Here is a 55,666-nt window from a genome sequence, read left to right as displayed (position 1 = left end):
CAGTTCGGGAAACATCTCGCCGCCGCCGAACAGCTTGAGCTGGTATTCCTCAGGCTCGGTGTGATGGGCCCGGGCCTGACGGACGAACAGTTCGATGGCTTCATCGGCGTACATCCCGTTCAACGCGGTGGAGCACCGCACCCGGCTGGGCAACATGAAGTGGCACATGCCGCCGATCTTGCGTTGCGGGTGCCAGAGCGTGATTGCCACGCAGGAGCCGAGGATCGTCCGCAGCCGGGTCGGGCAGGTCGCAAAGCGAAACTCTCCCGGCCCGAGGTAGACCTCCGCTACCTGCTTTATCGCGGCGCTCATGGCTTGCGATAAATCGAAGGGGCGACCAACTTCAGCGCATCGGACACGCCATTGAGGCTCTCCGAATGGCTGACGATGAAATACCCGCCGGACTTGAGCCGAGGGATCAGCCGCGCAACCACTTTGCTTTTGGTGGGCTGGTCGAAATAGATCATCACGTTGCGCAGGAAAATCACATCGAACTCCCCCAGCTCCGGCAGGGTGTCGTTGAGGTTGACCTGGATGAAGTTGACGCGGTTGCGCAGCGCCCGATCGATGAGCATCGTGCCTTGCTGGCTGCCGGTGCCCTTGAGGCAATATTTCACCAGCAACGGGTGGGGCAGGTTGCGCGCGCGCTCCATTGGGTAGTGGCCGGAACGGGCCTTGGCCAGCACCTGGGTGCTGATGTCCGAACCGATGACTTCCCAAGGCGTGGTGCCCAGGCTTTCGGCCAGGGTCATGGCGAGGCTGTAGGGCTCCTCGCCGGAGGAACTGGCCGCGCTCCACAGGCGGAAGGTCTTGCCCGGCGTCGCGTGGGGCAGCACATGGTCGCGAAGAAAGTCGAAGTGCTTGGGCTCGCGGAAAAAATAGGTCTCGTTGGTCGTGAGCAGGTCCAGCGCCACCTGCAGTTCGTCGCTGCGCTGGCCGCTCATGATCAGCTTGAAATATTCGCCATAACTGTCCAGCTCATAGTGCTTGAGGCGCTTGAACAGCCGCCCGGCCACCAGGGCTTTCTTGGCTGGCGACAGGTTGATGCCGGCGGCCTGGTACAGCCAGGTTTGAAACTGGCTGAACTCCCGGTCGCTGAGGGCCATTGAATTCACTGTGCGTTCCTTGCAAGTGTCCGTGCTCATGAGGTCGGCGCTTCCAACGCGGCGGGGCTGGTCTGGGCGAGTTCGGACATCTCGTCGATGGACAGCACCCGGTCGACCTCCAGCACGATGACAAACTTGCCATCGACCTTGGCCATGCCGCTGATGAAGTCGGCGCGGATCTTCGCGCCGAAACTCGGCGGTGGTTCGATCTGCGAGGCCGGGATCTCCAGCACCGCCGACACCGTGTCCACCAGCAGGCCGATGTCCTGGGCTTGCCCGTCGGCGCTGGCGGCCTCGATGATGACCACGCAGCTGCGCCGGCTGATGGCGGAATTTGGCCGGCCGAAACGGGCCGACAGGTCCACCACCGGCACGACCGCGCCACGCAGGTTGATCACCCCGCGCACGAAGGCCGGCATCATTGGCACGACGGTGAGGTTGCCGTACTCGATGATTTCCTTGATGCACAGGATGCCGATGGCGAACATCTCCGTGCCGAGCATGAACGTCAGGTATTGCGCTTCTTCCTCGACCGCGCTGACGGTCTGACGTGTGGTCGCGATGGCGCCCATAGCTTTTTCTCCTTTAGGCAAGCCTGTGGAACCGGGCCATCAGAACCGGGTGAATTCCGATTCATCCGGCGCGCTGGCCATGTTGTAGGCAAACGCCTTGGGCATCACTGGTGCCGGTGCTCGTGCCGGTTTGCGGCTGGACGGACCCGGGGTGTTATCGACCCTGGCGCTCTGCATGGCGGACTTGGCGGGCGTGTCCAAGGTGAAGAAGCTCATGGCCTGTTGCAGCTGTTCGGCCTGGCTGCTCATCTCTTCAGCGGTGGCGGCCAGTTCTTCGCTGCTGGAGGCGTTCTGCTGGGTCACCTGGTTGAGCTGGGTCATGGCGGTGTTGATCTGCGCCACGCCGGCGGCCTGTTCTTCGGACGCGGCGCTGATTTCCTGCACCAGGTCCGAAGTCTTGTTGATGGACGGGACCATTTCGTTGAGCAGGTTCCCGGCCTTCTCCGCCATGTCGACGCTGCTGGACGACAGCTCGCCGATTTCCTGGGCAGCAACCTGGCTGCGCTCAGCCAGCTTGCGCACTTCGGCGGCGACCACCGCGAAGCCTTTGCCGTGCTCGCCGGCGCGGGCCGCTTCGATGGCGGCGTTGAGCGCCAGCAGGTTGGTCTGGTAGGCGATGTCGTCGATGATGCTGATGCGCTGGGCGATTTTTTTCATCGCCACCACGGTCTGCTGCACCGATTCGCCGCCGTCGGTGGCTTCCTTGGCGGCCTTGCTGGCCATGCCGTCGGTAACCTTGGCGTTCTCGGTGTTCTGGTTGATGCTGGCGCTCATCTGCTCGATGGAGGCGCTGGTTTCCTCGACGCTGGCCGCCTGTTCGCTGGTGGCCTGGCTCATCGATTGCGCGGTGGCGCTGACTTCTTCGGAAGCGCTGGCGAGATTGTCCGCCGCGTTGCGCACTTCACCGATGATGTGCGAGAGCTTGCCAACCATGTTCTGCATGGCATTGAGCACCATGCCGGTTTCGTCCTTGGATCCGGCTTCGATTTTCGCGTTCAGGTTACCTTCGGCCAGTTGTTCGGCGACGGCGGCGGCCTGCTTCAGCGGACGGGAAATAATTCGCGAAATGAACAGCGCCAGACCCAGGCCCACCAGCAGGGCGGCAGCCAGCACGGCGATGATCGACAGGCGTGCATTCTCATACAGCTGGGTGCCGTGTTCGCTGGCGGCGCCGGCACCGACGTCGTTCAGTTCCACGAGTTTTTGCAGGTCGCTTGTCACCAGGTCGAACTGGCGTTTGGACTCGCCTTTGAGCAGCGCCATGGCTTGCTCGGTCTGGTTCTGCCGGGACAGCGCGAACAGATCCTTGCTGACCACCAGGTAAGCGGCCCAGTCGTTGCGGGTGGTTTCGAACAGTTGACGGTCTTCGGCGGTGGAGAGCAGTTTTTCATAGGTGCCGAGACGGGTTTCGAAGGCCTTTTTCGCTTCGTCGGCTTCCTGCTCCAGCGTTACGCGTTCTTGCTCGGAGTCGGCGGAAATATGACGGTTTTCCTTGAGGCGAAAGCTCGCTGCGTAGAAGCGCATGCCCGAGGCGGCGCGCATGGACGGCATCCAGTTCTCGCGGATCTCGGTGGTGGTGCCGTTCACCTGGCCCAGCTGGTGGATCGAAAACACGCCCATGACGGCGGTCAGCGCCAACACCACGAGGAACGAGGTGATCAGTTTGGTGGCGATTCTAAGGTCGTAGAACCATTTCATTGGGGAATACCTCTCCATGGAGTGTTGAAGCGTCAGCGAGCGTTGGCTTGTTGTAATGGGGTCGGGTTGTAGCGGTTTTCTGTTTGTGCGATCTGGGTGAGCAGGGCAGGTACGTCGAGAATCAACGCCACCGCACCGCTGCCCAGAATGGTCGAGCCGCTGATGCCGCGCAGTGCGCCGAACAGCTTGCCCAAGGGTTTGATCACGGTCTGGAATTCACCCAGCAGGTCATCCACCACCAGCCCGGCCTTGAGTTCGGCGTAGCGCACCACCACCACGTTCTGCCGGCGCGAGGCCGGGCCTTCGTGATGGAAATGATCGCGCAGGTACACCAGCGGCAGCACTTCGCCGCGCAGGTCGAGGTAGCCTTGTTCGCGACTGGCGACGCCATCGTCTTCGCTCAGTTCGATGCATTCCTGGACCATGTCCAACGGAATCACATAGGTGGACTGGCCGATGCCGACGAGGAAGCCATTGATGATCGCCAGCGTCAGCGGCAGGCGGATGCGTACCACGGTGCCCTTGCCCGGTTGGCTGTCGAGGTCGACGGTGCCGCGCAGCAGCGTGATGTTGCGCTTGACCACGTCCATGCCCACGCCGCGCCCGGACAGGTTGGTGACGGCCTGGGCGGTGGAGAAGCCGGGTTCGAAAATCAGGTTGTAGATTTCCTGGTCGCTCAGGTTCGCGCCGGCGGCGATCAGGCCGCGCTCGTGGGCTTTTTCCAGGATGCGGTCGCGGTTCAGGCCAGCGCCGTCATCGGCGATTTCCAGCACGATGCTGCCCGAGTCGTGGTAGGCGTTGAGGTGCAGGTGACCCTTGGCCGGTTTGCCGGCGGCCAGCCGCGCCTCGGCGGTTTCGATGCCGTGGTCCATGGCGTTGCGCAGCAGGTGCATGAGCGGGTCGCCGATCTTTTCCACGACGGTCTTGTCCAGCTCGGTTTCCGCGCCGCTGATGATCAGGTCGATGTCCTTGCCCAGTTCCTGGCTGACGTCGCGCACCACCCGGCGAAAACGGTTGAAGGTTTCGCCGATCGGGATCATCCGCAGGCGCAGGGCGCCGTCGAGAATCTCTTCCACCAGACCGGACACCGATGAGGTGGCTTCCTGCAACGGGTCGTTCTGGCACGTGCGGGCCAGCAGGCTGGCGCCGGCACTGGCGATCACCAGCTCGCCGACCAGGTTGATCAGTTCGTCGAGTTTGTCGGCGTTGACCCGGACGTACGTGCCGTCCCTGCTTTTGCCGTCGCTGGCCACGGCCTGTTTGTCGGGCGCGACCTGGGCCGGCATGCGCGGGGTCTTGCGCTGGTCTGGCAGCAGCTCGCCGGTGGTGACCATGGCGGTGCTTTCTTCGCTGGCTGTCTGGGCGGTGGTGACCAGATCGGTGCTCGCCTGGGGCTCTGCCTCTGGCACGGCAACGATGTCGATGACGCAATCTTCGCGAACAAAATCGAAGACTTCGTTGATCGCGGCATGGCCGGCTGAGGAGCGAAACCCGATATCAAAACCCAGGTAGCAGGATTCGGCATCCCAGGCTTCGATAGCCGGCATCGCTTCGGTCAGCGTGGTGATCTCGACGATCTCACCGAGGGTTTGCAGATAGCGCAGGAACGACAGCGGGTCCATGCCATTGCGGAACACTTCCTGGCCAAAGCGCAGGCTGATGTGCCAGAGGCGCGCGTCGCTTGATTCGCTCGTTTCAGTTGCCTCTGCAGTAGTGGTTTCGGGCGCGGTCGGGGGCGCCTGGTATTCCTGGAGGATCTGGCACAATTCCATTTCCCGAGCCAGGGCAGGGGGCTGCAACGTCGAGCCCTGGTTGGCGACCACGTCGATCAGTTCAAGCATGTGATCGCCGGACTTGAGCAGCACCGCGATCAGGCCCGGGTCCACCGCCACGCTGCCTTCACGCAAGCGGTCGAGCACGTCTTCGACGATGTGGGTGAAGCTGACGATCGGCTCCAGGCCGAACAGCCCGGCCGAACCCTTGATGGTGTGAGCGGCGCGGAAAATTGCGCCGATGGCGTCATCGTCGGCGGGGTCGTTTTCCAGTTGCAGCAGCGATTCTTCCATCGCCTGCAACTGCTCTCGTGCCTCGACGATAAACGTTTGTTGTGCCTGATCGAGATTGATGCTCACGCTCATATCCTTTGTCGTGTCCGACGTGTCGCGGGGCCTCTAGGCAACGAGGTTGCACAGGGCGAGTGTGTCCATAACGGCTTTGCTCTGGCCGGTCACCGTCAGTTGGGTCCCGGCCTTGGGTGCCTCGCGCTGAATCATCAGCAGCAGTTGCAGGCCGGCGCCGTCCATCTCGGTGATCTGCGACAGGTCCAGCGCCATGTTTGGCGTGGCCCCCAGCCGTGGCAGCAATTGCGCTGCCAGGTCGGCGGCGGTGTAGATCGTCAGCTCGCCGTCGATCTGCACCTGCGCGGTGTCATCTTCTGTTTCGTACAGCAGCGGCATCGAAGCCTCCGGCCATCAAGGAAGAATCAGCTTGGATACCGCCGCCAGCATCTGCGCCGGTTGGAACGGCTTGACCACCCAGGCCTTGGCGCCTGCGGCCTGGCCTTCCTGCTTCTTCGATTCCTGGGATTCGGTGGTGAGCATGATGATCGGCGTGAACTTGTAGCTGGCGAGCTTCTTGACCTCCTTGACGAAGGTGATGCCGTCCATGTTCGGCATGTTCACGTCGCTGATGATCAGGTGCACTTTCTGCCCGGTGAGCTTGCCCAGTGCGTCCTTGCCATCGCTGGCTTCGATCACGTCGTAGCCGGCACTTTTCAACGCGATGCCGACTACCTGCCGAACGCTCGCGGAGTCGTCGACAACCAATACACTTTTAGCCATGAACGGCTCTCCTAAAAGAAGGTTATTTCCTGTGAAGTCTGTTGCGCGGCCGAGTCGCCATGATGATTGCGGCGTTGCTCGTCGGTGGCGTAGGTGGTTTCCATGCGCGCCAGCCATTGGCGGGCGTCGATGGAGATAGCCTGATCGGGCGACTGGTTGGCCTGCTGTATGTGCACATGCAGGTCCTCCATGTTGTCGCGCACGTGGCTGAGGATCTGGCTGACCCGATCCTGGAATTGGAGATTGACCAACACTTCGGTGAGCTCGTCGCGAATGCCGAAGCTTTCCCGTTGCAGCATGTCGGCCGAATCGGCGAGACGCTCGGTGACGCTTTTGAAGCGTTCCAGCACGCGCTGAATGCTGCCTTCGGACACGGCCACGGACTGGCTGTCCTGGTCGGCGCCGCTGGAGGCGGCCTGGACCAGTTGGGTGATGGCGGTATTGATGACGTCGACCTTGGCCGACATCTGCTGGCCGGTCTCGCTGGATTTGCTCGACAGTGCACGCACCGCATCGGCCACTACCGCAAAACCGCGCCCGGCTTCGCCCGCCCGGGCGGCCTCGATGGCGGCGTTCAGGGCCAGCAGGTTGGTCTGGGCGGCAATCGCCGCGACATCGGCGGCCATGGTCCGCAGTTCGCCGGTGTAGGCGGTCAGGCTGCGGACCTGGGTCAGGGTTTCATCACGGCTGGCCTGGGTGGTTTTCAGCGAGTCGATGACCTTGACCAGTTCGCCTTCGCTCTGCGCCAGTACCTGGACGGCACCGCCACCGCCGCTGCCGGCCAACTCGCCGGCGGCCTGTTGCGAGGCTTGCACGGTCTCTTCGAGGCGCGAAGAGATGCCGGTGAAGCGGGTGGTCAGCGAGACGATTGCGGTTTCAGTCTGCTGGCGTGAGCTTTCGACTTGCTTGGCCCAGATCGGCATCGCGCCGAGGATCACTTCGTTGAGCTGCGCGGTGGCTTTATGGGAAACATGACCGGCGGCTTGCAACTCGTGGCGGGTGATGGCCGCGGCCGTCGCCTCGTCGAGTTGAAGACGTTGTGAACGCGCGCCCAAGATGCCGACGGCCACGCCAAGAACCACCAGCACGATGCTCAAACCGATGTTCTGTGTGCTCGCACCGTTAAGTGCCAGCACGCCGACGCTTGCGGCGATGGCCACGATCAAGGCGTGCCAGAGAATGCGTGGCTGGGTTTTGGCGGGGGAGTGGTCGTGGGAATACGACGTCATGGTTCGGTCCTTGAACAGTGTTGCTGACAGGATATTTGCTAATGACTGGTTATCTGCAAAGCCGACGCGGTCTTGAGGACCAGTCGTCCGGTTTCGACAAAAATAATGGCACATTGCTATCTAAGAATAGACCAAATCGGAGAAATGTCGAGAAGGCCTGACCTGCGGATAACCCGTGGCGAGGGAGCTTGCTCCCGCTGGGCCGAGCAACGGCCCCGTTTTTATCGGGTTTCGCCAGAAGTGTCAGCCCCAAGGATTTTGGGCCTGCTGCGCAGTCCAGCGGGAGCAAGCTCCCTCGCCACAAAAGCAAGATCGCTGAAACACAATGGAAGGATTGAGCTAAATTACCCGGCATTGATTTCGAACCTGCCATCGAGCCCCATGCCTGCCCAGCCACTCTGGAAAACCTACCTGCTGTTCCTGGCCCCCATGGTCCTGTCCAATTTCCTCCAGTCGATGTCCGGTACGCTCAACAGCATCTACATCGGCCAGATGCTCGGTACCCAGGCTTTGGCGGCGGTGTCGGGGATGTTTCCCATCGTGTTTTTCTTCATCGCCCTGGTGATTGGTCTGGGCGCGGGGGCGGGCGTGTTGATCGGGCAGGCCTATGGCGCCGGCGAGACCGGAACGGTGAAGGCGATCGCCGGCTCGACGTTGCTGTTGGGGGCGATCATCGGGTTGGTGGCCGCGGTGTTGGGCAGCGTCTTTGCTCGCGAGGCCCTGCAAGGGCTCGGCACGCCCGACGATGTGCTCGAAGATGCCATTTCTTACGCGCGGGTGATGATGTGGATCCTGCCGATGCTACTGGTGTTCGTGCTCTTCACCCAGCTGCTGCGCGGTGTGAGTGATACCGTCTCGCCGCTGCTGGCGTTGCTGGTATCCACCAGCGTCGGGATGCTGCTGACGCCGGTGCTGATCCGTGGCTGGCTGGGATTGCCACAGATGGGCATCCAGAGCGCGGCGTGGGCGGGCCTGGTGGGCACCGCATCGGCCATGGCCATGCTGGCGTGGCGCCTCAACCGGCGGGCGCATGCCTTGGCGCCGGACCGCGCGCTGTTCGCCGCGATGCGCCTGGACCGGGATATCCTCGCCAAGGTGCTGCGCATCGGCTTGCCGACGGGGTTGCAGATGGTGGTGATTTCGTTATCGGAGCTGGTCGTCCTGGCGTTGGTCAATCACCATGGCTCCCAGGCTACGGCTGCCTACGGGGCGGTGACGCAGATAGTCAATTACGTGCAATTTCCGGCGCTGTCGATCGCCATCACCGCCTCGATCCTCGGCGCCCAGGCCATCGGTGCCGGACACCTGGAACGCCTCGGGCCGATCCTGCGTACCGGGCTGTTGATCAACGTCTGGCTGACCGGTGGCCTGGTGCTGCTGGGGTATCTGTTGTCCCACTGGCTGCTGGGGCTGTTCATCACCGACCCGGCGGCGCGGGTCCAGGCCGAGCACCTGTTGCACATCATGCTCTGGAGCCTGCTGGTGTTCGGCTTCCAGGCCATCATCGGCGGCATCATGCGCGCCAGCGGCACGGTGCTGGTGCCGGTGGCGATCTCGATCTTCTGCATCATCGGCGTGCAAGTGCCGGCGGCCTACCTGCTGGACGCGCACTTCGGCCTGCAAGGGGTGTGGATGGCGTTTCCGGTGGCTTACCTGAGCATGCTGATTTTGCAGGCGGTGTATTACAAACGGGTCTTGCAGCATCAGCGGATCGAGCGGTTGGTGTAATCGCCCGCCACTTAGCCCCTGTGGGAGCGAGCTTGCTCGCGATAGCGTCGGCACATTCAGCATCGATGCGGGCTGATCCACCGCCATCGCGAGCAAGCTCGCTCCCACAGGTTCGGGGCACGACGATGTTACAGTGGCCGTCATCCACCCTTCATCATTGAGGATCCGATGCCTGTCAGTCTCCCCACCCCCATCGCCTACCGCGCCTTCCTCTTCGACATGGACGGCACGCTGCTCAATTCTGTCGCCGCCACCGAGCGGATCTGGACGCGCTGGGCCATGCGTCATGGCCTGGACGTGGCGACATTCCTGCCGACCATCCATGGCGTGCGCGCTGTCGACACCGTCGCCCGCCAGAACCTGCCGAGCGTGGATGCCCAGGCCGAGGCCGCGCAGCTCACCGTCGAAGAAATCGAGGACGTGGAGGGCGTGGTCGAGGTGCCCGGTGCGCTGGCGTTTCTCAAAAGCTTGCCGCCGACGCAATGGGCAATCGTCACCTCGGCGCCCATGGCCTTGGCTTTGCGCCGCATGGAAGCAGCCGGGATTGTGCGTCCGGCGGTGATGGTGACTGCCGAAGACGTGAACGCCGGCAAGCCAAACCCCGATTGCTATCTACTCGCGGCGCAGCGCTTGCAAGTGAAACCGCAGGAATGCCTGGTGTTCGAGGATGCCGAAGCCGGTATCAAGGCCGGCGAGGCGGCGGGGGCGGACGTGATGGTGGTGACGGCCACGCACACGCATCCGGTGGTGACGTTGCACTCGCAGATCGAGGATTACCGTGGGTTGAGTGTCGCGGTGAATGGCGGCTTGATGCGCCTCTCAAGCCACCGCTGAACCCTGTGGGAGCGAGCCTGCTCGCGAAAGCGGTGGTTCAGCCAGCATTGATCTGGCTGACCCGACGCCTTCGCGAGCAGGCTCGCTCCCCATTACCTAGCTATCTGGTGCCTGCGAATCAGGTCACCACGCGATAGCACGGCACATACGCCGCGCCGCCCGGCAGTTTCATCCGGTGCTGGGCGACGAAGGCCTGCAGCAGGCGATCAAGCGGTTCCATGATGGCGGAGTCGCCGTGGATCTCGTAGGGGCCGTGTTCTTCGATCAGGCGGATGCCCTTGTCCTTGACGTTACCGGCGACGATCCCGGAAAACGCCCGGCGCAGGTTGGCGGCCAGTTCGTGGGGCGGCAGGTCGCGGCTCAGGCCGAGGCTGGCCATGTTGGCGTGGGTCGGGTCGAACGGGCGCTGGAAACCTTCGTCGATCTTCAGCAGCCAGTTGAAGTGGAACGCGTCGTTGCGCTCGCGGCGGAACTGCTTCACTTCTTTCAGGCCTTGGGTCATCTGCCGCGCCACTTCAGCCGGATCGTCGATGATGATCTGGTAGTGCTTCTGCGCGGCTTCGCCCAGGGTCGCGCCGACAAACGCGTGCAACTGGTCCAGGTACGGCGCGGCGCTTTTCGGTCCGGTGAGCACGACCGGGAAGGGCAGGTCCTGGTTGGCCGGGTGCATGAGGATCCCCAGCAGGTAGAGGAACTCTTCCGCCGTACCGGCGCCGCCCGGGAAGATGATGATGCCGTGGCCGACGCGCACGAAGGCTTCCAGGCGCTTCTCGATGTCCGGCAGGATTACCAGCTCGTTGACGATCGGGTTCGGCGCCTCGGCGGCGATGATGCCCGGCTCCGTCAGGCCCAGATAACGCCCGCCATGGATACGCTGCTTGGCGTGGGCAATGGTCGCGCCTTTCATCGGGCCTTTCATCACGCCGGGGCCGCAGCCGGTGCAGATGTCCAGGCTGCGCAAGCCGAGTTCGTGGCCGACTTTCTTGGTGTATTTGTATTCTTCGGTGTTGATCGAATGACCACCCCAGCACACGACGATTTTCGGTTCTACGCCGGGACGCAGGGTGCGGGCGTTGCGCAGCAGGTGGAAGACGTAGTCGCTGATGCCCTGGGATGAGCTCAGGTCGATGCGCTGGCTGTCCAGTTCGTTCTCGGTGTAGACGATGTCGCGCAGGGCGCTGAAGAGCATTTCCCGGGTGCTGGCGATCATCTCGCCGTCGACGAACGCATCGGCCGGCGCGTTCAGCAGCTCCAGGCGCACGCCCCGGTCCTGCTGGTGAATGCGGATCTCGAAATCCTTGTAGGCTTCGAGGATGGTCTTGGCATTGTCGACATGGGCGCCGGTGTTGAGGATAGCCAGGGCGCACTGGCGGAAAAGATCGTAGATGCTGCCGGAACCGGCTTCGCTCAGTTGCTGGACTTCGCGCTGGGACAAGGTCTCCAGGCTGCCCTTGGGGCTTACCGAGGCGTTGATTACATGTCTTTGAGTCATTCAGCTTTCCTTGAAAACGATGCCGCGCGCACGACGGCGGCATCTTTGAAAAAACGTCCACGCAGGAAGATCGCACGATCCTTGCGGTATCGCCATGGACTTTGATCCGGGTCCTTCGGGTCGGTGCAACACAAATGAGCCCCAGCATAGCCAAATCGACCGGGGAGGCGATAATGCGCGAGTCTTTTCACGCCACACAAGGAAAATGCGACGCGATGTTCGAGATCAAACCGTGGGACGCCGTGACCTACCGGCAGCAGACCCGCCGCAGCACGCTCATCCTCGCCTTGGTATTCCTGGCCTTGGCGATGCTGCTATCGAGCCTGGCGGTGATGCTGTTCGGCACACCCGGGGGCGATAATTTTCGCTTCAACGTGGGCGGGGTTTTCGCCGCCGTGCTGCTGATGGCCGCGCTCATGCGCGGGTATTTCTGGCAACAGCCGTGGATGGCCGCGGCGGTGTACGGCTGGCAGCTCAAGCGCAGCCTGATGAGCGTTACCAACGTGATGCACCAGGTAAAGGCTGGGGTGCAGGCCCAGGATCCGGCGGCGATGAAGCTGCTGCGCTTCTATCATTTGGGCCTGGCCCAGATGCACCTGCTGGATGCCAACTCCAGCGACCAGGCCTCGTTGAGTCGCGAGGCCGATGAACATCTGCAGAACATGCAGGCGCGCGGTCTGGACCCCGAGCAGTCGCGCCTTGACCCGGCCTGGATCGATACCGTGAAACAGGCCTATAAGGCCCGCGATTAGCGGCCGCTCGTCGGTTGCTCAGGTGAAAAATCAAACCCTGGCGATCGGGCGCCTTTCTCATGAACAGTCATGAAAGGGAGAGTCGAGATGCCTGGAAAAATCACTCAAGGAACCTGGGCCATGCTTTGCGTGGCAACGGTGGGGTTGGCAGGCTGCGCGGGCGGTAACAGCCATTCACCGGTGGACGCGCCAGGAGCCGCGAAGAGCCCGACCACCGCGACGCTGGAAGCCGGGGCGGGGCTCATGCAGAACAAACCCCCGTTGCAAGCGCTGGACACCTACCTGGATGGCTTCCATTTCTATAACGGGCGGATGTCCGGGCAAATGGAAGCGCATCACTACTGCACGGCACTGAACGAAGAAGTGTTCCAGTGCGCCATCTTTGATGCCAACACCACCAACGCCAAGCTCATGGGCGTGGAGTACATCATCAGCAAGCGCTTGTTCGAGGGCTTGCCGGCCAGCGAAAAACAGTTGTGGCACAGCCATGTGCATGAGGTGAAGTCCGGGCAACTGATCGCGCCAGGGATTCCCGAGGTGGCGGAAACCCGTTTGATGAAAAACCTTGTCAGCACCTACGGCAAGACCTGGCACACCTGGCACACCGAACAGGGCAACGCGCTGCCTTACGGTGTTCCGCAACTGATGATGGGCTTTACCGCCGACGGCCAGATCGACCCGCAGTTGGTGCGTGAGCGCGACAGCCGGATGGGCATCTCCAGCGAAGAGAAAAAACGCGCCCGCGCGGCAATCGAAGCGCCGACAATCGATCCCGGTGCGGATGCCTGGCAGAAGGGGCAGGTGTGGCAGATCAAGGACCCGACGGGGCATGCTCATTAAACGCGAATTTGCCGAATATGCTTTTGTGGCGAGGGAGCTTGCTCCCGCTGGGTTGCGCAGCAGCCCCAAGGCAATCAACTTGGATACTGTGTTTAATTGGATAATTATCAGGGCTGCTGTGCAGCCCAGCGGGAGCAAGCTCCCTCGCCACGGGGCAGGGATAAATTAATTACGGCTGTTTGAAGTGCCCTGGAACATCATGTTCCGTTTCGTTTGGCTTGGTTCTTTTCTGAACTTGGACGTCGCTTATTCCGACGCTTTTCAATTCGGTGAAGGTCACTCTCAAGAGTGCCTCGGCTTCTTCGGTGGTCAGGGTCTCGGTGTCAGCCGCCAGCACCCGGTTATCGGGCTGGCCGTCGGCAATGAAACTGACAATGAATCGGTCCTGGCTCATGCATGACCTCGACAGGTTTAAGCGCCAGGGCGCAGCAATGCTACGCCCCAACGGTTTTTCCGGGTTACGATTTTCTGCCGCCGCCATGGCTGCGTTCGCCACCTTTCTTACCGGCTTCAGAGGCTTTTTCCCGGTCGTTGGCAAAGTTTCCGCCGGAAGCATGTCCGCCTTTCTTGCCGGCTTCGGATGCTTTCTCTCGGTCGTTTGCGAAGTTACCTGGGTTTTTGTTTCCGCTATTAGCCATTTCGAGAATCCTCATTTTGGTTAAGCGAGTAAAACGTGCCTCGCAGTACTGTGAAAGAAATCTGCGGATGGAAGTTTAAAAAAAACGTTTCGCTGGCGACGAACGGTATCAACTAAAGAATTAACGCCCGGGTAACTTATACAGCCGTCTCGCGTGAACTTGTACAGCATTGATTTAGTTAATAAGGCAAGCGGCGGCAAATTGTATTTATTCATCATCAAAGGAGTGATTCAGTCCTCGCCGCCGCTGACTTTCCAATGTTTCGCCTCGGGCGCAAACACCACTTGTTCCACCCGGTGTGCAATGCCGAAAGCCAGCGAATTTTCCGCCGGTATCACTCGCTCCTCGGCGCACAGGCATTTGAAGATATCCAGTTGCGTGGCGGCGCCGGCGGTTTCCTTGACGTAGATTTCCACGTACCGCGCCACGTCGTTGTCCAGGCTCGAGAGGTATTCACGCAGGCGCGAGTGATCCACCGATTTCTGGCCGAAATACCAATTCATCGGGTGGATGAGGAAGCGCGAATGCGGGGTGGTTGTGCGGTCGCTGGCGGCCAGGTACATGACGATGCCCATCGACTCGATGTTGCCGGCATTCACCGCGCGCACGGGCACCGGAAGGGATTTGATAAAGGTATAGAGGGTGAAACCGAAATTGGTGCTGCCGCCGACAGTAGAGAGGTTGAGCATCAGCGAGTCGGCGCCTTTTTCAATGGCTTCCAGGCAATTGTCCCGGAAGCGCTCGGTGGTCCCCTGGTCGATCTGGCAATGGAAATGGACGATGTGTTCGGACATCTGAAACTCCTCTCGACTTCACGCGTTGACGAGTCTGCGGATCAGCGGCTCTGTACAGTTGGGAGTCCACCGGCTGTCGGATGTTCCACTTCCGTCATGCGCTTGTTCAGGTCCGGCAATCAGCCGCCGCTTCGCTCAACAGGCTTCGACGGCTTGGGCCATACGCTGCAGGAACATTGCCAGTGCGGCTTCTTGCGCACTGAGTCCCTTGCGTTCGCGAGGTTTGGGCAGGTCGCTCAGCACACCGCCCATGAAGCCTTCCAGCACGGCGGGGTGGATGTAGCATTTGCGACAGACGGCAGGCGTATTGCCCAACTGCCGGGCGACCTGCCTGACCATTTCGGCAACGTGTCGCTTGGCTTCGGTCTCGGTTTCCCACTGCAATGTGCGCAGCCCGTCCAGCGCCGCCGCGCTGCCTGCCCAGGTGCGATAGTCCTTGGCGGTGAAATCGGCGCCGGTGAGTGTCTTGAGGTAGGCGTTGATGTCCGAAGAGGTGACGGCGTGGCGCTCGCCGTGTTCGTCCAGGTACTGGAACAGGTTCTGCCCGGGAATTTCCTGGCAGCGCTTGATGATCCGTGCCAGGCGTCGGTCCTTCACGGTGATCTGGTGTTCAACGCCGCTCTTGCCACGGAACTGGAAAGCGATGGCGCTGCCGTTGACCGCGACATGCTTGTTGCGCAGCGTGGTCAGGCCGTAGGAACGGTTGTCCCGGGCGTATTGGCTATTGCCGACGCGGATCAGCGTGACGTCGAGCAGCGTGATGACCGTTGCGAGGACTTTATCGCGGCTGAAACCGGGCGTGGCGAGGATTTCCTCGAGGCGTTTGCGCAGTCGCGGCAGGGTGCGGCCGAATTCGAGCATGCGTGAGTACTTGTCCGCATCGCGCACTTCGCGCCAGCGCGAATGGTAGCGGTACTGCTTGCGTCCCCGGGCGTCGCGTCCGGTGGCCTGGAGGTGGCCGCGCGGGTCGGTACAGATCCACACATCGGTGTAGGCCGGCGGAACGGCCAGGGCGTTGATCCGCTGGATTTCGTCGGGATCGGTAATGCGCTGGCCCGACGGGTCGAAGTAACAGAACTTGCCCCGCAGTTTGCGGCGGGTGATGCCCGGGGCGGTGTCGTCGACGTAGTGCAGATCAGCCGGGAGTGCATCGGGCGGCAGGGTGTCGGGCATGTTTGATCCTTGGCGATGAATTCGAATGGCCTGTGAATTGATTGACCGCTGCCCGTTGCGGTCGTGCCGAGTTTCTTACGTCACCCAAATCGCCCCTGTGGGAGCGAGCCTGCTCGCGAAAGCGCCAGCACAGCCAACACTGAAGGAAACGGGTCCACCGCTTCGCGAGCAGGCCCACAGGGGCTGTGTCGATACCTACGCCAACACCGCCACCGCCTTGATCTGCGCCCACAGCATCTGCCCCGGATGCAGCTTCAACTGATCCCGGGAGTACCGGGTAATCCGCGCCAGCAACGGCGTGCCAGCGGCCTCCAGCCGGATCAGTACATGAGCCGCGTTGTCGCCCGCCAGTTCGCTGACGACCGTCACCGGCAGGCGATTGAGAATGCTGGTCTGTGCATCGTTCGCCAGGCTCAGGCTGACATCCCGCGCCTGTACCTTGAACCGCAACGGCCGGCCGACAGCCATCGGCTGATGGGCGACCCGCACTTGCAGCTGGCTGTCGGGCAGGGTCAGGGTGAGTAGCTGGTATTGCGGGTCATGGGCGCTGACTTTGCCCTGGATCACCACGCCCGCGTCATCGCCCTGGGCCAATGGCAGGTCGAGTCGCGCCAGGGTCTCGGCGATCGGCCCGCTGGCCAGGGCGCGCCCGGCATCGAGTAGCACGATGTGATCAGCCAGGCGGGCGACTTCGTCCTGGGAATGGCTGACGTACAGCACCGGGATGTCCAGTTCGTCGTGGAGTCGTTGCAGGTAAGGCAGGATTTCGTTTTTGCGCCGCGTATCGAGGGCCGCCAGTGGCTCGTCCATCAGCAGCAATCGCGGGCTGGTCAGCAAGGCGCGGGCGATGCCGACGCGCTGGCGTTCGCCGCCGGAGAGGTTATGGGGTTGCCTGTCGAGAAGGTGACCGATGCCGAGCAGTTCCGTCGCGTGGTTCATGTCCACGCGCCGTTGCGCCGGTGCTACGCGTTTGAGGCCGAACGCCAGATTGTCGCGTACCGACAGGTGGTCAAACAGGCTCGCCTCCTGGAAAACATAGCCCAGCGCGCGCTGGTGAGGTGGCACGAATACGCCGCGCTCACTGTCTTGCCAGACTTCGCCATTGACCTCGATGAAGCCCTGTGAGGGTCGCTCCAGGCCGGCGATGCAGCGCAGGCAAGTGGTTTTGCCAGAGCCGGATTCGCCGTACAGCGCCGTCACCCCACGGCCAGGCAATTGCACTTCCAGGTCCAGGAAAAAGTCGCCGTGGTCGAGTTGAAATCTTGCCAGGATCATCGCTCAGCTCCAGCCGGCACGGGTGCGACGGCTGGAGTACAGCGCCAGCAGCACCAGGAAGGAAAACCCCAGCATCGCCGCCGCCAGCCAATGGGCCTGGGCATATTCGAGGGCTTCGACATGGTCGTAGATCTGCACCGACACCACCCGGGTCTTTTCCGGGATGTTGCCGCCGATCATCAGCACCACGCCGAATTCACCGACCGTATGGGCGAAACCGAGAATCGCCGCGGTGATGAAGCCGGGGCGGGCCAAGGGCAGGATGACGTGGAAAAAAGTGTCCCACGGGCCCGCTCGCAGGGTGGCGGCGACTTCCAGTGGACGATTGCCGATGGCGGAAAACGCGTTCTGCAAGGGCTGGACAACAAACGGCATGGAATAGATTACCGAGCCGATCACCAACCCGGTAAAACTGAAGGTGAGTGTGCCCAGGCCGAGGGCCTGGGTGAACTGGCCGATCCAGCCGTTCGGACCCAACGCCAGCAACAGATAAAAGCCAATCACGGTGGGCGGCAACACCAGCGGCAGGGCCACCAGCGCGCCCACCGGCCCGCGCAGCCAGGATCGGGTGCGCGACAGCCACAAGGCGATGGGCGTGCCGATGAGCAGCAGGATCACCGTGGTCAGCGACGCCAGTTTCAGCGTCAGCCAGATGGCCGCGTAATCGGCGCCGGTCAGCGGCATCAGCGTTGATAACCGAAGGACTGGATGATGGCGGCGGCTTGCGGGCCCTTGAGGTATTCCATCAAGGCCAGGGCGGCAGGGTTGTCCCGGCCTTTAGCGAGAATCACCGCGTCCTGTTTGATCGGAGCATGCAGCTCGGCCGGGACGATCCATGCTGAGCCGCTTGCCAGCTTGCCGTCCTTGTACACCTGGGACAGGGCGACGAAGCCCAGTTCGGCGTTGCCGGTGGAGACGAACTGATAGGCCTGGGTGATGTTCTGGCCTTCGACGAGCTTGTTCTTGACCGGCGCGGACAGCCCAAGTTTTTCCAGGACTTGGGTCGCGGCCAGGCCATACGGCGCGGTTTTGGGGTTGGCAATGGACAGGTGCTTGAACGCATTGTCGCGCAGGACCTGGCCCTGGTTGTCGACGTAGTTGTCCTTGGCCGACCACAGCGCCAACGTGCCGATGGCGTAGGTGAAGCGCGAGCCCTTGACGGTAGCGCCTTCGCTTTCGAGCCTGGCCGGGGTGGTGTCGTCGGCGGCGAGGAAGACTTCGAAGGGCGCACCATTCTGGATCTGCGTATAGAACTGCCCGGTCGCGCCATAGGCGGCTATCAGCTTGTGGCCGGTGTCTTTTTCGAAATCGGCGGCGATGGCCTGTATCGGCGCAGTGAAGTTGGCAGCGACGGCTACCTGCACCTCGTCGGCTTGGGCGGCACTGACACAAAAGCAGGTAGCCAGCAGCAGCCGGGCGAAAGGGTTCGAGCGCATGGGCAGGGTTCCGTGGGGGTGGGTTCGTTATATAGCAGAATATATAGCGAATGCCTGGGAAACGGAACGCGGTATTTTGCTGGGAATTTGCGGTGACAGGGCCACCGCCTTCGCGAGCAGGCTCGCTCCCACACTGGATTTACGGTGGATGCGGAATCAGATCCGACACAAAACCCTGTGGGAGCGGGCTTGCTCGCGAAGGCGTCAGTCGACCAAGTCAGCCCTTGAACCGCGCCAGCGCCTCTTCGGCCAAGCGCCGGGTCAGTTCGCCGCTCGGCAGCTCGCGACCCATGGGAAAGGCCTGGCCGGCCCAGAGGTTGGCGAAATCCGCTTCGTCTTTCGCCCGCAGCGGCATCAAGGCGCCGCCCGCCAGGGGGAAAGCCGGCGCGAGCGGGCTCATCGGGCCGACTTCGCGCATCACCCGGTTGACAATGCCCCGGGCCGGGCGCCCGGTGAACAGGTTGGTAACGGCGGTCTGGCTTTCCCTGGCCGTGCGTAGCGCCCGGTGGTGGGAAGGTGTGACCTTGGCTTCCGGTGTGAACAGATAAGCGCTGCCCAACTGCACCGCCGACGCGCCCAGGGCAAACGCCGCGACAATCCCGCGCGCGTCGCCGATCCCGCCGGTGGCGATCACCGGCACCTTCACCGCATCCACCACTTGCGGCAGCAGGGCGAACAGACCCACCTGGGTGTTGAGGTCCTCGCTCAGAAACATCCCGCGATGACCGCCGGCCTCATAGCCCATGGCGATGATCGCGTCGCAGCCGTGCTGTTCGAGCCAGATGGCTTCTTCGACGGTGGTGGCCGAGGAGAGGATCTTCGCGCCGGTGGCCTTGACCCGATCCAGCAAGGATTTTTCCGGCAGGCCGAAGTGGAAGCTGACCACCTTGGGCCGCAGTTCCTCGAGCACGCGGCAGGCCGCATCATCGAACGGGGTGCGATTGGACACCGGCGTCGGCGCTTCGAAGTCGGCGCCCAGTTCTTCGTAATAAGGCTTGAGCCGCTGTTTCCAGGCCTCGGCCCGTTGTGCATCGAACGCCGGTGGCTGGTGCGCGAAGAAATTCACGTTGAACGGTTTGTCGGTCTGTTCGCTGATGGTCGTCAACGCCTGGCGCAGTTGCTCCACGTCGAGCATCGCCGCCGGCATCGAGCCCAGCCCGCCGGCATTGCAGGTGGCGACTACCATGGCCGGACCGGTTACGCCGGCCAGAGGCCCCTGGATGATGGGCAGCTCGATGCCGAGCAGGTCGAGAATGCGGGTGTCTGGCCACTGACTCATGTTCGGGTGTCTCCGACGGCAGAAGGAAAGCGTGTTTTTAGCAGGTGTCGCCCGGCCAGGGCCAGTCGAGTTTTTCAATCGATGCCCGGGTTTGATCCGGGCGACGGGATGGGTACCATGCGGGCTTCCCCCATCAAGGAGCTCGATCCATGGACGTGAAACTCAAGACCGTCGAACCCTTCACCGTCGCCGGTTTGCAGGTGCGCACCCGCAATGCCGACGAGCAGCAAGGCGACACGGCAAAGATCGGCCCGATGTGGCAGCAGTTCTTCACCGAAGGGCTGTTCGACAACGTTCCGGCCCGGCAGTCCGAGTCGTTCGTCTATGGGGTGTATTCCGATTACGAGTCCGATGCCACCGGCTACTTCAACGTGACGGCCGGTGTGCAGGTCGATGCCACGAGCGCAGGTTACCCCGCCGTGGACGTCGAGGGCGGGGATTACCTGGTGTTTTCAGCCAAGGGGCCAATGCCCGATTGCGTGATCCAGGCCTGGGGCCTGATCTGGGCGTACTTCGCCGATAACCCGCAGACCGTGCGCCGGTTCACCACCGATTTCGAGGTCTACAACGCGCCCGACTCGGTGGCGATCTATATCGGCGTTCAGTCTGCCGACGAGCGTTCCAGCGCCAGCAACTGACGCTTGCGCTCGACGCCCCAGCGATAGCCCGAGAGGTTGCCGTCGCTGCGCACCACTCGGTGGCAGGGGATCGCCACGGCGAGGCTGTTGGCGCCGCAGGCCTGGGCCACGGCGCGAACGGCCTTGGGCAGGCCGATGCGCTGGGCGATCTCGGCGTAGCTGGCGGTGCTGCCCGGCGGAATCTCCCGCAGGGCCTGCCAGACCCGTTCCTGAAAGGCCGTGCCGCGCAGGTCCAGCGGCAAGTCGAGGCCCAGGGCCGGCGCTTCGATGAACCCCACGACCTGGGCAATCAACTGCTCGAATTCCCGGTCGGCGCCGATGAGGTTGGCGCGGCGGAATTTGTCCTGCAGGTCGCGTACCAGTGCGTCCGGATCGTCCCCCAGCAGAATCGCGCACACGCCACGGTCGCTTTGCGCCACCAGGATCGCCCCCAGGGAGCACTGGCCGACGGCGAAGCGAATGTCGGTGTTCTGTCCGGCGGCGCGGTAGTCGGCCGGTTTCATGCCGAGGACTTTGTCGGCGGCTTCATAGAAGCGGCTGTTGGAATTGAAACCGGCGTCATACAGCGCCTCGGTCACCGTCCCGGCTTCGGCCAGGCATTCGCGCACTTTGCGCGAGCGGTGGGCGGCGGCGTAGGCCCTGGGCGTCAGGCCGGTGACAGACTTGAAAACGCGATGGAAATGAAAAGGGCTCAAACCCGCGCTCAGCGCCAGTTCATTCAGGCCTGGCAGTTCCTCGGCGGCCTCGATCTGCCGGCAGGCGGCCGCGACCCGGGCGGCCTGTTGCGCGGCGATCTGGGTCTGGTCCCTGGCCACGCGTTTGCTGGGACGATAACCGGCCGCCTGGGCCTGTTCCGGTGTGTCGAAGAATTCTACGTTACGCGGGTTGGGCAGGCGCGACAGGCTGCTGGGGTGGCAATAGATGCCGGTGGTTTTCACGCCATAGACAAATTGTCCGTCGGCGCGCGGATCCCGGGCGAGCACGGCGGCCCAGCGTGGGTCCTGTTCAGAGGCGAGAGTGTTTGAAGTGCTGTTCATGGTCGTTATTCCATTGGCCCGTTTTGCCTACAGTAGCGAGCCATCCAGGTGGCGACACTCCGGGTCTTGCGGTTGAATTCTGCGCTGTTATCCGGCCATGCGGAACGTCAGATTGATCCGCTGGGCACCCAGCGTCGGATGCTCTCCCGGCTTGAGTGGCAGCACGCCGTGGAAACGCAAGCGATCCACACCGCCCCAGACCACGATGTCGCCGTGGAACAGCGCAATGAGCTGGCTTTTGTCGCTGCGCTCGAACCCGCCGAACTGGAACATCGCCGGCAGGCCAAGGGAGAGCGAGACGACGGGGGCCGTCAGGGAGCGTTCGTTCTTGTCCTGGTGCAGCGACATTCGGGCGCCGGGCACGTAGCGGTTGATCAGGCAGGCATCAGGCTCGAAGTGTTCGAACCCCGCCTGCCGGGCGGCGTTACGGGCCAGTTCGCGAAACAGCTGTGGCATGTCAGGCCAGGGCTGGCCGGTCTGCGGATCGTGGGCCGTGTAGCGATAGCCGCTGCGGTCGGTGGTCCAGCCGAGCGCGCCGCAACTGGTCAAGGCCACCGACATGGTAAAGCCGCCGGGCGTGACCATCTGCCGGAATGGCGCCGCTTGCAAGACGCTTTCCAGCGCCGGCAGCACGCGGTCGAGCCAGGGCAGGGCAAACCCGCGTAATACGAAGGATTGCTGGCCGATCTGTTCGACCTCGCCGGGCGTGGTGGGCGGTTGATCGGCGAACAGATCCAGGGTGATGGGCGTGTGGTCATTGCGCATCATGAAAAATGATCCCAAGTGTATGCCGGCGGCCGCTGTGCAAGCGGCTGACGCCATGGCGCAGGTTCACTCGATAATAACCGCGAACGCCTTTGACGGGTCGCTGGTGTACGGCGAACACCACGGCGTCGCCCTGTTTCAGATCGATGACCTGTGGTCGTGACTGCATGCGCGGGCGCTGTTCGGTGAGGACAAATTCGCCGCCGGCAAAGTCCTCGCCCGGCTCCGCCAGCAGGATCGCCACCTGCAACGGGAATACGTGCTCGCCGTACAGGTCCTGATGCAGGCAATTGTAGTCCTGCGGGCCATATTGCAGCAGCAGCGGCGTAGGGCGTTGTTGGCCGGCGTCGTGGCAGCGCCGGATGAAATCGGCGTGCTGCTCGGGATAGCGCACTGGCAGGCCCATGCAATCGTTCCAGCGGTTGGCCAGCGGCACCAGCCGCGGATACAGCGATTGACGTAGTTGCTGGACAACCTTGGGCAGCGGATAAGCAAAGTACTGGTACTCGCCGCGTCCGAATCCATGACGGGCCATCACCACGCGGGAACGAAACAGCCCCGGGTCGCTGTACAAGCCTCGCAGCTCCAGGCACAACGCTGCCGGCAGCAGGTTGCGAATGATCGCGCAGCCGTCCTGGTCGAGGTCTTGTTCCAGGGCGGGCCAGTCGAGGTCGGCGATGGGGCGGGGCAGGGAGGACTTAGGGGGCATGATGGCAATCCTTGGTGGGAGGACTGCCCAGTCTGAGCACTACCGCGTCGCCCGCACCCCGATTCTTGCGGTGTGATGAGCTTTCTGTGGCGAGGGAGCTTGCTCCCGCTGGGTGGCGCAGCCGCCCCAATCAGGCAGATGAAGCCATTATGATGTACCGCGTCAATGCGTTTTACGACTGCTGCGCAGCCGAGCGGGAGCAAGCTCCCTCGCCACGAAAGGCATTTTGTACCGCCGTTCAGAGGGCCTTGCTGACCTTGAGGTCGCTGATCACATCATCGCTCTCGCCATGCAGTTTCTTCAGCTCTGCCAGGGCTTCTTCCTCGGTGCCATTTTGCAACTGCGCGAACTCGAAGCGGCGTTCGCCGTTGAGCTTGTACTTGATGACGTATTTGGTCGTCTGGGCCACGGTTATTCCTGTCTTCGTCTGGGACGCTGCTCAGCTCAGTTTCGAGCTGGAGCGCCGGATGATCTTGATCTTGTGGGTCAGGGTCGGCTTGCGGGTAACGCTGATGGCGCGACGGTTGACGGTGTCGATGGTGATGTTCCAGAAGCCTGTGCTCGGTGCGGTGATCCGGGCCGGGAACGTGTCGAACGCGCCGCCATGGTACGTGTGCCGGCCACCGTTCTTGAAGCTGCGGAAATTGGCGTCGTTCATCAAACGGATGTTGCACATTTGGGAGCATTCGATGACGACGATATCGTCCTCGTTGAGGTGCTCACGCTGGTGGATGAATTTCAAGGGTGCCTCCAGAAGGGCATTTCTTGCCGGGTCAGGACAGAAGATGAAGCAAATAATGGCGCGCAGTTTATCAGCACCACGGGTTAATATCCGACCCCTGTCCCAGGCTGGGCTGATTTATTACCGGCCACTGGGTAAAAAAGCGCAGCGCAGGGGAGAAAAGCAGTGTTTATGCTGTCGGAGGGTCTTTATCGGAGGAATCGTATGAAGCGCAGCGTGTGGGTATTGGCCTTGGCCCTGAGTGGATGTGCGTCGGTATCGGACATCAACCAGACACCGCCCACCATGAGCGTCATCTCCGGAAAGAAGCCCCATGAATACGCCCGGTGTGTTGCCGACAAGCTGCTCGAGAGCCGTGGCCCGCTGCAAATGGAGCCGCATAAAAACGGCGTTCGGGTGATCGTTCCCGGCAAGCTGTCGGCGCTGCCTGCGGCGGTGTTCGACATCGACGAGCGCTCCAGCGGCAGCAGCATCAAGCTGCATGAAAGCATGTCCAACGTGCCCGTGCGCCCCGGGGATGTACAGGACGCGGCCAACGCCTGCATTTCCGGTTGAGCGTGGTCTCGGCCTGACGGATCGCCAGGCATCGGTTAAACTGCCACCCCTGATAAAAGAATGCCGCCACGGTCGCCGTTGGCGGCATTGTCATTTATGGAGCCCCGGTCAATGAAACGCGAACAGGTGCGCGAGCGCCATGCAGAAGGCCTGATCTGCGCCACCCATGTGATCCAGAACCCTGGGAGCCCGGGCGAGTGGATCGTGTTCTTCAAGAAAAGCGCCGGGCGCAGTTTTTTTCTGGTGGACGACCAGGACGAAGTTGAATCCTTCTCCCGGCTCGACGACCTGATCGAGACCTTGCGGGGCCTGGGGATCAAGTTCGCCGAGATTCACATCTAGTTTATTTGCCCACTTTTATTTGCACACCACGACGACACTGCGGCTGCTGAAGTTGCCCACGTCGACCCCCAGAGTCTTTTCGCTTTCCTTGGCTTGTGGTGTGCCGTCGGTGCCGACGATGCGATAACCCGTGCCGGCGCAGGACGCATCGGCTTTTTCGTAGCAGGTCGCCCAGGAATTGGCTTCGCCCGAGCAGTCGATGGCCAGGCCTTGTTCACCGTTGGCCAGGTAGGTTTTTTCCGCTGAGGCACAGCCCGCCAGGGCCAGGACTGTAAACAGCGCCAGAAGTGTTTTCATGGGATCGTCATCGAGAGGGGGGAGGAATGGCGCGAGATTATAGCGAATGGCCATTCCGGTACAGCTAAACCACAGTTCCCATCAAGGCAATGGCGGGATGGCCCGACTATTTCTTGCGGCGAGTATTGCGTGCCGGAGCCTTTTCGCGCTCCCGGGGCGCCGGGGCAGAGCGTTCATCCTGGAATACCGCAGCGACTTCCACCGCCATGGCCTTGCTGGGCAAGGGGCCGGCGACCTGTTCACCGTGGTAATTGGTAATCCACCACTGGCCGTCCTTGTCCTGGCTGACCGAGTAACCGTTTGCGTTTGGAGTTGCCGACATCTAATTGCCTCGTTGGCGTGATCAAGGCGGCCATGATACGTCAAAAGCTCGCAAACAGCGCCCATGGGCGTACAGTGAGACCGCTGGAACCATCGAAGCGAAAGGCGATTGAACTATCCGCCGGTTTATTTCTCTATGATGGCATCGGTTGGCCAGCGTGGGCATTGTAAGGTGCCTGCGGCCTGATTAGACTGCGCCGAAACTCGTACATACCGCCTTTTCAAGGACTTATATGATCAAGAAATGCTTGTTCCCAGCAGCCGGTTACGGTACTCGCTTCCTGCCAGCGACTAAAGCCATGCCCAAAGAAATGCTGCCGGTGGTGAACAAGCCACTGATCCAGTACGGTGTCGAAGAAGCCCTTGACGCAGGCCTGACGGAAATTTCCATCGTCACCGGCCGTGGCAAGCGCGCCCTGGAAGACCATTTCGACATCAGCTACGAGCTGGAAAACCAGATCAAGGGCACCGACAAGGAAAAATACCTGGTCGGCATCCGCAAGCTGCTGGACGAGTGCTCGTTCTCCTATACCCGCCAGACCGAAATGAAAGGCCTGGGCCACGCGATCCTGACCGGTCGCCCGCTGATCGGTGACGAACCGTTCGCCGTGGTGCTGGCGGACGACTTGTGCGTCAACCTCGAAGGCGACGGCGTACTGACCCAGATGGTCAAGCTGTACAAGCAGTTCCGCTGCTCCATCGTGGCGATCCAGGAAGTGGATCCGCAGGAAACCAACAAGTACGGTGTGATCGCCGGCGAGATGATCCGCGAAGACATCTATCGGGTTCACAGCATGGTCGAGAAGCCAAAGCCTGAAGACGCACCGTCGAACCTGGCGATCATCGGCCGCTACATCCTGACTCCGGACATCTTCGACCTGATCGAACAGACCGAGCCAGGCAAGGGCGGCGAAATCCAGATCACCGACGCGCTGATGAAACAAGCCCAGAACGGCTGCGTGATGGCCTACAAGTTCAAGGGCAAGCGTTTCGACTGCGGTGGCGCCGAAGGTTACATCGACGCGACCAACTTCTGCTTCGAGAACTTCTACAAGACCGGCAAGGCTTACTGATAGCCTGCACCGGGCCTTGAAAAAACGCCCCGACTGGTTCGGGGCGTTTTTTTTGCCTGGATTTTCTGTACCACACAGAAAGAAACCTGTGGCGAGGGGATTTATCCCCGTCGGGCTGCGCAGCGGCCCCAAAGGTCCGAATGCGATCAGTCTGATACATAATGGACTCAAATTTCAGGGCCGCTGCGCAGCCCAGCGGGGATAAATCCCCTCGCCACAAGGATGAGCCAGTCTTGGCTAATCACGCTGCCACCGGTTGGCTTTTGCGCTCGCGCCCCCATAATCATTTCCATCGCTGCCCGATCGGGCTGCTCCATGCAGGAACAGCAGGTATGCTGACGGCCTGCCGAAGGAGATGAATGATGGCCTACGATTTTGACCTGTATGTGATTGGCGCCGGTTCCGGCGGTGTTCGAGCCGCACGGTTTGCTGCCGGTTTTGGAGCCAAGGTGGCCGTGGCGGAAAGCCGCTACCTGGGCGGCACCTGCGTGAACGTCGGCTGCGTGCCGAAAAAGCTGCTGGTCTACGGCGCGCATTACGCCGAGGACTTCGAGCAAGCGTCGGCCTATGGCTGGACAGCGGGTGAGGCGAGTTTCGACTGGGCCACGCTGATCGCCAACAAGGATCGCGAGATCAATCGCCTCAACGGTATCTACCGCAACCTGCTGGTCAACAGCGGTGTCACGCTGCATGAAGGTCACGCGAAGATTACCGGCCCTCACGAAGTGGAAATCAACGGCCAGCGCCACACCGCACAGCACATCATGATCGCCACGGGCGGCTGGCCGGTGATCCCGGACATTCCGGGGCGCGAGCACGCCATCAGTTCCAATGAGGCGTTTTTCCTCAAATCGCTGCCCAAGCGCATGCTGGTGGTCGGTGGTGGCTATATCGCGGTGGAGTTCGCCGGGATTTTCCATGGCATGGGCGCGCAGACCTCCTTGCTGTATCGCGGCGACCTGTTCCTGCGCGGCTTCGACGGCGCGGTGCGCAAACACCTGGCCGAAGAGCTGCAACGCCGTGGCCTCGACCTGCAATTCAAGGCCGACATCCAGCGCATCGACAAGGAAGCCGACGGCAGCCTGAAGGTGACGCTCAAGGACGGTCGCACCCTGGTCACCGATTGCGTGTTCTACGCCACTGGCCGTCGCCCGATGCTGGACAACCTCGGCCTGGAGAACACTGGCGTCACGCTGGACGACAAGGGTTTTGTGCAGGTCAACGAAAAGTACGAGACCGCCGAGCCATCGATCCTGGCGATTGGCGACGTGATCGGTCGCGTGCAGTTGACCCCCGTCGCACTGGCCGAAGGCATGGCAGTGGCGCGGCGCCTGTTCAAGCCCGAGCAATACCGTCTGGTGGATTACCGGATGATTCCCACGGCCGTGTTCAGCCTGCCAAACATCGGCACCGTTGGCATGACTGAAGAGCAAGCCCGGGAGGAGGGCCATGAGGTGCAGATTTTCGAAAGCCGTTTCCGGCCGATGAAGCTGACTCTCACCGAGTGTCAGGAGCGCACACTGATGAAGCTGGTGGTCGACGCCAGCTCCGACAAGGTGCTGGGTTGCCACATGGTTGGGCCGGACGCCGGGGAAATTGTCCAGGGCCTGGCGATCGCCCTCAAGGCCGGGGCCACCAAGCGCGACTTCGACGAGACCATTGGCGTGCACCCAACCGCCGCCGAAGAATTCGTCACCATGCGCACGCCAACCGCCTGATTGGCGCCTGCGAACCAAGGCTGTGATCCATCGGTCCAGCCTTGTGAACTGTTTAGCAACTGCCACGATCAACAAAGGGTCGCCTGTGGCAGGTCCACAGATTTCTTCTATCTATATAGATTCCTGATAGCCAAAACCAATCATTCGCATGAGCTTTGCCAATGAGCCAGCGGCGGCATGAGTGGCTAAGATTCACTTCATCAACTTCTCAACCCCTGACGGAGAGTCAACGATGCCTATCATCAACAGCCAAGTTAAACCGTTCAAAGCTACCGCTTTCAAAAACGGCGCATTCGTCGAAGTCTCGGACGCCGACCTGAAAGGCAAGTGGTCTGTCGTGTTCTTCTACCCGGCTGACTTCACCTTCGTTTGCCCAACCGAACTGGAAGACCTCGCCGACAACTACGCCGAGTTCCAGAAGCTGGGTGTCGAGATCTACAGCGTGTCGACCGACACTCACTTCGCCCACGCTGCCTGGCACAACACCTCGCCAGCCATCGGCAAGATCCAGTACACCATGATCGGCGACCCGACCCTGGCCATCTCCCGCAACTTCGACGTGCTGATCGAAGAAGCCGGTCTGGCGGATCGCGGTACTTTCGTGATCAACCCGGAAGGCCAGATCAAGATCGTTGAAATCAACGACGGCGGTGTAGGCCGTGACGCTTCCGAGCTGCTGCGCAAGATCAAGGCTGCTCAGTACGTTGCTGCCCACCCAGGCGAAGTCTGCCCAGCCAAGTGGAAAGAAGGCGAGGCCACTCTGGCTCCGTCCCTGGACCTGGTCGGCAAGATCTAAACCAGTGCGTTATCCGAGGGCGATTCGCTCTTAGCCAAGTAAGCCGCTTCGCCCCAAAAAACGCCCGGGCGAGATTCGCTCGGGCGTTGTTTTTTCTGAAATTCAAACATGGAAATCGCCCGTATGTTGGACGCCAATCTTAAAGCTCAGTTGAAGTCATACCTGGAACGGGTCACCCAGCCGATCGAGATCGTTGCATCCCTCGACGACGGTGCGAAATCCCAGGAAATGCTTGCATTACTCAAAGACGTTGCCAGTCTTTCCAACCAGATTACCTTGCTCGACAACGGTACTGATGCGCGCAAGCCATCGTTCTCGTTGAATCGCCCGGGAGCCGATATCAGCCTGCGCTTCGCCGGCATTCCCATGGGGCACGAATTCACTTCGCTGGTGCTGGCCCTGCTGCAAGTCGGCGGCCACCCTTCGAAGGCCAGTGTCGAAGTGATCGAACAGATCCGCTCGCTCAAGGGCGAGTTCAACTTCGAGACGTATTTCTCGCTGTCATGCCAGAACTGCCCGGACGTGGTCCAGGCGTTGAACCTGATGGCGGTGCTGAACCCGAACATCCGTCACGTCGCCATCGACGGCGCGCTGTTCCAGGCCGAAGTCGACGAACGCCAGATCATGGCGGTGCCGAGCATCTACCTGAACGGCGTCAACTTCGGCCAGGGTCGCATGGGCCTGGAAGAAATCCTCGCCAAGATCGACACCAGCGGCATCGAGCGTCAGGCCGAGAAGATCAGCGCCAAGGATGCTTTTGATGTACTGGTGGTCGGCGGTGGCCCGGCCGGTGCTTCGGCAGCGATCTACGCCGCCCGTAAAGGCATCCGCACCGGTGTCGCGGCCGAGCGTTTCGGCGGCCAGGTGCTCGACACCATGGCGATCGAGAACTTCATCTCGGTCCAGGAAACCGAAGGCCCGAAACTGGCCGTCGCCCTGGAAGAGCACGTCAAGCAGTACGACGTCGACATCATGAACCTGCAACGTGCCGACGCTTTGGTCGCTGGCAAAGACGGCGGGCTGCATGAGATCAAGTTCGCCAGCGGTGCGAGCCTCAAGGCCAGGACCGTGATCCTGGCGACCGGTGCCCGCTGGCGTGAAATGAACGTGCCGGGCGAGCAGCAATACCGCAACAAGGGCGTGGCGTACTGCCCGCACTGTGACGGTCCGCTGTTCAAAGGCAAGCGCGTAGCGGTGATCGGCGGCGGCAACTCCGGCGTCGAAGCGGCTATCGACCTCGCGGGTATCGTGGCTCATGTCACCTTACTGGAGTTCGACGTGCAATTGCGTGCCGACGCGGTGTTGCAGCGCAAACTGCACAGTCTGCCGAACGTGACGGTGATCACCAACGCCCAGACCACCGAAGTGACGGGCGACGGCCAGAAGGTCAACGGTTTGCGCTACAAGGACCGTCCAAGCGGTGAAGTACGCGACGTGACGCTGGAAGGCATCTTCGTGCAGATCGGCCTGTTGCCAAACACCGATTGGCTCAAGGGCACCGTCGAGCTGTCGCCGCGTGGCGAGATCATCGTCGATGCGCGCGGTGAAACCTCGATTCCGGGTGTGTTCGCCGCCGGTGACGTGACCACCGTGCCGTACAAGCAGATCGTGATCGCCGTGGGCGAGGGGGCCAAGGCTTCGTTGAGCGCTTTCGATCACCTGATCCGTACGTCCGCGCCGGCCTGACGCCAGCCGCTGGAAAAACAAAACCCCATGGGCCACGGCTCATGGGGTTTTTTTTGCATTACGCATAACCCTGTGGGAGCGAGCCTGCTCGCGAAGCGGTGTGTCAGTTACGTCATTGTCAACTGATCCGCCGCCTTCGCGAGCAGGCTCGCTCCCACAAGGGCTCCACCATGAGGGGAAGGCCGTGAGGTCTACAGCGGCGCAGGCTGAATGATCTCGACCCAGTAGCCATCCGGGTCCTTGATGAACGCCAGGCTCTTCATGCGGCCATCGCTCAGGCGCTTCTGGAAGTCGCAGCCCAGCGCTTCGAAGCGCTCGCAGGCGGCGACGACGTCCGGCACCGAGATGCAGATGTGGCCGAAACCGCGCGGGTCGCCGTTGCCGTTGTGGTAGGCAAACGCCGGATCGTTTTCGGTGCCATGGTTATGCGTCAGTTCGAGGATGCCGGGGATCGACTTCATCCACTCGGTACGCGCCGCGGCGTCTGCCGGGATCTGGCTCTTGTCGACCAGTGCGAGGAAGTAAAGGCTGAATTCGGCTTCGGGAAAATCGCGTTTTTCCACCAGCGAGAAACCCAGTACACGGGTGTAGAAATCGAGGGACTTGGTGATGTCCTTGACCCGCAGCATGGTGTGGTTGAAGACGAATCTGGCCGTGGCGGCGTCGGGCTGGGCAGTAACGCCTGGGAAAGTGTCGAGTTCGTGCAGGCTCATGGGCCCTCCGGAAAATAAGTGGGGCAAACGGCGTCGCAACCGGGCTGCGACGGTTCCTGGGCTTGCGTCAGATGGCTTCCTTGCAGGTGCGTCCATGATACGCAAGGCGCGCGCCATCGCCAAACCGCGTGTGGCTATTGCCTGGTGCTGCGGCGGGCTTCAGACTTTACGATTCGTCCTTGAGTGCAACGCAATGATTCGACCTTGGCTTACGCTGTTCATTCTCTTGTCAGCTGGCATTGCGAGTAGCGGTGCCCTTGCGCTCGAACCGCAGGTTGCGTGGCCATCGGGCTGGGTAGTCGAGTCGCTCCCCGCGCCAGCGTCCACATCGGCGAGTGTGCAGTCGATCAGTCGTGAACGCGCGACCAAGAACGATTCCGCGGGTAATGCGGTGATGGTGATGGAACTGACAACCACGCCGGTCGAACCCGATCATCAGGTCAACTTGCAAGGTGTGTTGCTGGAGATGCGAAAATCCGTTCAGAAGGATTTTTTCCAGGGCGGTTATCAAAGCGTCTGCAATAAGATTCATTCTTCCCTGTTGGGCGGGACCGCAGCTCTGGAAACCACTTGCACGATCACGCAGAACGGCAGACACGTGTTGTCTCAAACACTTGTTGCTGCGCTAAAAGAGGGCAGGGCGTATGTGCTGTCCTACGCCGGCCAGGCCCAGGTATTTGTTGAAAGCCAGGAGGAAGTTCAGTCTGTAAGAAATAGCCTGAAATTCTAATGCGTCTAATACTCAAGGCTTGATACTGAAGTTGTCCGGCACAAAAAAGCCCTGAACCAGTCAGGGCTTCTCGATAATGCCGACGGTCAACCGCGCAACCAGGAATCAACGGTTTGAGCCCCGTATTGTTCCTTCCACGCTTTCAGGCCGCGATGGTTGCCGCCCTTGGTTTCGATCAGCTCGCCGGAGTGCGGGTTCTGGTACACCTTGACCACGCGGGCGCGGCGGGTCTTGGTTGGCTTGACCGCCTGCGGGCCGGCCTTGGACGGCTTCGGATCAAGAATGGCGACGATGTCGCGCAAGCTCTTGCCGTAGGTTTTCATCAGCCCCAGGAGCTTTTCTTCAAATTCGATCTCTTTTTTCAGCCCGGCGTCATTCTTCAGAGATTCCAGCTGTTTGAGCTGCTCCTGAAGGGCCCTTTCGGCTGCACGGAATTCAGCGAGTCTGGACAATATCGTTACTCCAATCAAAATGTCTGGCTGATACAAACCGCCAACAAAGCATTAAGCCAAGCGCTTTGTAGCGACTCGATGATAATGACTTCCTGCTCTCTGGCACAGGCAAAAAAATTGTAGTAGTTAATTCAGAAAGTGTAAATCGTAACTTTTTCGTTATGTAACAGGAACAATTGTTCCAACGCGCTTGGTGTGTATCGGTCAATCGAACGGTGTCGTGGGCGGGCTTTTAGCGGCGATCAGCGCAGCACTGAACTCTTGGCCACTAATAGGCCGGCCAAACAGATAGCCTTGTAGAAAGTTGACGTTGTGAGCCGTCAGGTAATCGCTTTGCTCAACGGTTTCGACGCCCTCTGCGACGATCTCCAACTGCAGTTTTCCCGACAACTCGATGATGCTGTCCAGGATATGGCGTGACAGCGCATCGGCGCCGATCATCGCGACAAAGCTTTGATCGATTTTCAGAAAATCGACGTTGAACTGCTGCAAGTACCCCAAGCTGGAGTGGCCGGTGCCGAAATCGTCGATGGCGATCTTGACGCCCAGATCGTGCAGCAGCTCGAACAATTGGTGGGTCACCGGGCTCGGTTCGATCAGCTCGCGCTCGGTCAGCTCCAGCACCAGCGTGATGACACCCGGTGGGAACGCGGCCAGGAACTCGCGGCAATCCTCCAGCAGCGCAAGGTCCTTGCAGTGGCGGGCGGTGATATTGATACCGACATGAAACGGCGCCTCCAGCAAGGGCGCGAGCGGCGCCAGCAATTGCCTGGTCTGCTGCATCAGTGCCTGGGTCATCGGCACGATCAGCCCGCTGTGTTCGGCGAGCGGAATAAACAGGTCCGGACGCACCAGGCCTTCCTTGGGGTGGTTCCAGCGCATCAGCACCTCAACCCCGGCCCAACGCTTGTCATCGCCGCGCACCACCGGTTGCAGATACGGCACAAACTCCCCGGCGTCGAGGGCGCGTAGCAGTTCATGGCTGGGGGAGGAGGCGCGCTTCTGTGTCCAATGGGCGAGCAGCGCCGCGATGGCGCCGAAGACAATCAGCAGGCTGAACAGCGGTGGATATTCCCGAGCCATGTAGCGCCAGGTTTCCCCTTCATCGAAGCCGGCTTCGACGCTGAAGGCGTAGCGTGACGAGGCCAACTCGTTGCGAGCTACCTTCTGGGCAGGCGGCGGGGTTTGCCGGACCTTGCCGTCCGCCGCCAGCCAGCTCGGTCCTACTTGCAGCAACAAACGCGTCTCGCCGCCAATCAGGCGCAGGACATTGGCCAGGTGGTAACCGTCCAGTGTCGCCAGTGCCCCTTGCCGGCCCTCGTTGAGCCGGTAGATCAGCAATGCCGTGTCGGGCGTGACCGGGTTGCCGTCCATCAGCCACAGAGTGCCCTGGTGGTAATTGTGCGGGTTGACCGGCTCCTCGAATTCGCCGAACAGCGAGCTGCAGTACAGCGTGTCGTCCCATATCAGGTTGGTCGAACGGACGAAGGGCCGGCGGGTCACCTGGTCACGCAGGGCCAGTTTTACCGCTTCGCAAGGTTGACCGGCCAGGGGCAGCAGTGCGCGCGCCGCCAGCGCGGTATTGTCGAGCATCAGCTCGACTTGCCGGACCAGCTCTCCCGCGGTCTGGCGGGCCTGCTGTTGCAATGTCCGTTCGGCCTGGATATGGAGAATGCCCACCCCCGAGAGCACCGGCAGCACCCCGCAGAGCAGGGTGATCAGATTGCGGCGGGACCGCTTGCGTATCTGTGTGGCGGACAATGGCATCGGTACGACCTTGTTGAGCCTGGGCGGGAAACTGCGTCGATGATAGACGGCCAGGCGGTTGCGCGCCCGCCGGCCTCCAGGTGGCTTATGGTTGCCGGGCGACTTCGATAAACGCCAGCGTCGCGGGCGAGGCCTGGCGGCTGTCCAGCACCGCGAGGCCGATCTGGCGCGGAACGCGCGGCGACAAGGGACGTACGACAAACCCGGGATTTTCCACGGCCGGCAGCGAACCCTCGGAAACCACGGTCACGGCTTCACCCCGGCTGACCACATCCAGCGTGCTGAGCAGTTGCGAACAGCGATAGCGGATATTCGGCGTGAGCCGGGCGGCGCTGAACAGCCGCCGGACCACTTCCGAGGAACCGGCCTCGGTGAGTATGAAGGGGTCGTTGCACAGCGCCTTGAGCTCCACGCAGGCGCGCTCGGCGAGGGGATGATCGGTGGGCAGCAGGGCGACCATCTGGTCTTCCATCAAGGCGAACGTATCGAAGCGTTCCTCGGGCAGGACCACGAAACCGACGTCGATCCGTCGTTCATCCAGCCATTGCAGCACTTGCCGGTCCGGCCCTTCATCGATGTGCACTTCGATTCCCGGATGCAGCGTGCGGTAGCGCTGCAGGATGGCGGGCAGCAGTTTCATCGATGACGTCGGCCCGAACGAGCCGATGCGCAGGGTCCCACGGCGCATGCCGCGGGCATCCGCGGCCTCCTGTTGCAGGGTATTGGCCAGGCCGAGCATCGCCCGGGCACGGAGCAACAATTGCTGGCCGATGTCGCTGAGCTCGACGAGGGATTGATGACGCCTGAAAAGTTCGACGCCCAACTCCTGTTCCAGGGATTTTATCGCGTGGGACACCGCTGACTGGCCGATGCCCAGGCGTGTCGCGGCCGCGGTAAAACCTTGCAGTTCGGCGACCAGCGAAAAGATTTCGAGTTGGGTGAGGGTCATGAGTAAACGCTCATTTTACGATGATGTTTCATGAGCGGAACAATACGCCATCCCAGCGACACACGGGACATTGATCAATCGCCTATGTGGTGAACCATGAAAGACTTGGAACAAACTGCCTCGATACCCTCGGACCTGCCGGTCTACCTCAAGCTTGCGATGGTCACGATGATCTGGGGCGGCACCTTTGTGGCCGGCAGGATCCTTGCCGATGCGCTGACGCCGATGTTCGCCGCCAGCTTGCGTTTTCTCCTGGCGAGCATCGCGCTGTTGCTGTTTCTCGGCGTCGCCGGTATCCCCCTGGCCAGGCCCGGCTTGAAGCAGGGCCTGCAGCTGGCCGCGCTGGGGTTCTTCGGGATCTTTTTCTACAACCTGTGTTTCTTCCATGGCTTGCAATACATCAACGCGTCGCGCGCCTCGTTGATCGTCGCGTTGAACCCGGCAGTGATCGGCTTGGCCTCCTGGTGCTTGTTCAAGGAACGGTTGGGCCGCTTTAAAGTCGCCGGTATCGTGCTGTGCATCGGTGGGGCGGGGCTGGTCATCATCAGTCGCGCACCGTCGCTGTTGCAGGCGACGGAACACGCTTGGCGCGGGGATCTGCTGATTTTCGGCTGTGTGCTGGGGTGGGGCATCTATTCGCTGTTTTCCAAAAGCCTGAATGAGAGCCTGGGTCCTTTGCAGACCGTGACCTGGTCGATCCTGCTGGGCACGCTGATGTTGTGGCTGGCGTGCGCAGCCGGCGGTGAGATCCGCTTCGAGGCATTGCGCGGGCTGGACCTCAGGCAATGGTTGAGCCTGCTGTACCTCGGCGTGCTGGGTTCGGCCCTGGCCTATATCGCCTGGTATCAGGGCATCCGCCGGATCGGTGCGACGCGTTCCGGCGTCTTCATTGCGCTCAACCCGCTGACGGCGGTACTGCTGGGCGCGATGCTGCTCGACGAACGGCTCACTTTGTTGATGTGCGTAGGCGGCGGGTTGATCCTGGCGGGGATCTTCCTGTGCAATAAACCGCTTGCACGTTCGGCAAAAAAGACGATTTGATACCTGAGGCGGACAAATCCGGTTACGCTGTGTAGAATCGGGTTACGCATATAAGAATAAGGTCTTCTGGCAGCAGAAGCCTCGCCCGCAATAGCCTTGGGTCGACAATGAAGATACTTGGGTTTCAACTGATCTATGGCGATTTCCTCGCCCGCAGTGTCCGCGGCATTTCCTGCGCGCCGCCCCGCGTCCTCAGCATCACTGGCAACTAACGTTTTTTTGTTAATTGATAAGTTTGATGAGGCGCCGACATGGCAGATCTATACGAAAACCCGATGGGCCTGATGGGCTTCGAATTCATTGAGTTCGCATCCCCGACCCCGAATACCCTGGAGCCGATCTTCGAGATCATGGGCTTCACCAAGGTGGCCACCCACCGTTCCAAAGACGTGCACCTGTACCGCCAGGGCGCGATCAACCTGATCCTCAACAACGAACCGCACAGCGTGGCGTCCTACTTCGCGGCCGAGCACGGCCCGTCGGTGTGCGGCATGGCCTTCCGCGTCAAGGATTCGCAAAAAGCCTACAAGCGGGCCCTGGAACTCGGTGCCCAGCCGATCCACATCGAAACCGGCCCGATGGAACTGAACCTCCCGGCGATCAAAGGCATTGGCGGCGCGCCGCTGTACCTGATCGACCGTTTTGGCGAAGGCAGCTCGATCTACGACATCGACTTCGTCTTCCTCGAGGGTGTCGATCGCAATCCGGTGGGCGCCGGTCTGAAGATCATCGACCACCTGACCCACAACGTTTATCGCGGGCGCATGGCCTACTGGGCCAACTTCTACGAGAAGCTGTTCAATTTCCGCGAGATTCGTTACTTCGACATCAAGGGCGAATACACCGGCCTGACTTCCAAGGCCATGACGGCCCCGGACGGCATGATCCGCATCCCGCTGAACGAAGAGTCATCCAAGGGCGCCGGGCAGATCGAAGAGTTCCTGATGCAGTTCAATGGCGAAGGCATCCAGCACGTGGCCTTCCTGACCGACGACTTGATCAAGACCTGGGACTCGCTCAAGAAGATCGGCATGCGCTTCATGACCGCGCCGCCGGACACCTACTATGAAATGCTCGAAGGCCGCCTGCCGAACCATGGCGAACCGGTGGCGGAGCTGCAATCGCGGGGCATCCTGCTGGACGGGGCCTCGGAGCAGGGCGACAAGCGCCTGTTGCTGCAGATCTTCTCGGAAACCCTGATGGGGCCAGTGTTCTTCGAGTTCATCCAGCGCAAGGGCGACGATGGCTTCGGCGAGGGCAACTTCAAGGCACTGTTCGAATCGATCGAGCGTGACCAGGTGCGGCGTGGTGTACTCACTACCGAGTAAACCCGACAGGTAAAAAAGCCCGCCCGGCAGTGATGCCGGGCGGGCTTTTTGTTGTCGATGCAAGACCTCTATGGGAGCGAGCCTGCTCGCGAAAGCGCTGTGTCAGTCACCTAAGCCTTCGCGAGCAGGCTCGCTCCCACAGGGGCGGGGGTAGCCTTAAGCCCGGCGCCGCTGCCGCACCAGGTGCCTGAAGCCTTCCAGCACCAGCACGGCCACCGCCAGCCAGATGGGGATGTAGGTGAGCCATTCCTCAGCCTCGATGCTTTCCCCCAGCAGCAGCGCCACGCCCAGCAGCAGCACCGGCTCGACATAACTCAACAGCCCGAACAGGCCGAGCGGCAGCAAGCGGCTGGCAACGATGTACGCCACCAACGCCGAGGCGCTGATGACGCCAAGTACCGGAATGAGCAACGATAGCCACGGGTACTGGTTGAAGACACCAAAGCCTTGCGCACCGCTTTGCACGAACCAAAGGGCCAACGGCAGCATCAGGGCCATGTCCAGCCAGAGACCGCCCAGGTTGTCGGTCCGGATGCGTTTGCGCAGGATGAAATACAGCGGATAGCCCAGCACGACCAACAGGGTCGCCCAGGACAGACCACCGACTTGCCATAGCTCGTTGAACACGCCGAGCGTAGCGAGCAACACGGCGACTTTCTGAAAGCGCGAGAGTCGCTCGCCATAGACGATGCGCCCGGTCAGGACCATCGACAGCGGCAGCAGAAAATAACCCAGCGACACGTCCAGGCTGTAGCCGTTGAGCGGCGCCCACATGAACAGCCACAACTGCGCGCCCATCAACGCTGAAGACGCCATCGCCCCGAGCAGCAGAAGCGGTGTGGCGACCAGGCGCTTGACGAGATCGGCGACGAGCTTCCACTCCCGTGAAATCAGCATGAACGCCGTCATGCAAGGCATCGTCAGCAGCATGCGCCAGCCAAAAATCTCCAGGCCGGTCAGCGGTGCGAGCAGCGAGGTGTAGTAGTACATGACCGCGAACAGGGCGGAGGCCGATACCGATAGAGCGATGCCTTTGGACACTGATGCCTCTTGTTATTGGAATTGCAGCAGGGAGTTGTTTACCCATGGCGAGGGAGCAAGCTCGCGCTGGGCCGCGTAGCGGACCCGAAAATAGCGGCTGCTACGCAGCCGAGCGGGAGCAAGCTCCCTCGCCACGGGGTCATGCGTTGAATATTACGACGTATGCGGCACGCGGCCCGGCACGAAATGACTGATGTCGTTGAAGCCCGGCGTCGAAGCATGCCCCGGTGTCACCAGCGAATCGATGAAAGCTTCGTCATCCGCCGTGATCCGCACCGCTTGCGCCCTGGTGTACGCGTCCCATTGCTCTTCGGTGCGCGGTCCGACGATCGCCGACGTGACGGCACGGTTGTTCAATACCCAGGCAATGGCGAACTCGACAATGCCGACGCCGCGATCCCGGGTGTATTGCTGGATCTGCTGGGCAATGCGCAAGGATTCGACCCGCCATTCGGTTTCCAGGATGCGCTTGTCCTGGCGTCCGGCGCGGCTGTTGGCGTCCGGTGCCACATCGGGTGCGTACTTGCCGCTGAGCACACCTCGGGCGAGGGGGCTGTAGGGCACCACGCCGAGGCCGTAGTTCTGCGCTGCGGTGATCTGTTCGGTTTCCGCCTGGCGGTTGACGATGTTGTACAGCGGCTGGCTGATCACCGGCCGATCGACGCCCAGGCTGTCGGCGATGCGGATCACTTCGGCGATGCGCCAGGCGCGGTAATTCGACAGGCCCCAGTAGCGGATCTTGCCCTGGCGAATCAAGTCGCCGATGGCCGACACCGTGACCTGCAATGGCGTGTTGTGGTCTTCGCGGTGCAGGTAGTAGATGTCCAGGTAATCGGTGCCCAGGCGCGTCAGGCTGGCCTCTATGCCGTTGAAGATATGCTTGCGGCTCAAGCCGCTGCGGTTGGGCACACCGTCCGGCGGGCCGAAGCCGACCTTGGTGGCGAGCACCCACTCGTGGCGCCGGCTGGCAATCGCCTCGCCGACGATTTCTTCGGAACGGCCGTTGGTGTAGACGTCGGCCGTGTCGATGAAATTGATGCCCTGGTCCCAGGCCTTGTCGATGATCCGCAGCGAATCCTCGGTGCTGGTCTGTTCACCGAACATCATCGTGCCCAGGGTCAGCGTCGAGACTTGCAACCCGGAATGGCCCAGCGTGCGGTAGCTCATGGACAAGATCCTTTTATCGATGGGAAAGGTCCCATCAAATACCAGAACCGCCGTGTGGATCCAACCGTTTTCTATACCCCGGCAAAATCCAATGTGGGAGCGAGCCTGCTCGCGAAGGCGTACTTCCAGGCACCCTCTACAGTGACTGACACAGCGCTTTCGCGAGCAGGCTCGCTCCCACAGGTAACCGGGCATCAGCCCCGCAGGGTGCGCGTCATGCGCAACGCCAGCAGGCTGCCGCAGACAATCACTGCCGCCAGCACATAGAGCGCCGCATCGGTCGAGCCGGTGGCGTCCTTGACCCAGCCCACCAGGTACGGGCTGAGGAAGCCGGCCATCTGGCCCATGGAATTGATCAGCGCCAGGCCGCCGGCCGCCGCCCCCGCGCTGAGCAGGGCGGTGGGCACCGGCCAGAACATCGGCAGGCCGGTGAGGGCGCCCATGGTGGCGATGGTCAGGCCGAGGATGGCGATGGCCGGCGTAGTGGCGAAATTGACGGCGATCAGCAGCCCGACCGCACCCATCAGCATCGGCACGACCAGATGCCAGCGACGCTCCTTGTGCAGGTCCGCCGAGCGGCCCACCAGCAGCATGAACACCGCCGCCAGCAGATAGGGGATCGCACTCAGCCAGCCGATCACCAGGTTATCGCTGAAACCCAGGTTCTTGATGATCGACGGCAGCCAGAAGTTGATCGCGTACACGCCGCTCTGGATGCAGAAGTACACCAGGCCGAAGGCCCAGATCGCCGGGTTCTTGAATACGGCTGCCAGGGAATCGGTGGTGGTCTTCGGCTTGTTGGCCAGGTCTTCGGCATGGTCGGCGGTGAGCACGGCGCGCTCATGGTCGGTCAGCCATTTGGCATTGGCGAAGGTGTCGCTGAGCAGGAAGAACGCCAGAGCCCCGAGGATCACCGTCGGCACGCCTTGCAGCAGGAACATCCACTGCCAGCCCGCCAGGCCACCCTGGCCGGCGGCGAAATGGTTGAGGATCCAGCCGGAAAACGGGCTGCCGAGCAGGCCCGATACCGGGATGGCCGACATGAACAGCGCCATGATCCGGCCGCGACGGAACGTCGGGAACCACTGCGAGAGGTACAGCACCACGCCAGGGAAGAACCCGGCCTCGGCTGCACCGGTGAACAGCCGCAAGGTATAGAACCCGGTCGGGGTGGTGACGAACAGCAGGCAGGTCGACAGCGTGCCCCAGGTGATCATCATCAGCGCGATCCAGCGCCGCGGGCCGAATTTTGTCAGTGCCAGGTTGCTCGGCACGCCACACAGCACGTAGCCGATGAAGAAGATCCCGGCACCAAGGCCGTACACGGTTTCGCTGAATTTCAGCGCATCGAGCATCTGCAACTTGGCGAAGCCAACGTTGACCCGGTCCAGGTAGTTGAACAGGTAGCAGATGAAGATGAAGGGGATCAAGCGCAGGGTGATGCGCTTGTAGACGGTATTTTTTTCGTCGGGGGTAGCCAGGAGGGCTGCTGCGCTCTGGGACATGGCGGGTCTCTCTTTATTATGATTTTGGCGTGCCAAGGGGTAACGTTGACCGCCCCTTGAGTCTCGGCCAGCCTGAGGGCCCGTGTCTTTGTGCCGGGGCACAGGGTTTGGGCGCGGACCCTGTGCGGCTGACCAATCGCGCTGAAGCATTACGCCCAATAACAAGAACCCTGCCCACAAGGAGTCGCCCATGTTCGAACTCGATCACGACCTGGCCCAGGACATCGTCGACCGGGCGATGGCGATTCTGCCCTATAACGTCAACGTCATGGACAACCAGGGCCTGATCCTCGCCAGCGGCGAGCGTGAGCGCATCAATACCCGTCACGAGGGTGCGCAGCTGGTCCTGGCGAATGGGCGGGTGGTGGAAATCGACGAGCACACCGCCGTGCACCTCAAGGGCGTGCAGCCAGGAATCAACCTGCCGTTGATGCTCGACCAGCGGCTGATCGGCGTGCTTGGTATCACCGGCGAACCCGCGCAATTGCGCACCTATGCCGAGCTGGTGCGCATGACCGCCGAAATGCTGCTCGCCCAGCGCAACCAGCAGGCCGAGCAGCAATGGCGGCGCCAGCGTTGCGATGATTTGCTGGCGCTGCTGCTGGGTGATGCCGGGGATTCGCCACGGTTGCTCGACGAAGCCCTGCAGATGGGCCTCAAGCCGCAGCTGTCGCGGGTGCCGTACCTGTTTGAATTGGGCCAGGAGCATGGGCCCGGGCAAAAGGTCGAGGCGCTGAGTGCGTGGCTGATGTCGCGCTACCCGGACAGCTGGTGCCTGACCTCATCCAAATCTTCTTTGCTCTGGTGCCGGCCGGTCACGGCTTCGGTGGAGAACGAGCGCTTGCTCGGCAAGCTCGACGGGCTGGGCTGGAACATCCTCAGGGTGGCGGTGGGCGGTCAGGCCGAGGGTCTGACCGGCCTGCGCCGTTGCTACCGGCGTGTGGCGGACTTGCTCGCTTACGGCCGTGATGTCCTGCCGCAGTCGCGCCTGTTGATCCTCAATCGTTATCGCCTGCCGGTGCTGCTCTGGCGCCATCGCAGCGACGATGCGCTGGACGAGTTGCTGACACCGCTGCGCAAGGTGATCGCCAAGGACAGCAACGGACAACTCCTGGCCACCCTGCGCAGCTGGTGCGAACACGACGGCCAGAGCCAGGCCTGCGCCGACGCCCTGGGCATCCACCGCAACAGCCTGCGCTATCGCATGGAACGCATCGCCGAGCTCAGCGGCGTGGACCCGCTGCGGCTGGACGGGATGCTGGCGCTGTATCTAGGCGTCCAACTGTTGCCCCATGATCAAAATTATCCGGCGTGATCCCTTCGCGAGCAGGCTCGCTCCCACATTGGATCTGCTGTGATCCCATATCCAGTAGAAATACTTGTGGGAGCGAGCCTGCTCGCGAAGAGGCCAGCAATGCCGAACCGCCATTTTTGTGAAATTGACCAATAATGCCCAAGGAGTTTTGTGCGGCGGACCGGCGTCAGGGCTGCGGTCAGCTGGCAGCATGCTGTGCATCGGAACCGGAGAACAAAAATGAAAATAATCATCGCCCCCGACTCGTTCAAGGACAGTCTCAGCGCCCAGGGCGTGGCGGACGCGATTGCCCAGGGGTTGGCCGAGGTCTGGCCGGATGCGCAGTTGATCAAATGCCCGATGGCCGACGGCGGGGAAGGGACGGTGGAGTCGGTGCTGGCGGCGTGCAACGGCCAATGGCGTCGCGCCCGGGTTCGCGGGCCCTTGGGCGCCGCTGTCGAGGCCCGCTGGGGCTGGCTGCCCGACAGCGGCACCGCGATCATCGAGATGGCTGAGGCCAGCGGCCTGCAATTGGTGCCGCCGGGACAGCGTGACGCGTGCTCCAGCAGCACCTTCGGCACCGGCGAACTGATTCGCGCCGCCCTCGATGAGGGTGCCCGGCGCGTGATCCTGGCGATCGGCGGCAGTGCCACCAACGACGGCGGTGCTGGGGCGATGCAGGCTCTGGGCGTGGCGCTGCTGGACGCACAGGGCCAATCGCTGCCGCCCGGCGGCCTGGCCCTGGGCAAACTGGCGCGCATTGACCTGAGCGAGTTGGACCCGCGCCTGGCCGGGGTGCGTTTCGAGATCGCTGCCGACGTCGATAACCCCTTGTGCGGGCCCCATGGCGCTTCAGCGGTGTTCGGCCCGCAGAAGGGCGCTTCTGCCGAGCAGGTGCAGCAACTGGATCGCGCGCTGGGGCATTTCGCCGAGCGCTGCGCCCAGGCGTTGCACCGGAACGTGCGCGACGAACCGGGCAGTGGCGCCGCCGGAGGCCTGGGATTCGCGGCCAAGGCCTTTCTCCAGGCCCGGTTTCGCACCGGCGTGGAAGTCGTTGCGCAATTGACCGGCCTGGCCGAGGCGATCAACGGGGCCGATCTGGTCATCACCGGCGAAGGCCGTTTCGATGCGCAGACCCTGCGCGGCAAGACGCCTTTTGGCGTGGCCCGCATTGCCCGGCGCCAAGGTGTACCGGTGGTGGTCATTGCCGGCACGTTGGGGGAGGATTACCAGGCGCTGTATGAGCATGGCATCGATGCCGCCTTTGCCCTGGCGAACGGGCCGATGACACTTCAAGAGGCCTGCACCGATGCGCCACGCCTGTTGGCCGAGCGCGCGCGGGATATCGCCCGGCTCTGGCGCGTGGCGGCCCGCTAGATCGGCCGTGCCGGTGCCGACGATGAGGCACCGGCCCCGGAGTTTGCCTCAGGGACATTGACCCGCCCGCGCACCCTGCGTAGCCTTGCGCCTTCGAGGTTCTTTGGCGTACGCCGAAGCTAAGAAGGGAACGCGGTCCAAGCCGCGGCTGCCCCCGCAACTGTGAACGGTGCTGTTTCTGCAAGGCCACTGTGCATGCCCTTTTTCAACGGGCGCACGGGAAGGCGCAGCAAATTGTCGGTCCAGGCTTTGTATGAAGCGTGGACCGGCCCGCCGTCAGCCAGGAGACCTGCCTCGACAACAGATTCTCACTACAACCGGGCGGGGTGATCCGGTGGCGAAATCTTCCGCGCGCGCCTGTGCCAGCGGTTGTCGTCCCGTTTGCCCGCCACCTTGCCAAAGGGCATCCGATGAAAACACTGGCCAAACTCCCCGTCACCATCGTCACCGGTTTCCTCGGCTCGGGTAAGACCACCTTGCTGCGGCACATGCTCGACAACGCCCAGGGCCGGCGCATCGCGGTGATCGTCAACGAATTCGGCGAGCTCGGTATCGACGGTGAGATTCTCAAGCAGTGCTCCATCGGTTGCACCGAAGAAGAAGCCAACGGCCGGGTCTACGAATTGGCCAACGGTTGCCTGTGCTGCACCGTGCAGGAAGAGTTTTTTCCGGTGATGCGCGAACTGGTGGCCCGTCGCGGCGACCTCGACCACATCCTCATCGAAACCTCTGGCCTGGCCCTGCCCAAGCCCTTGGTCCAGGCCTTCCAGTGGCCGGAAATCCGCAGCGCCTGCACGGTCGATGCGGTGATTACCGTGGTCGACAGCCCGGCCGTGGCCGCCGGTACTTTTGCCGCGTTCCCCGACCAGGTCGATGCCCAGCGCAAACTGGACCCGAACCTGGATCACGAATCGCCGCTGCACGAGCTGTTCGCCGATCAACTGGCGAGCGCCGACCTGGTGATCCTCAACAAGGCCGACCTGATCAGCCCTGAAGACCTGGCAAAAGTCCGCCTGGAAGTCGCCGAAGAATTGCCGCCAGCGGTCAAGGTCATCGAAGCCAGCAGCGGTCGCCTGCCGCTGGACGTGCTGATCGGCCTGGGCGCAGGCTCCGAGGAGCACATCGACAGTCGCCACAGCCACCACGATCACCACCATGACGGTGATGATGACGACCACGATCATGACGCCTTCGACTCGATCTCCCTCGAACTGCCCCAGGCCGATGAAAGCCTGCTGCTGGACGCGCTGACGCAACTAGTGATCCAGCATGACGTGCTGCGGGTCAAGGGTTTCGCGGCGATCCCGAACAAGCCGATGCGCTTGTTGATCCAGGGCGTCGGCACGCGCTTCGACAAGCATTTCGACCGCCAATGGGGCGCCGACGAAGCGCGGGTGACGCGGCTGGTGCTGATCGGCCAGGCGCTGGATGCCGGGCTGCTTGAAGCGCAGCTGCGCGCCGCCCTCAGCGTCTAAGCCATGCACCTGCTCAGGACCCAGCCCGGCGGTTTTGTGTCGGATGACAACATCGCCGACCTCGGACAAACCCCCGCCGAGCTGGTAATCCTGTGCAGCGGCGATTCCAGCCTGGCGCTGCTGGCCGAAGCGGCGCGGCAATTACCGGACGACTACCCGCAGTTTCGCCTCGCCAACCCGATGCAGGTGCAGAACCACGCGTCGGTGGACCTGTATGTCGACGACGTACTGCGCCACGCCAAGGTCATCCTGTTGTCGCTGCACGGTGGCATCGGCTATTGGCGCTACGGCATCGAGCGCCTGATGGAACTGGCCGCGCGCGGCGTGAAGCTGATCCTGGTGCCGGGGGATGATCGCCCCGACCCGGAGCTCAGCGACCTGAGCAACGTAGCGTTCGAGGATCGCGACCGGCTCTGGCAGTTCTTGCGCCAGGGCGGATTGGCCAATGCCCTGAACCTTTTCAATCACCTCGGCAGCCAATGGTTTGCGCGCGATTATCCGTGGGCCGAACCGGAGCCCTTGCCGCGCACAGCGATCTACCACCCCGAACAAACCCACGCGACCCTCGATCATTGGCAAGCCGACTGGCGCGCCGACGAACCGGTGGCGGCGGTGTTGTTCTATCGTTCACACCTGCAAGCGGCGAACACTGCTTTCATCGACGTATTCTGCCAGCGCCTGCAAGCGGCGGGGCTCAATCCGCTGCCGATTGCCGTGGCGAGTCTCAAGGAACCCGGTTGTCTGGCACAGGTGGAAGATTGGTTGGACGAGGCAGCGGCGGGGGTGATTCTAAACACCACCGGCTTCGCCCAATCCAGCCCTGAAGCACCGCATCTGCGGCCGTTTCGCCGCGACATCCCGGTGATCCAGGCGATCTGCGCGCAGGACAATGAGCCCGGCTGGCGTGCCAGCGAACAAGGCCTGGGGCCACGCGACCTGGCGATGCACATCGCCCTGCCGGAACTGGATGGACGGATCATCAGCCGGCCCATCAGTTTCAAGGACCTGGCCTGGCGCAGCGAGCGCAGCCAGAGTGATGTGGTCTGCTACCGGGCGGTGCCCGAGCGCATGGATTTCGTTGCCGAGCTGGCCCGGCGCTGGACGGCGCTGGCGCGTCTGCCCAACCGCGAAAAGCGCGTGGCGCTGATCCTCGCCAATTACCCGACTCGCGATGGGCGCATCGGCAACGGTGTCGGCCTGGACACGCCGGCGTCGGCGCTGAATATCCTCCGCGCCCTGCAGGCCGAGGGCTATCCGCTGTCAGCCGAGCTGCCGGCCAGCGGCACCGCGTTGATCCAGCAATTGCTCGGCGGCGTCAGCAACGATCTCGACAGCCTGGATTTGCGCCCGTGTCATCAAAGCCTGGCCCTGGACGCCTATCAAGCCATGTTCGACGCGCTACCCGAGGCCAACCGCGACGCGGTATTGGCCCGTTGGGGCGCGCCCGAGCAGGACCCGATGTTCCGTCAAGGTCGGCTGATGGTCGCCGGGTTGCGCCTGGGCCTGACGTTTATCGGCATCCAGCCGGCGCGCGGGTATCAGCTTGACCCGAGCGCGGTCTACCACGACCCGGACCTGGTGCCGCCCCACGGTTACCTGGCGTTCTACTTCTGGTTGCGCCACACCTACGGCGCCCATGCTGTTATTCACGTCGGCAAGCACGGCAACCTCGAATGGCTGCCGGGCAAGGGCGTCGGGCTCTCGGAAAATTGCTGGCCGGATGCGCTGCTCGGACCGCTGCCGAACATCTATCCGTTCATCGTCAATGACCCGGGCGAGGGCGCCCAGGCCAAGCGACGCACACAGGCGGTAATCATCGATCACTTGATGCCGCCGCTGACCCGGGCCGAAACCTACGGGCCGCTGCGCAACCTCGAACTGCTCGCGGACGAATACTACGAGGCGCAACTGCTCGACCCGCGCCGCGCCCGGGAGCTGCAACGGGATATTCTCAACCTGGTGCGCGAGACCCACATCGACCGCGAACTGCAACTCGACGCCGCTCTCGACAGCGACGCCGACGCGGCGATCTGGCTGCCACGCCTGGACACCTACCTGTGCGACCTGAAGGAGTCGCAGATTCGCGACGGCCTGCATATCTTCGGCGAGTCGCCTGGCGGACGGTTGCGTATCGATACCTTGCTGGCGTTGCTGCGTATTCCCCGTGGCGACGGCAAGGGTGCGCAGTCGAGCCTGTTGCGGGCCCTGGCGAAGGCGTTCGGGTTGGGGTTCGATCCGCTCGATTGTGCCTTGGCCGAGCCTTGGAGCGGGACACGGCCCGAGGCCCTGGGAGAGGTCAGCGCCGAGCCTTGGCGCAGCGTCGGCGACACTCGCGAGCGCCTGGAGTTGTTTGCTGCACGGTTGATCGAACAGGCCCTGGAAGGTCCGGTCGAGCAGCTCGACGCGCCGGGCTGGGACGCGGTGGGCTGCATCATCGAACACCTGCGCTGCGTCGTCGCGCCGCGCCTGGACGCCTGTGGTCCGGCGGAAATGCGCGGCTTGCTTGATGCGCTGGGTGGGCGCTTCGTGCCGGCCGGCCCCAGCGGTGCGCCGAGTCGTGGACGCCTGGATGTGCTGCCGACCGGACGCAATTTTTTCTCCGTCGACGTGCGCAACCTGCCCACCACCACGGCGTGGCGCATCGGCTTCCAATCGGCCAACCTGATCCTCGAACGGCACTTGCAAGACCATGGCGATCACCTGCGCCAGCTCGGTCTGTCGGTGTGGGGCACCGCGACCATGCGCACCGGTGGCGATGACATTGCCCAGGCCATGGCGCTGATGGGCGTGCGCCCGGTGTGGGCCACGGGCAGCCAGCGCGTCGACGATTTCGAAATCCTGCCGTTGAGCCTGCTAGACCGGCCCCGGGTCGATGTGACGCTGCGGGTCTCGGGGTTCTTCCGGGACGCCTTCGCCAACCTGATCCGCCTGTTCGATGCGGCGGTGCAGGGCGTCGCGGCCCTCGATGAGCCGGACGACATGAACCCGCTGGCGGCGAAAGTCCGCAGCGAACGCGAAGCCTTGCGGCAAACCGGACTGCCGTTGGAAGACGCGACGCGCCAGGCCGGCTGGCGGATCTTCGGCGCCAAGCCCGGCGCCTATGGTGCGGGCGTGCAGGGCGCGGTTGACGGACGCCTCTGGCAGAGCCGCGAAGACCTCGCCGAGGTGTACCTCAACTGGGGCGGCTACGCCTACGGCGCCAGTGATGAAGGCACCGCCGCGCGGGCTCAGTTCAGCCGGCGCCTGAGTGAGGTGCAAGCGGTGTTGCAGAACCAGGACAACCGCGAGCACGACCTGCTCGATTCCAACGATTACTACCAGTTCCAGGGCGGCATGCTCGCCGCCGTCGAAACCTTGAGTGGCGAAGCCGCGGCCAGCTACCACGGCGACCACAGCCAGCCGGACTTGCCGAAAATCCGCACCCTGAAGGAAGAGCTCAACCGGGTCATCCGATCCCGCGCGGCCAATCCGAAGTGGATCGACGGCGTCAAGCGCCATGGTTACAAGGGCGCGTTCGAACTGGCGGCGACGGTGGACAACCTGTTTGCCTTCGACGCTACCACGCAGCTGATCGATGATCACCAGTACGCCTTGCTGGCCGATGCCTACCTGCTCGATCCGGATACCCGGGACTTCGTCCGCCAGCACAACCCCGACGCCCTGCGGGACATGACCGAGCGAATGCTCGAAGCCCAGCAGCGGGGGATGTGGCAGGAACCGGGCGACTATCGCGAGGCGCTGGAGAATCTGTTGCTGGATATCGAAGAAGATGGCTGATTTGCCGATGACTGCCGGGCTTTTGTGGCGAGGGAGCTTGCTCCCGCTCGGCTGCGCAGCAGTCGTCATCCGTCATCCAGAAAAACGCCGAGACCTCAGGTTGTCGGGGCTGCTGCGCAGCCCAGCGGGAGCAAGCTCCCTCGCCACGGGGACGTTTTTACATCCATGAGACATTCAACATGACCGACACCGCCCATTTTCCCCTCTCCGCCGTGGTCGGCGCCGATGCGCTGAAACTGGCCCTGTGCCTGGCGGCGATCGATCCGAAGATCGGCGGTGTGCTGATCGAAGGTCCACGGGGGATGGCCAAGTCCACGCTGGCCCGGGGCCTGGCGGATCTGCTGGCAAGCGGTCAGTTCGTGACCTTGCCACTGGGCGCCACCGAAGAGCGGCTGGTGGGCACTCTCGACCTGAACGCCGCACTTGGGGAAGGGCGCGCGCAATTTTCCCCCGGCGTGCTGGCCAAGGCCGACGGTGGCGTGCTGTATGTCGATGAGGTGAACCTGTTGCCGGATCACCTGGTGGACCTGCTGTTGGACGTCGCCGCCAGCGGCACCAACCTGATCGAGCGCGACGGCATTTCCCACCGGCATCCGGCGCGTTTCGTGCTGATCGGCACCATGAACCCGGAAGAGGGCGAACTGCGTCCGCAATTGCTCGATCGTTTCGGCCTGAACGTGGCGCTTGATGGCCACACGGCGCCTGCCGAGCGCGGGCAGATCATTCGGCGGCGGCTGGATTTCGACAGCGATCCGGCGGCGTTCTGCGCCGAGTGGGAAACCGCCCAACGACAGTTGCGTGAACGCTGCCAACAGGCGCGCGTGCGGTTGGCCGGGATCCCATTGGATGACATGGCGCTGGAGCAGATTACCGAGCGTTGTTTCGCCGCTGGGGTCGATGGCTTGCGCGCCGACCTCGTCTGGTTGCGGGCCGCCCGTGCTCATGCCGCCTGGCGTGGCGCGGACGCCATCGCAGCCGAAGACATCGACGCCGTCGCCGAGTTTGCCTTGCGCCATCGGCGCCGCGACCCTGCGTCCCCGGCCCCCGCGCCGTCCCAGGCACCGTCGCCGAGCCGGAATGAAGCGAGCGAGTCCGGCGAAGGCCAGGGCCAATGGGGTGACCTGCCGGCCCGGGCGCTGCCGAGCGGTGCCCGGCGTGACGTGCCGAGCTGGCCAAAAAAGCCCTAGGCATTCGCCCCCGGTCGTCCGCGGGGGCGAATGCCAGACCCCGTCCGGGACGGCTCGACCAGGGCCGCCAAGGCCACGGCAAAGCGGCCGCCAGCGGCGCAGTGGATTGGCCGGGCACGTTGCTCAAGGGACGTCCACGCCTGCTGGCGGATTTGCGTTTCAAATGGCGGCAGCGTTCAGCCCATGAGCTGTGGCTGGTGATCGTCGATGCGTCGGCCTCGACCCGCCGCCATCGCGCCCTGAGTGACGGCAAGGGCCTGCTGGCCCAACTGTTCGATGACGCCTACCGACAACGTGCGCGGTTGGCGCTGTTGACCGCCAGCGGCGCCGCGCCGAGGTGGCAAGTGCAGGGGCTCAAAGCCTCTACTGGCCTGGGCGCTTGGCTCGACGCGCTGGGCGCCGGCGGCGGCACGCCGTTGCTGGCGGCGCTGGACGAGGCGCAGCGCTGGCTCATGGTTCGGCGCAAACGTTATCCGGCGGAGCAGCAGCGGGTGTTGCTGATGACCGATGGACGAATCAAGGACGGGCTGGGCGTGCCGCCTCTCGAATGCCCGTGCCTGCTGATCGACATCGAGCGCGGCCCGATTCGCCTGGGTAGGGCAAGGCAACTGGCGGGGCAGTTGGGGGCTGAGTATCGGCATATCGATGAAGCGCACTGACTGAACTTTGCGGTGTAACGACAGGCCCCTTCGCGAGCAGGCTCGCTCCCACAGGGTGACGGTGTTTGCATTGGTTATGTGCCCACAGCGAAACCAATGTGGGAGCGAGCCTGCTCGCGAAGGCATCACCTCGGTCCAGGACCTCTATGTTCAATCTGCATCACTGCTCTATGCTCAGGCAGTCTCCACAGGAGTGAACCATGCGCGTACTGGTCACCAACGCGAAGGACGATTTCCGGGTCAAGGCCTATGCCGGCACCAACGGCGTGTTGCTCGCCATGGACCTGGCCGAGCCCCGGCGCAAGGGGCTGCTGGGTTTTGCCATCGAGAAACAGCAGGGCGCCAAGCCCTGGCTGTTCCTGTTCAACAGCCTGACGTTCCCCGACAAGGCCCACACCTTTCCCCAGTTCCATGCCACGCCCAGCGACAAGGCGCCCTTGCAGAAATTTCGCTGGGCCGATTACGCCGTCAACCCTGGCGTGACGATTCATTATCGCGTGCACCTGGCCTACGGCAGCGCCGATGCGCCGCAACTGGGCGAATCCCTCGAAGTGAGCGTGACCAGCGATGACGGCCAGCCGGCCAACCAGCGGGTCATCTTCAATCGCGCGGTGGCCGCCAGTCAGGCGTTCCAGCGCAAGTTTCCCGAACTGGACGCACTCATTGACGCCAACAAGAACCTGTCCATCGACGACTGGCCCGACGCGCCGCGGCGCTGGCTGGAAAACGGCTTGCTGGGACGCCTCACCGGCTTCATCGACCGTGCGCTCGATGCCAACTGGGCGCTGGACGTCGCCATTTATGAGTACGAATTACCGGTGATCGTCGATGCGGTGAACGCTGCCCATGCCCGTGGTGCACGGGTCAGGGTGCTGTACCACGCCGAACCGGGGGATGACGGTACGCTGCGCAACGAAGCCAGCCTGGAAAAACTGCCGGCGGTAAACAAGCGTGGGCGGGTCACCCACAATATCTTCCACGACAAGTTCATCGTGCTGAGCAAAGTCGAAGGCAACGCGTCGCTGAAACCCGAGGCGGTGCTGTGCGGCAGCGCCAATTTCACTGCCAATGGCATCTACCGCCAGGCCAATGTCATTCATGTGCTGGACGACCCGCGCATCAGCGCCAGTTACCTTCAGGTGTTCGAGCAGATCTGGGCCACACCGGAGGATGTCGATGCCACGCGCCAATGGCTGACCCGCAACAACCCCATGGATGCAGACGAGAAACTGTTTGCCGGTTTCTCGCCGCGTACCGGGCACGGCGATCTGGATCGCTTCGTCGACATCATCGACGGTGCGCGCAAGGACCTGCTGTTCGTCACGGCGTTTGCCTTGCCCGACCGGATCCTTGATGCCTTGCTCGGCCAGCCCAATGACGACGTGCTGCGCTACGGCCTGCAAAATACCACCAGCCGCATCAGCGGTTTTCACGCCGACCGCACCGCCGAATTCGCCGCCACCGCGTTGCTCAATACTGGCCTGGAAGGTTGGCTCAGGGAAAACATGAAAGGCCAGAAAGGCAACCTGCTGGTGCATACCAAAGCTGTGGTCACCGATTTCACCAGCGATGCGCCTACCATCATCAGCGGTAGCCATAATCTCAGCATCGCGGCGAGCAACGGCAACGACGAGAACTACCTCATCATCCAGGGCGACACCGACCTAGCCGATCGTTACGGGCTCGAACTGCTGCGTTTCTACGAGCATTACCGCTTTCGTTACTTCGCGAAAAAACTCGCCCTCAAGCAGGTCAAGCCGCTGGCGGTGGATGACAGCTGGAGCGACGACTATTACCGCGAGGGGGATCTGCGAATGTTGTCCAGGGTGAGGTTTTGCGGGCGTTGAGCAGTAGCGAGAGCCGGTTTGGAGTGCTATTTTTAGCACCATTAAAAGTGCTCGAGGATATCTCATGACCCATATCGTGCTTTCTCAAGTGGTAGCCAGCATCTCCGAACTCAAGAAAAACCCCATGGGCACCGTTGCTGCAGGCGGAGGATTATCTGTAGCGATCCTCAACCGTAACGAGCCGGCTTTTTACTGTGTCCCTGCCAAAGAGTATGAAGCCATGATGGAGCGGCTTGAGGACATCGAGCTGGTTGCCCTTTGCCGCGAGCGGGAGAATGACCCAACGATTAAGGTTTCTCTCGATGACTTATGAGTTGGAGTTTTTTGATAACGCATGAAACAGGCAATTTGCGGCGGTAGGCGTGGAACGACTCCAGTGCTAGCATAGGGCCATCTATCAGCCTGGAAGCTGTCATGAAGCTCTGTCATGGAAAGTTCTTTCTGCTTCGCACCGGTGTCGCGGTCCTGTTGTTGGCCCTGGGCACTTCGGCCATCGCTGCCAACCAGCCGTGTTCCGGACGCAAGGGCGGCATTGCCGGATGTGACGGCGATACGTTCCTGTGCAATGACGGCTCCATCAGTGCTTCGAAAAGGTCCTGTTCCGCTGTGCTGGGGCTTCGCAATGAGGCTCGCCCGCAACCGCTGCTCAAGTCATCAGACGGCTGCCAATGCGGCAGCGGCAATTATTGCGTCGGTCCCCGGGGCGGGGTCTATTGCCTCACACCCGGCGGCAGCAAGAGTTACAAGCGTAAATAGACCGACTCCTTCCCAAGGCGCCGCAAATCCAAGTGGGAGCGAGCCTGCTCGCGAAAGCGTCAGGTCAGTCGGCATCGTTGTCGGCTGAGACACCGCCATCGCGAGCAGGCTCGCTCCCACAGGGCTAGCCACCCGCAGCGGCACCGATTTGGGGCCTCGCTACCCGCATCCGTGGCCAACGGTAGCAATTACGCAGCGACCCGCCGGGATGCCCTCTGGCGTTGTGTTTTTCCATCTCGCTGATTTTCCTCACATTCCATTTTTCCCACCCATGCGCGCCATGCCTGTGGCACACTTTCTGCTGTCTATTCCGTTGTTACATACCATGTTCCGGTATAGCGGAATAAACTCATCCTGGAGTGCTTGCCATGCAATGCCGACCTTCCTTGTTCAAAGCGTGTGTTTTTCTCTTCGCGGCCACGACGGCTGCCATGGGTGTCGCTCAGGCGGCCGACAGCAAGCTGGACAGCGTGCTGCAACGGGGGAAATTGATCGTAGGCACGGGCAGCACCAATGCGCCGTGGCACTTCCAGGGAGCGGATGGCAAGTTGCAGGGGTTCGATATCGATATCGCGCGGATCGTCGCCAAGGGTTTGTTCAATGACCCGGAAAAAGTCGAGTTCGTGGTGCAGTCTTCCGATGCACGGATTCCCAACCTGCTGACCGACAAGGTCGACATGAGCTGCCAGTTCATTACGGTCACCGCCAGCCGAGCCCAACAGGTGGCATTTACCTTGCCGTACTACCGCGAAGGTGTAGGCCTGCTACTGCCGGCCAACAGCAAGTTCAAGGAAATCGAAGACCTCAAGGCCGCCGGCGACGACGTCACCGTGGCGGTGCTGCAGAACGTCTACGCCGAAGAACTGGTACACCAGGCGCTGCCCCAGGCCAAGGTCGACCAGTACGACAGCGTCGACCTGATGTATCAGGCGGTGAACTCCGGCCGTGCCGATGCCGCTGCCACCGACCAGTCCTCGGTCAAATACCTGATGGTGCAGAACCCCGGTCGCTATCGCAGCCCGGCCTATGCCTGGAGTCCGCAAACCTATGCCTGCGCGGTCAAGCGCGGCGACCAGGACTGGTTGAACTTCGTCAACACTGCGCTGCATGAAGCCATGACCGGTGTGGAATTCCCCACCTACGCTGCATCGTTCAAACAGTGGTTCGGCGTCGAGCTGCCATCGCCGGCGATCGGTTTCCCCGTTGAATACAAATGACCCAGTGAGCGTGGGGCGCCAGCGTTGGGCGCCCCGTCGAAGGTACTGCCGACCATGAATTATCAGTTGAACTTTGCCGCCGTCTGGCGCGATTTCGACACGCTGCTGGCGGGGCTTGGCCTGGGGCTTTCCCTCGCGCTGGTGTCGATCGCGATCGGTTGTGTGATCGGCCTGCTGCTGGCGTTCGCGCTGTTGAGCAAGCACCGCGTACTGCGGTTGTTGGCCTCGGTGTATGTCACGGTGATCCGCAATACGCCGATCCTGGTGCTGATCCTGCTGATCTACTTCGCCTTGCCGAGCCTGGGTATTCGCCTGGACAAGCTGCCGTCGTTCGTCATCACGCTTTCGCTGTACGCCGGGGCCTACCTCACCGAAGTGTTCCGTGGCGGCCTGGTGAGTATTCACAAAGGGCAGCGGGAAGCAGGTCTGGCGATCGGCCTGGGCGAATGGCAGGTAAAGGCCTACGTCACCGTGCCGGTGATGCTGCGCAACGTGCTGCCTGCGTTGTCCAACAACTTCATTTCGCTGTTCAAGGACACCTCGCTGGCGGCGGCGATTGCCGTGCCGGAGCTGACCTACTATGCCCGCAAGATCAACGTGGAAAGCTACCGGGTGATTGAAACCTGGCTGGTCACCACGGCCCTGTATGTCGCGGCCTGTTACCTCATTGCCATGTTGCTGCGTTACTTCGAGCAGCGCCTGGCGATCCGCCGTTAGGAGCGTTCCATGTACCAATCCCCTAGTTGGTTGCAGGAGTTGTGGGTCGCCCGGGAGACTTTGTGGGCCGGTTTCCTGACCAGCGTGCAATGTTCGGCGCTGGCGATTGTGTTGGGCACCTTGATCGGCGTCGTCGCCGGGTTGGCGCTGACTTACGGGCGGGTCTGGATGCGCGCGCCGTTTCGTTTCTACGTCGACCTGATTCGTGGCACGCCAGTGTTCGTGCTGGTCCTGGCCTGCTTCTACATGGCCCCGGGCCTGGGTTGGCAGATCGGTGCGTTCGAGGCTGGCGTCCTCGGATT

57 protein-coding genes and 1 riboswitch (2 of these 58 running past the window's edge) are annotated in these 55,666 nt (G+C 62.2%); of the genes, 26 read left to right on the top strand and 31 right to left on the bottom strand.

What is annotated here, in order from left to right; genetic code table 11:
- The 8 genes in view from cheD to J3P96_RS17675 are tightly spaced (at most 39 nt apart) and all read right to left on the bottom strand, a layout consistent with a single transcriptional unit that may run on beyond the window.
- Positions 1-312: the 5' portion of a chemoreceptor glutamine deamidase CheD gene (gene cheD, locus J3P96_RS17710; RefSeq protein WP_434568922.1), read on the bottom strand. 186 nt of this gene lie to the left of the window's left edge; 312 of the gene's 498 nt are visible here — the first part of the coding sequence; it begins with the start codon at positions 310-312; its stop codon lies off the left edge, out of view.
- Positions 309-1,145: a CheR family methyltransferase gene (locus J3P96_RS17705; RefSeq protein WP_434652663.1), complete on the bottom strand. Its 837-nt coding sequence runs from the start codon at positions 1,143-1,145 to the stop codon at positions 309-311. Before J3P96_RS17705 ends, cheD begins: the two co-directional genes overlap by 4 nt.
- Positions 1,142-1,678, bottom strand: a complete 537-nt coding sequence (locus J3P96_RS17700; protein WP_434652661.1) for a chemotaxis protein CheW — start codon at positions 1,676-1,678, stop codon at positions 1,142-1,144. Before J3P96_RS17700 ends, J3P96_RS17705 begins: the two co-directional genes overlap by 4 nt.
- 39 nt (positions 1,679-1,717) lie before the next feature.
- Complete coding sequence (locus J3P96_RS17695; protein ID WP_434568919.1) at positions 1,718-3,376, bottom strand: methyl-accepting chemotaxis protein; 1,659 nt, start codon at positions 3,374-3,376, stop codon at positions 1,718-1,720.
- Positions 3,377-3,408: 32 nt separating this feature from the next.
- Positions 3,409-5,508, bottom strand: a complete 2,100-nt coding sequence (locus tag J3P96_RS17690) for a chemotaxis protein CheA (RefSeq protein ID WP_434652659.1) — start codon at positions 5,506-5,508, stop codon at positions 3,409-3,411.
- Between the two features lie 39 nt (positions 5,509-5,547).
- Positions 5,548-5,832 carry an STAS domain-containing protein gene (locus tag J3P96_RS17685; RefSeq protein ID WP_434652657.1) on the bottom strand — a complete coding sequence of 95 codons (285 nt, stop codon included), beginning with the start codon at positions 5,830-5,832 and terminating at the stop codon, positions 5,548-5,550.
- Positions 5,833-5,847: 15 nt separating this feature from the next.
- Positions 5,848-6,216, bottom strand: a complete 369-nt coding sequence (locus J3P96_RS17680; protein WP_042730627.1) for a response regulator — start codon at positions 6,214-6,216, stop codon at positions 5,848-5,850.
- 11 nt (positions 6,217-6,227) lie between these two features.
- On the bottom strand, positions 6,228-7,139 hold the full coding sequence (locus J3P96_RS17675; RefSeq protein WP_434658238.1) for a methyl-accepting chemotaxis protein: 912 nt from the start codon (positions 7,137-7,139) through the stop codon (positions 6,228-6,230).
- A gap of 687 nt (positions 7,140-7,826) precedes the next feature.
- Between J3P96_RS17675 and J3P96_RS17670 the strand changes: the two genes are divergently transcribed.
- A complete protein-coding gene (locus J3P96_RS17670) occupies positions 7,827-9,173 on the top strand; it encodes an MATE family efflux transporter (RefSeq protein WP_434652655.1) in 1,347 nt (448 codons plus the stop codon).
- A 168-nt stretch (positions 9,174-9,341) separates the two neighbouring features.
- Positions 9,342-10,007 carry an HAD family hydrolase gene (locus J3P96_RS17665; protein WP_434652653.1) on the top strand — a complete coding sequence of 222 codons (666 nt, stop codon included), beginning with the start codon at positions 9,342-9,344 and terminating at the stop codon, positions 10,005-10,007.
- 118 nt (positions 10,008-10,125) lie between these two features.
- Here the strand turns inward: J3P96_RS17665 and ppnN are convergent, their stop codons facing one another.
- Positions 10,126-11,499 carry a nucleotide 5'-monophosphate nucleosidase PpnN gene (gene ppnN / locus J3P96_RS17660; protein WP_305495382.1) on the bottom strand — a complete coding sequence of 458 codons (1,374 nt, stop codon included), beginning with the start codon at positions 11,497-11,499 and terminating at the stop codon, positions 10,126-10,128.
- Positions 11,500-11,714: 215 nt separating this feature from the next.
- On the opposite strand from ppnN, the gene J3P96_RS17655 reads away from it, so the two are divergent.
- Positions 11,715-12,251, top strand: a complete 537-nt coding sequence (locus J3P96_RS17655; protein WP_434652651.1) for a DUF3087 family protein — start codon at positions 11,715-11,717, stop codon at positions 12,249-12,251.
- An 87-nt stretch (positions 12,252-12,338) separates the two neighbouring features.
- Positions 12,339-13,091 (top strand): OBAP family protein, encoded by a 753-nt coding sequence (locus J3P96_RS17650; RefSeq protein WP_434652649.1) that lies wholly within the window; start codon positions 12,339-12,341, stop codon positions 13,089-13,091.
- Positions 13,092-13,260: 169 nt separating this feature from the next.
- Here J3P96_RS17650 and J3P96_RS17645 read toward each other — a convergent pair whose 3' ends face one another.
- The 8 genes from J3P96_RS17645 to J3P96_RS17610 all read right to left on the bottom strand — a co-directional run bounded on the left by J3P96_RS17645 (position 13,261) and on the right by J3P96_RS17610 (position 19,686).
- Positions 13,261-13,572, bottom strand: coding sequence for a hypothetical protein (locus tag J3P96_RS17645; RefSeq protein WP_434652647.1), 312 nt, complete (start codon positions 13,570-13,572; stop codon positions 13,261-13,263).
- Positions 13,550-13,729, bottom strand: a complete 180-nt coding sequence (locus J3P96_RS17640) for a general stress protein (RefSeq protein ID WP_186614672.1) — start codon at positions 13,727-13,729, stop codon at positions 13,550-13,552. Before J3P96_RS17640 ends, J3P96_RS17645 begins: the two co-directional genes overlap by 23 nt.
- A gap of 230 nt (positions 13,730-13,959) precedes the next feature.
- The gene (locus J3P96_RS17635; RefSeq protein ID WP_039592957.1) at positions 13,960-14,523 is read right to left on the bottom strand and encodes an ATP-dependent Clp protease proteolytic subunit; all 564 of its coding nucleotides are present in this window, start codon (positions 14,521-14,523) and stop codon (positions 13,960-13,962) included.
- 135 nt (positions 14,524-14,658) lie between these two features.
- Positions 14,659-15,696 carry a DNA topoisomerase IB gene (locus J3P96_RS17630; RefSeq protein ID WP_434652645.1) on the bottom strand — a complete coding sequence of 346 codons (1,038 nt, stop codon included), beginning with the start codon at positions 15,694-15,696 and terminating at the stop codon, positions 14,659-14,661.
- Between the two features lie 195 nt (positions 15,697-15,891).
- Entirely contained in the window at positions 15,892-16,971 is a 1,080-nt protein-coding gene (gene modC / locus J3P96_RS17625; RefSeq protein ID WP_434652643.1) for a molybdenum ABC transporter ATP-binding protein, read from the bottom strand.
- A 3-nt stretch (positions 16,972-16,974) separates the two neighbouring features.
- On the bottom strand, positions 16,975-17,655 hold the full coding sequence (gene modB / locus J3P96_RS17620; RefSeq protein WP_434652641.1) for a molybdate ABC transporter permease subunit: 681 nt from the start codon (positions 17,653-17,655) through the stop codon (positions 16,975-16,977).
- Positions 17,655-18,407: a molybdate ABC transporter substrate-binding protein gene (modA, locus tag J3P96_RS17615; RefSeq protein ID WP_434652639.1), complete on the bottom strand. Its 753-nt coding sequence runs from the start codon at positions 18,405-18,407 to the stop codon at positions 17,655-17,657. Before modA ends, modB begins: the two co-directional genes overlap by 1 nt.
- 217 nt (positions 18,408-18,624) lie before the next feature.
- Positions 18,625-19,686, bottom strand: a complete 1,062-nt coding sequence (locus J3P96_RS17610) for an NAD(P)H-dependent flavin oxidoreductase (RefSeq protein WP_434652638.1) — start codon at positions 19,684-19,686, stop codon at positions 18,625-18,627.
- A gap of 149 nt (positions 19,687-19,835) precedes the next feature.
- Between J3P96_RS17610 and J3P96_RS17605 the strand changes: the two genes are divergently transcribed.
- Entirely contained in the window at positions 19,836-20,324 is a 489-nt protein-coding gene (locus tag J3P96_RS17605) for a GyrI-like domain-containing protein (protein WP_434652636.1), read from the top strand.
- On the opposite strand, the gene ada is transcribed toward J3P96_RS17605, so the two are convergent.
- The 5 genes from ada to J3P96_RS17580 form a co-directional block, all read right to left on the bottom strand.
- Positions 20,288-21,361, bottom strand: coding sequence for a bifunctional DNA-binding transcriptional regulator/O6-methylguanine-DNA methyltransferase Ada (gene ada, locus J3P96_RS17600; protein WP_434652634.1), 1,074 nt, complete (start codon positions 21,359-21,361; stop codon positions 20,288-20,290). The genes J3P96_RS17605 and ada overlap by 37 nt on opposite strands.
- 87 nt (positions 21,362-21,448) lie before the next feature.
- Positions 21,449-22,126: a DNA oxidative demethylase AlkB gene (gene alkB, locus J3P96_RS17595; RefSeq protein WP_434658235.1), complete on the bottom strand. Its 678-nt coding sequence runs from the start codon at positions 22,124-22,126 to the stop codon at positions 21,449-21,451.
- Positions 22,116-22,835 (bottom strand): 2OG-Fe(II) oxygenase, encoded by a 720-nt coding sequence (locus tag J3P96_RS17590; RefSeq protein WP_434652632.1) that lies wholly within the window; start codon positions 22,833-22,835, stop codon positions 22,116-22,118. Before J3P96_RS17590 ends, alkB begins: the two co-directional genes overlap by 11 nt.
- A 238-nt stretch (positions 22,836-23,073) precedes the next feature.
- Positions 23,074-23,244 carry a hypothetical protein gene (locus J3P96_RS17585; RefSeq protein ID WP_305495364.1) on the bottom strand — a complete coding sequence of 57 codons (171 nt, stop codon included), beginning with the start codon at positions 23,242-23,244 and terminating at the stop codon, positions 23,074-23,076.
- Positions 23,245-23,274: 30 nt separating this feature from the next.
- A complete protein-coding gene (locus J3P96_RS17580; RefSeq protein ID WP_003182962.1) occupies positions 23,275-23,577 on the bottom strand; it encodes a DUF1883 domain-containing protein in 303 nt (100 codons plus the stop codon).
- 204 nt (positions 23,578-23,781) lie between these two features.
- Between J3P96_RS17580 and J3P96_RS17575 the strand changes: the two genes are divergently transcribed.
- Both J3P96_RS17575 and J3P96_RS17570 read left to right on the top strand, forming a co-directional pair.
- On the top strand, positions 23,782-24,132 hold the full coding sequence (locus J3P96_RS17575) for a hypothetical protein (RefSeq protein WP_434568904.1): 351 nt from the start codon (positions 23,782-23,784) through the stop codon (positions 24,130-24,132).
- A 111-nt stretch (positions 24,133-24,243) separates the two neighbouring features.
- Positions 24,244-24,474, top strand: coding sequence for a hypothetical protein (locus tag J3P96_RS17570; protein WP_305495360.1), 231 nt, complete (start codon positions 24,244-24,246; stop codon positions 24,472-24,474).
- A gap of 15 nt (positions 24,475-24,489) precedes the next feature.
- Here J3P96_RS17570 and J3P96_RS17565 read toward each other — a convergent pair whose 3' ends face one another.
- Positions 24,490-24,771 carry a hypothetical protein gene (locus J3P96_RS17565; RefSeq protein WP_305495358.1) on the bottom strand — a complete coding sequence of 94 codons (282 nt, stop codon included), beginning with the start codon at positions 24,769-24,771 and terminating at the stop codon, positions 24,490-24,492.
- Between the two features lie 106 nt (positions 24,772-24,877).
- Complete coding sequence (locus J3P96_RS17560; RefSeq protein WP_305495356.1) at positions 24,878-25,093, bottom strand: hypothetical protein; 216 nt, start codon at positions 25,091-25,093, stop codon at positions 24,878-24,880.
- 232 nt (positions 25,094-25,325) lie between these two features.
- Here J3P96_RS17560 and galU point away from each other — a divergent pair, with 232 nt between their 5' ends.
- The 4 genes from galU (at position 25,326) to ahpF (ending at position 30,365) form a co-directional block, all read left to right on the top strand.
- A complete protein-coding gene (gene galU, locus J3P96_RS17555) occupies positions 25,326-26,165 on the top strand; it encodes a UTP--glucose-1-phosphate uridylyltransferase GalU (protein ID WP_039592970.1) in 840 nt (279 codons plus the stop codon).
- A gap of 362 nt (positions 26,166-26,527) precedes the next feature.
- On the top strand, positions 26,528-27,883 hold the full coding sequence (gorA, locus tag J3P96_RS17550; protein ID WP_434658233.1) for a glutathione-disulfide reductase: 1,356 nt from the start codon (positions 26,528-26,530) through the stop codon (positions 27,881-27,883).
- A 232-nt stretch (positions 27,884-28,115) separates the two neighbouring features.
- Positions 28,116-28,679, top strand: a complete 564-nt coding sequence (gene ahpC / locus J3P96_RS17545) for an alkyl hydroperoxide reductase subunit C (protein WP_011061677.1) — start codon at positions 28,116-28,118, stop codon at positions 28,677-28,679.
- A gap of 123 nt (positions 28,680-28,802) precedes the next feature.
- Positions 28,803-30,365: an alkyl hydroperoxide reductase subunit F gene (gene ahpF, locus J3P96_RS17540; protein ID WP_305495341.1), complete on the top strand. Its 1,563-nt coding sequence runs from the start codon at positions 28,803-28,805 to the stop codon at positions 30,363-30,365.
- Positions 30,366-30,556: 191 nt separating this feature from the next.
- Here ahpF and gloA read toward each other — a convergent pair whose 3' ends face one another.
- Positions 30,557-31,078, bottom strand: a complete 522-nt coding sequence (gene gloA, locus J3P96_RS17535; RefSeq protein WP_434652630.1) for a lactoylglutathione lyase — start codon at positions 31,076-31,078, stop codon at positions 30,557-30,559.
- A gap of 193 nt (positions 31,079-31,271) precedes the next feature.
- Here gloA and J3P96_RS17530 point away from each other — a divergent pair, with 193 nt between their 5' ends.
- Positions 31,272-31,808, top strand: a complete 537-nt coding sequence (locus J3P96_RS17530; protein ID WP_434658230.1) for a DUF4946 domain-containing protein — start codon at positions 31,272-31,274, stop codon at positions 31,806-31,808.
- A gap of 86 nt (positions 31,809-31,894) precedes the next feature.
- Here the strand turns inward: J3P96_RS17530 and J3P96_RS17525 are convergent, their stop codons facing one another.
- The 3 genes from J3P96_RS17525 to J3P96_RS17515 form a co-directional block, all read right to left on the bottom strand.
- The gene (locus J3P96_RS17525; RefSeq protein WP_434631379.1) at positions 31,895-32,260 is read right to left on the bottom strand and encodes a histone-like nucleoid-structuring protein, MvaT/MvaU family; all 366 of its coding nucleotides are present in this window, start codon (positions 32,258-32,260) and stop codon (positions 31,895-31,897) included.
- Between the two features lie 204 nt (positions 32,261-32,464).
- Complete coding sequence (locus J3P96_RS17520; RefSeq protein ID WP_434652628.1) at positions 32,465-34,027, bottom strand: EAL domain-containing protein; 1,563 nt, start codon at positions 34,025-34,027, stop codon at positions 32,465-32,467.
- 85 nt (positions 34,028-34,112) lie between these two features.
- The gene (locus tag J3P96_RS17515; protein WP_434652626.1) at positions 34,113-34,976 is read right to left on the bottom strand and encodes a LysR family transcriptional regulator; all 864 of its coding nucleotides are present in this window, start codon (positions 34,974-34,976) and stop codon (positions 34,113-34,115) included.
- 96 nt (positions 34,977-35,072) lie between these two features.
- On the opposite strand from J3P96_RS17515, the gene J3P96_RS17510 reads away from it, so the two are divergent.
- Both J3P96_RS17510 and hppD read left to right on the top strand, forming a co-directional pair.
- Positions 35,073-36,017: a DMT family transporter gene (locus tag J3P96_RS17510; RefSeq protein ID WP_434652624.1), complete on the top strand. Its 945-nt coding sequence runs from the start codon at positions 35,073-35,075 to the stop codon at positions 36,015-36,017.
- 251 nt (positions 36,018-36,268) lie between these two features.
- A complete protein-coding gene (hppD, locus tag J3P96_RS17505; RefSeq protein WP_434652623.1) occupies positions 36,269-37,345 on the top strand; it encodes a 4-hydroxyphenylpyruvate dioxygenase in 1,077 nt (358 codons plus the stop codon).
- Between the two features lie 156 nt (positions 37,346-37,501).
- On the opposite strand, the gene rarD is transcribed toward hppD, so the two are convergent.
- The 3 genes from rarD to J3P96_RS17490 all read right to left on the bottom strand — a co-directional run bounded on the left by rarD (position 37,502) and on the right by J3P96_RS17490 (position 41,058).
- Entirely contained in the window at positions 37,502-38,386 is an 885-nt protein-coding gene (gene rarD / locus J3P96_RS17500) for an EamA family transporter RarD (RefSeq protein WP_434652621.1), read from the bottom strand.
- Between the two features lie 153 nt (positions 38,387-38,539).
- Positions 38,540-39,553, bottom strand: a complete 1,014-nt coding sequence (locus J3P96_RS17495) for an aldo/keto reductase (protein ID WP_305495332.1) — start codon at positions 39,551-39,553, stop codon at positions 38,540-38,542.
- A gap of 194 nt (positions 39,554-39,747) precedes the next feature.
- Positions 39,748-41,058: an MFS transporter gene (locus J3P96_RS17490; RefSeq protein ID WP_434624456.1), complete on the bottom strand. Its 1,311-nt coding sequence runs from the start codon at positions 41,056-41,058 to the stop codon at positions 39,748-39,750.
- A 190-nt stretch (positions 41,059-41,248) separates the two neighbouring features.
- On the opposite strand from J3P96_RS17490, the gene J3P96_RS17485 reads away from it, so the two are divergent.
- The 12 genes from J3P96_RS17485 to J3P96_RS17430 form a co-directional block, all read left to right on the top strand.
- Positions 41,249-42,373, top strand: a complete 1,125-nt coding sequence (locus tag J3P96_RS17485) for a sugar diacid recognition domain-containing protein (RefSeq protein WP_434652619.1) — start codon at positions 41,249-41,251, stop codon at positions 42,371-42,373.
- Positions 42,374-42,592: 219 nt separating this feature from the next.
- Entirely contained in the window at positions 42,593-43,729 is a 1,137-nt protein-coding gene (locus J3P96_RS17480) for a glycerate kinase (protein WP_434652617.1), read from the top strand.
- Positions 43,730-43,808: 79 nt separating this feature from the next.
- A riboswitch (cobalamin riboswitch) is annotated at positions 43,809-44,040 on the top strand.
- 99 nt (positions 44,041-44,139) lie between these two features.
- Positions 44,140-45,204, top strand: coding sequence for a cobalamin biosynthesis protein CobW (gene cobW, locus J3P96_RS17475; protein WP_305495327.1), 1,065 nt, complete (start codon positions 44,140-44,142; stop codon positions 45,202-45,204).
- Positions 45,205-45,207: 3 nt separating this feature from the next.
- Positions 45,208-48,981, top strand: coding sequence for a cobaltochelatase subunit CobN (cobN, locus tag J3P96_RS17470; RefSeq protein WP_434652616.1), 3,774 nt, complete (start codon positions 45,208-45,210; stop codon positions 48,979-48,981).
- A gap of 179 nt (positions 48,982-49,160) precedes the next feature.
- Positions 49,161-50,168, top strand: coding sequence for an ATP-binding protein (locus J3P96_RS17465; RefSeq protein ID WP_434652614.1), 1,008 nt, complete (start codon positions 49,161-49,163; stop codon positions 50,166-50,168).
- A 101-nt stretch (positions 50,169-50,269) separates the two neighbouring features.
- Positions 50,270-50,827, top strand: coding sequence for a vWA domain-containing protein (locus J3P96_RS17460; RefSeq protein WP_434652612.1), 558 nt, complete (start codon positions 50,270-50,272; stop codon positions 50,825-50,827).
- A gap of 200 nt (positions 50,828-51,027) precedes the next feature.
- Entirely contained in the window at positions 51,028-52,674 is a 1,647-nt protein-coding gene (locus J3P96_RS17455; RefSeq protein ID WP_434652610.1) for a phospholipase D-like domain-containing protein, read from the top strand.
- 64 nt (positions 52,675-52,738) lie between these two features.
- Positions 52,739-52,987: a type II toxin-antitoxin system Phd/YefM family antitoxin gene (locus tag J3P96_RS17450; RefSeq protein WP_434603963.1), complete on the top strand. Its 249-nt coding sequence runs from the start codon at positions 52,739-52,741 to the stop codon at positions 52,985-52,987.
- A gap of 101 nt (positions 52,988-53,088) precedes the next feature.
- Positions 53,089-53,430, top strand: a complete 342-nt coding sequence (locus tag J3P96_RS17445) for a hypothetical protein (protein WP_434652608.1) — start codon at positions 53,089-53,091, stop codon at positions 53,428-53,430.
- Between the two features lie 368 nt (positions 53,431-53,798).
- Positions 53,799-54,647 carry a transporter substrate-binding domain-containing protein gene (locus J3P96_RS17440; protein WP_434568888.1) on the top strand — a complete coding sequence of 283 codons (849 nt, stop codon included), beginning with the start codon at positions 53,799-53,801 and terminating at the stop codon, positions 54,645-54,647.
- A 54-nt stretch (positions 54,648-54,701) separates the two neighbouring features.
- On the top strand, positions 54,702-55,364 hold the full coding sequence (locus J3P96_RS17435) for an amino acid ABC transporter permease (protein WP_434568887.1): 663 nt from the start codon (positions 54,702-54,704) through the stop codon (positions 55,362-55,364).
- A 9-nt stretch (positions 55,365-55,373) separates the two neighbouring features.
- A protein-coding gene (locus J3P96_RS17430) for an amino acid ABC transporter permease (protein ID WP_434652606.1) crosses the window boundary here: on the top strand, positions 55,374-55,666 show its 5' portion. Its footprint extends 370 nt past the window's final position; only the first 293 of its 663 coding nucleotides appear in the window; it begins with the start codon at positions 55,374-55,376; its stop codon lies beyond the right edge, outside the window.

The sequence above is a fragment of the Pseudomonas sp. R3-56 genome, assembly GCF_051132075.1.
Classification (GTDB): Bacteria; Pseudomonadota; Gammaproteobacteria; order Pseudomonadales; family Pseudomonadaceae; genus Aquipseudomonas.
The sequence above is the reverse complement of the archived record's forward strand: the minus strand, read 5'-3'. Positions and strand labels throughout refer to the sequence as shown.

Bases quoted from the DNA above. Each gene is read 5' to 3' on its own strand.
- J3P96_RS17705 (WP_434652663.1), bottom strand. From the start codon at position 1,145: ATGAGCACGGACACTTGCAAGGAACGCACAGTGAATTCAATGGCCCTC.
- J3P96_RS17700 (WP_434652661.1), bottom strand. From the start codon at position 1,678: ATGGGCGCCATCGCGACCACACGTCAGACCGTCAGCGCGGTCGAGGAA.
- J3P96_RS17695 (WP_434568919.1), bottom strand. From the start codon at position 3,376: ATGAAATGGTTCTACGACCTTAGAATCGCCACCAAACTGATCACCTCG.
- J3P96_RS17685 (WP_434652657.1), bottom strand. From the start codon at position 5,832: ATGCCGCTGCTGTACGAAACAGAAGATGACACCGCGCAGGTGCAGATC.
- J3P96_RS17680 (WP_042730627.1), bottom strand. From the start codon at position 6,216: ATGGCTAAAAGTGTATTGGTTGTCGACGACTCCGCGAGCGTTCGGCAG.
- J3P96_RS17675 (WP_434658238.1), bottom strand. From the start codon at position 7,139: ATGCCGATCTGGGCCAAGCAAGTCGAAAGCTCACGCCAGCAGACTGAA.
- J3P96_RS17670 (WP_434652655.1), top strand. From the start codon at position 7,827: ATGCCTGCCCAGCCACTCTGGAAAACCTACCTGCTGTTCCTGGCCCCC.
- J3P96_RS17665 (WP_434652653.1), top strand. From the start codon at position 9,342: ATGCCTGTCAGTCTCCCCACCCCCATCGCCTACCGCGCCTTCCTCTTC.
- ppnN (WP_305495382.1), bottom strand. From the start codon at position 11,499: ATGACTCAAAGACATGTAATCAACGCCTCGGTAAGCCCCAAGGGCAGC.
- J3P96_RS17655 (WP_434652651.1), top strand. From the start codon at position 11,715: ATGTTCGAGATCAAACCGTGGGACGCCGTGACCTACCGGCAGCAGACC.
- J3P96_RS17650 (WP_434652649.1), top strand. From the start codon at position 12,339: ATGCCTGGAAAAATCACTCAAGGAACCTGGGCCATGCTTTGCGTGGCA.
- J3P96_RS17645 (WP_434652647.1), bottom strand. From the start codon at position 13,572: ATGGCGGCGGCAGAAAATCGTAACCCGGAAAAACCGTTGGGGCGTAGC.
- J3P96_RS17640 (WP_186614672.1), bottom strand. From the start codon at position 13,729: ATGGCTAATAGCGGAAACAAAAACCCAGGTAACTTCGCAAACGACCGA.
- J3P96_RS17635 (WP_039592957.1), bottom strand. From the start codon at position 14,523: ATGTCCGAACACATCGTCCATTTCCATTGCCAGATCGACCAGGGGACC.
- J3P96_RS17630 (WP_434652645.1), bottom strand. From the start codon at position 15,696: ATGCCCGACACCCTGCCGCCCGATGCACTCCCGGCTGATCTGCACTAC.
- modC (WP_434652643.1), bottom strand. From the start codon at position 16,971: ATGATCCTGGCAAGATTTCAACTCGACCACGGCGACTTTTTCCTGGAC.
- modB (WP_434652641.1), bottom strand. From the start codon at position 17,655: ATGCCGCTGACCGGCGCCGATTACGCGGCCATCTGGCTGACGCTGAAA.
- modA (WP_434652639.1), bottom strand. From the start codon at position 18,407: ATGCGCTCGAACCCTTTCGCCCGGCTGCTGCTGGCTACCTGCTTTTGT.
- J3P96_RS17610 (WP_434652638.1), bottom strand. From the start codon at position 19,686: ATGAGTCAGTGGCCAGACACCCGCATTCTCGACCTGCTCGGCATCGAG.
- J3P96_RS17605 (WP_434652636.1), top strand. From the start codon at position 19,836: ATGGACGTGAAACTCAAGACCGTCGAACCCTTCACCGTCGCCGGTTTG.
- ada (WP_434652634.1), bottom strand. From the start codon at position 21,361: ATGAACAGCACTTCAAACACTCTCGCCTCTGAACAGGACCCACGCTGG.
- alkB (WP_434658235.1), bottom strand. From the start codon at position 22,126: ATGCGCAATGACCACACGCCCATCACCCTGGATCTGTTCGCCGATCAA.
- J3P96_RS17590 (WP_434652632.1), bottom strand. From the start codon at position 22,835: ATGCCCCCTAAGTCCTCCCTGCCCCGCCCCATCGCCGACCTCGACTGG.
- J3P96_RS17575 (WP_434568904.1), top strand. From the start codon at position 23,782: ATGAAGCGCAGCGTGTGGGTATTGGCCTTGGCCCTGAGTGGATGTGCG.
- J3P96_RS17570 (WP_305495360.1), top strand. From the start codon at position 24,244: ATGAAACGCGAACAGGTGCGCGAGCGCCATGCAGAAGGCCTGATCTGC.
- J3P96_RS17565 (WP_305495358.1), bottom strand. From the start codon at position 24,771: ATGAAAACACTTCTGGCGCTGTTTACAGTCCTGGCCCTGGCGGGCTGT.
- J3P96_RS17560 (WP_305495356.1), bottom strand. From the start codon at position 25,093: ATGTCGGCAACTCCAAACGCAAACGGTTACTCGGTCAGCCAGGACAAG.
- galU (WP_039592970.1), top strand. From the start codon at position 25,326: ATGATCAAGAAATGCTTGTTCCCAGCAGCCGGTTACGGTACTCGCTTC.
- gorA (WP_434658233.1), top strand. From the start codon at position 26,528: ATGGCCTACGATTTTGACCTGTATGTGATTGGCGCCGGTTCCGGCGGT.
- ahpC (WP_011061677.1), top strand. From the start codon at position 28,116: ATGCCTATCATCAACAGCCAAGTTAAACCGTTCAAAGCTACCGCTTTC.
- ahpF (WP_305495341.1), top strand. From the start codon at position 28,803: ATGTTGGACGCCAATCTTAAAGCTCAGTTGAAGTCATACCTGGAACGG.
- gloA (WP_434652630.1), bottom strand. From the start codon at position 31,078: ATGAGCCTGCACGAACTCGACACTTTCCCAGGCGTTACTGCCCAGCCC.
- J3P96_RS17530 (WP_434658230.1), top strand. From the start codon at position 31,272: ATGATTCGACCTTGGCTTACGCTGTTCATTCTCTTGTCAGCTGGCATT.
- J3P96_RS17520 (WP_434652628.1), bottom strand. From the start codon at position 34,027: ATGCCATTGTCCGCCACACAGATACGCAAGCGGTCCCGCCGCAATCTG.
- J3P96_RS17515 (WP_434652626.1), bottom strand. From the start codon at position 34,976: ATGACCCTCACCCAACTCGAAATCTTTTCGCTGGTCGCCGAACTGCAA.
- J3P96_RS17510 (WP_434652624.1), top strand. From the start codon at position 35,073: ATGAAAGACTTGGAACAAACTGCCTCGATACCCTCGGACCTGCCGGTC.
- hppD (WP_434652623.1), top strand. From the start codon at position 36,269: ATGGCAGATCTATACGAAAACCCGATGGGCCTGATGGGCTTCGAATTC.
- J3P96_RS17495 (WP_305495332.1), bottom strand. From the start codon at position 39,553: ATGAGCTACCGCACGCTGGGCCATTCCGGGTTGCAAGTCTCGACGCTG.
- J3P96_RS17490 (WP_434624456.1), bottom strand. From the start codon at position 41,058: ATGTCCCAGAGCGCAGCAGCCCTCCTGGCTACCCCCGACGAAAAAAAT.
- J3P96_RS17485 (WP_434652619.1), top strand. From the start codon at position 41,249: ATGTTCGAACTCGATCACGACCTGGCCCAGGACATCGTCGACCGGGCG.
- J3P96_RS17480 (WP_434652617.1), top strand. From the start codon at position 42,593: ATGAAAATAATCATCGCCCCCGACTCGTTCAAGGACAGTCTCAGCGCC.
- cobW (WP_305495327.1), top strand. From the start codon at position 44,140: ATGAAAACACTGGCCAAACTCCCCGTCACCATCGTCACCGGTTTCCTC.
- cobN (WP_434652616.1), top strand. From the start codon at position 45,208: ATGCACCTGCTCAGGACCCAGCCCGGCGGTTTTGTGTCGGATGACAAC.
- J3P96_RS17465 (WP_434652614.1), top strand. From the start codon at position 49,161: ATGACCGACACCGCCCATTTTCCCCTCTCCGCCGTGGTCGGCGCCGAT.
- J3P96_RS17455 (WP_434652610.1), top strand. From the start codon at position 51,028: ATGCGCGTACTGGTCACCAACGCGAAGGACGATTTCCGGGTCAAGGCC.
- J3P96_RS17450 (WP_434603963.1), top strand. From the start codon at position 52,739: ATGACCCATATCGTGCTTTCTCAAGTGGTAGCCAGCATCTCCGAACTC.
- J3P96_RS17445 (WP_434652608.1), top strand. From the start codon at position 53,089: ATGAAGCTCTGTCATGGAAAGTTCTTTCTGCTTCGCACCGGTGTCGCG.
- J3P96_RS17440 (WP_434568888.1), top strand. From the start codon at position 53,799: ATGCAATGCCGACCTTCCTTGTTCAAAGCGTGTGTTTTTCTCTTCGCG.
- J3P96_RS17435 (WP_434568887.1), top strand. From the start codon at position 54,702: ATGAATTATCAGTTGAACTTTGCCGCCGTCTGGCGCGATTTCGACACG.